The following is a 57671-nucleotide window of genomic DNA, read 5'->3' as shown; positions in this document are numbered from 1 at the left end:
CGCTCGAGCGGGTCGAGATCCTGCGCGATCTGCGCGCCGGCGTCTTCGACTGCCTCGTCGGGATCAACCTGCTTCGCGAGGGACTCGACCTCCCAGAGGTGAGCCTCGTCGCCATCCTAGACGCCGACAAGTCGGGGTTCCTGCGCAACGCGAGGAGCCTCATCCAGACGATGGGCAGGGCGGCGCGCAACGTGTCCGGGCAGGTCATCATGTACGCCGACGAGGTCACGGAGTCGATGCGGGCGGCGATCGACGAGACGCAGCGCCGGCGCGCACTCCAGGCGGCGTTCAACGAGGAGCACGGCATCGAGCCGCAGACGATCCGCAAGGCGATCCACGACATCGCACAGTACGTGCGCGAGACGGAGGCCGGCGTCGAGGTGAGCGAGGAGGTCGCATCCGAACTCGCGCGGTTGCCTCGTGACGAGTTCGCGCGCATCCTCTCGACGATGGAGGAGGAGATGCACGGCGCGGCCGAGGCGCTCGACTTCGAGTCCGCGGCGCGCCTGAGGGACCAGATCGTGAAGCTCAAGGTCGAGGTCGAGTCGACACCCGAGGGGGAGGTCCTCGCGCGGCTTAAGAAGGGCGAGCGCCGCGGTTCGGCGCATGGAGTGCGCAGGAGGAAGCGGTGAAGGGGGCCAGCATGGACACGGCGATCGACGTGGGCGGTCTCACGAAGTATTACGGCAAGACCCGGGGCATCGAGGACCTGACGTTCTCGGTCGCGGCCGGGCAGGCCTTCGGATTCCTCGGACCGAACGGGGCGGGGAAGACCACGACCATCCGCTGCCTGCTGGGGATGCTGAAGCCTACTGCGGGAGCCGCCTCGCTGCTGGGGCAGACGGTGACGCTCGACGGCGCCCGGCTCCGGCGGAGGATCGGCTACGTTCCAGGCGAAGTGAGGCTCTACGAGAACGAGACGGGGCGGTGGCTCCTCGACTACGTCAGCGGCCTTCGCGGGTCCGCGCCGTCCTCTCAGACCGAGCTGCTCGAGCAGCTCGAGTTCGACCCGACGAAGCGCGTCAAGCATCTCTCCAAGGGCAACAAGCAGAAGCTGGCCCTCGTCATCGCGCTCATGCACGATCCGGAGCTGCTCATCCTCGACGAGCCGACGTCGGGTCTCGACCCGCTGAACCAGCAGACGGTCTTCGAGATACTCGGGCGGCGCCGCGCGGCGGGGGCTACGGTCTTCTTCAGCAGCCACATCCTGCCGGAGGTGGAGAAGGTCTGCGACAGGGTCGGGATCGTCCGCGAAGGACGTCTCGTCGCAGAGGAGGACATCACGTCCCTCCTACACAAGCGCATCCGCCGGCTCGAGGTGACGTTCGCGGAGCCGGTCGACGCCGGATTCCTCGAAGGATTGCCCGGCCTCTCCGACATCGAGGCGTTCTCGACGCACACTCTGCGCGCCGTGGTGAAGGGCGAAGAGATGGACGGGGTGCTGCGCAGAGTATGCGAACGGCGTGTGCGTGACATCGAGATCATGCACGCCGATCTGGAGGAGGTCTTCCTCGAGTACTATCGGGGCACAGCGCCCGAGGGGGGTGAGGCGCGATGAGCTGGACCCTGTTGCGCGGGACACTGCATCAGCGCCGGTGGGGGTTGTTCTGGTACTGCGTCGGTCTCGCGACGTACGGCGGCTACATGGCGTACTTCTACCCCAGCATCGCCAAGGTCGATCTCGACCAGTTCCTCAAGGCGATACCCTCGGAACTCTACAGGTTCATGGCGGGGTCGTCCGTCTCGTTCAACACCTTCGGCGGCTTCCTGGCGACGGAGTACACCGGTTTCATGTGGGTGCTCATCGCGGGAGCGGCGATCATCGCGTACGCCGCGAGGACGTTCGGCGGCGAGGTGGAGGCCGGGACGATGGAGCTGCTGCTCTCGATGCCCGTGTCGCGCGTCTCGCTCGCCTTCACCCGCATCGTGGGCCTCGTCGTCGTCGACGCGGCGGTCGTCGCATCGTCGTTCGTGCCGATATGGCTCGTCGCCCGCGACCAGAGGGTGGAGTTCACCCCGGCTCACCTATGGGTACTCGGAGGCGTCGGCTTCCTCCTGATGCTCCTCCTCGGGGCGTTCGCGCTAGCCGTGTCGTCAGTGACGCGAGGGTCCGGTGTCTCGGCCGGCGTCACCGGGGGTGTCGTCGCGGCGATGTGGCTGATGCACTTCCTTCGCGACGTCGCCGACTGGGCGGACGTCTTCGAGCCGGTCAACATCTTCAAGTACTGGGACCCGGCGCGACTGGTCGAGAAGGGGACGGCCGCGCCCGAGACATGGTGGGTGCTCGCGGTGTCGAGCGTAGTCCTGATGGCGGTGAGCGTCGTCGCGTTCTCGCGACGGGATGTCACGTGAGCGTTGCCGGTTCGCGTCCGGACGCGTAACGTCGCCAGCAGGGCGAAACGAGGTCTCTCGAAGGGAGGCGCGTGGTATGACGGCGGATCCGCTCGGCGGACTCGACATCCAAGCACTCATCGACAGTTTCCCGTACTACGTGCTGATCATCGACGAGGATCATCACATCCTCATGGCCAACCACGCCGTCCGGCGCGATCTACAGATCCTTCCCGAGGACATCATCGGCGGCTACTGTCCGAGCATCGTGCACGGTCTCGATGACCCGTACCCTGGCTGCCCTCTCGAGCGGGCCGTGGCCGAGGACGAGGACATCGAGGCGACGTTCTACGACGAGGAGCGTGGCGCGCGCGTGCGCTCGGCTGTCTACTTCACGGGTTTCAAGACACCACAGGGCAGGCGGATCTACCTGCACACGAGCATCGCACTCGGTGGCGACGACTGATCGAGGTCCTCAGGGGAGGCGGACGGATGGACAGCGGGTTCCTGGACGCTTGGCACAAGCTGCGGATGGAGCACACCCACGATCGCGACGGCCTGAACAACTACGGCTGCTACAACGTCGAGGCCTGCCGAGGGTGCAACTTCGTCTACAACTCGCGGGCGTGCCTCCACTGCCACAACTGTGACTCGTGCATCGAGTGCATCCAGTGCGTCGACTGCAAGGACTGCACGCACTGCGCGGGCCTGAACGGTGCGCGCTACAACATCCTCAACCGTGAGTACACGAAAGAGGAGTACTACAAGCACCTCGAGAACCTGGGCATCGACCCGAACGTGCAGGTCGACTGATCCGCACCCGCCTTCCCGCTTGACGTTCGCGCGTTCCGGGTGTATGCATGAACGTATGAGCAGACGTTCACACAAAGGCGACACGGACATCGGCGAGTGCGAGGCCGTCGTCGTCGACGAGGCGGCGGTGTTGCGGGCCGAAGAGGCCCTTCCCGACGCGCGGGACATGACGACTCTCGTTCGCATCTTCGGGGCGCTCGGCGATCCCACAAGGCTGCGCATCCTCTCGGCGCTGACCGTCGGGGAGCTGTGCGTCTGCGATCTGGCTCGGCTGACGGGCGTCTCGGCTTCCGCCGTGTCGCACCAGCTGCGGTTGTTGCGAGATATCGATCTTGTCGCATTCCGTCGCGACGGGAGGCGCGCCGTCTACGCTCTCGCGGACGAGCATGTCGCCGCCCTTCTGACGCAGGGGCGCGCTCACGCGAGCGAGCGTCCGTGATGAGTACGGGAGAGCCCTCGCGCGCGGCCTATCGCGTGACCGGTCTCGATTGACCGGACTGCGCGCGGACCGTGGCCAAGTCCGTCGAGAGGGTCGAGGGCGTGCGCTCGGCTGAGTTGAACTTCGCGAGCGGTTCGCTCGTGCTCGAATACGAGGCGAGCACCGATCCCCGGGCAGAGGTCTTGAAGGTCGTACGGGACGCCGGTCACGGCATCGAGCCCCTCGAGGGCGGCCGGGTCCCGCAGGGTCACGGTTCCGTGTGGGCACAGGGCCACGAGGCTACGACCGCGGTGTCGGGCGTCCTGCTGGTCGCCGGATGGCTGTTCTCGCACGGCGGCTCGCCATTCGCGCCGGTCGCGTACGCTGCGGCGATAGTCGTAGGCGGCTGGTTGACCGCGCGCCGCGGCGCGCTCGCACTGCGCGCACGTACCCTGGACATGAACGTCCTCATGTCCCTTGCGGTCGCCGGCGCCGCGGCGATCGGCGAGTGGCAAGAGGGCGCGATGGTGGTCTTCCTCTTCTCGCTGGGTCAGATCCTCGAAGCACGCGCGCTCGCTCGCACGCGGGCGTCGATCCGCTCGCTGGTGGATCTCACGCCGCCCCGCGCGCGCGTCCTGCGCGACGGGCGGGAGATGTTCGTCGCTCCGGACCAGGTGGGAGTGGGGGAGACGCTCGTGGTCAAGCCGGGCGAGCGGATCGGGCTCGACGGCACCGTGTCGGGAGGTGGGTCCGCGGTCGACGAGTCGCCTATCACCGGCGAGTCCGTGCCCGCGGAGAGAACGATCGGCGATCGGGTCTTCGCGGGAAGTCTGAGCATGTCAGGGATACTGCACTTGGAGGTGACGTCTCCGGCCGCGGATTCGACGCTCGCCCGGATGGTCCACCTCGTCGAGGAGGCGCAGGCCGCGCGTGCGCCGATGCAGCGGCTCGTCGACCGCTTCACGCGCTGGTACACGCCGGCAGTCGTCGTCGCGGCCGCGGCGGTCGCCGTCGTGCCACCGCTGCTGGGTCTCGCGATCGGCGCCGACTGGGGCGGCTTCGCGCCCTGGTTCTACCGAGCGCTCGTCATGCTCGTCGTCTCGTGCCCCTGCGCGCTCGTGATCTCCACGCCGGTCGCCATAGTGTCCGCGATCACCCGTGCGACACGGGACGGGATCCTCGTGAAGGGGGGCGTCTTCCTCGAGGCCGCTGCCGCGGTCCGCGCGGTGGCGTTCGACAAGACCGGCACCCTCACGCGAGGCATGCCCGAGATCACCGACATCGTGCCGTGCGACGGATCCGACGCGCGGCAGGTGCTCGCCGTGGCGGCGGCCCTGGAGGTCGGGTCGACGCATCCCGTCGCGGCGGCGGTCTTGCGAGCGGCGGCGGGCGCGGCGGTCGACGTCCGGCATGCGGATTCCTTCAGACAGGAGGCGGGCGTCGGCGTCCGGGGGAGTGTCTCCGGCGTGCGGTACACGCTCGGAAGCCCGTCCTCGGCCCACGATGCAGCGCCGATCCCCGCCGATGTCGGCGAGGTCATCGAGCGCCTCGAGGGCGAAGGCAAGACCGTGCTCGCACTCGCGGCGGAGGCGGGCGTCATCGCTCTGCTCGCGGTCGCGGACGAGCCGCGTGAGGGTGCTCGCGAAGCCGTGGCGGCCCTGCGGCTGGCGGGGATCGCGCATGTGGTGATGCTCACGGGCGACAACGAGCGAACGGCCGCGGCGGTGGCGTCGACGGCGGGCGTGACGGAGGTGCGAGCGAGGCTGCTGCCCGAGGAGAAGGTCGACGCCGTGCGCGATCTGCGCGAAAGGTTCGGATCGGTGCTCATGGTGGGCGACGGCGTCAACGACGCACCTGCGCTCGCCGCCGCCGACGTGGGCGTCGCGATGGGCGCTGCAGCCTCGGACGTCGCGCTCGAGACCGCCGATGTCGCGCTGATGTCGGAGGACCTCGGGGCGGTCGCGGAACTCGTCCTGCTCGGGCGACGCACGGTCACGACCGTCAAGGCGAACGTCGGCTTCTCGATCGTCGTGAAGGCGTTCGTGCTCGCTCTGGCGCTTGTCGGCACCGCGAGTCTCTGGATGGCCGTCTTCGCCGACATGGGCGTATCCTTGCTCGTGACGCTGAACGGCTTGCGGTTGCTCCGGTCGCGCCGCGTCTGACGCGCCGACCTGGGTCGGAGGAGGGGGAGCATGGCCGAGGACATCGTTCGGTTCCTTGCGGCATGGGCGCTCGTCCACGAGACCGCCGACGAGGGCTGGAAGGCGGCGGTCGCCCGCGGCGGCGTGGCGGGTCCTGAGGGCATGTCGGGGGGGCCTGACGCATTCGTCGATGGGCTTTCCGCTGTCATCGCCAAGGAGAAGGAACGTCTCAAGGCCGCACTCGCCGATGGTGGATCGGGTGGGGTCGACGACGAAGCCGATGTCGGCCGGACGCTGGACGACCTGCGATTCGAGGTAGGCGAGGTACGGGCGCGACTCGAGTCGCTGGAGGCGTCCGTCGACGCCGTCCGCCGGTTGCTCCAGGAGCCGCCGACGGCGGGACGGTGAGCGGAGCCGGGCGCATCGCGGCGGTCGCGGTGCGCAGGACCTGCGAGCGCCTCGGGCCCGCCTACGTCAAGCTCGGCCAGCTCGCCTCGGTCCGGCCCGACGTCTTCCCGGCAACGCTCGTCTTCGAACTCGAGAAGCTACAGGACGCCGTCGAACCCGTCCGTGTCGACGCGATACGCGAGGTCTTTCGGGAGCAGTTCGGTGCGCTTCCCGAGGAACTGTTCGCGACGTTCGACCCCGAGCCGCTCGCATCGGCCTCGATAGCGCAGGTGCACCGCGCGACGCTTCGCGAGGAGGCACGCCCCGCGTGGGGTCCGACGATGCCCGCCGGATCGGAGGTCGTCGTCAAGGTCGTTCGCCCGGGAGCGGAAGCCTCGGTCGCCAGCGATGTCGCGCGGGCCCGTTCGGTGCTCAGGGTCTTGGCGCGCCTCGGCGTTCCCCGCCGGTTCGATGCGCACTCGCTCCTCGACGAGTTCGAGGCGTCTCTCGCGCGCGAGCTCGACCTGCGCGTCGAGGGCAGGGTCGCGGACCGGTTCCGTTTCGACTTCCGCGACGACCCGCTGGTGATGGTCCCGCGGGTCGCATGGTCGCTCACGGGCCGCAGAGTGCTGACGATGGAGCGTGTCGACGGATGGAGACTGACGGAGATCGACGCGGCGACGCTCGCGGGGATCGACGCGCGTGCGCTGGCGGAGCATGGCGCGACCGCGTTCATGCGTCAGGTCCTGGTGCACGGCCGGTACCATGCGGACCTGCACCCGGCGAACGTGTTCGTGACTCGCGACGGCAGGATCGCCTACCTCGACTTCGGGATAGTCGGGACGCTCGGCGCATCTGAGCGCGAGAGCGTCGCGCTGCTGCTCGCGGCACTGGTGTACCGCGATGCGGACCGTGCCCTCCGGGCGTCCGAGGCGCTGGGAGTCCGCGTGCCGGATGGCGCGTCCGTAGCCCTTCGCCGCGACTTGGGCGAGCTGCTCGACGCGAAGTTCGGGGCGGGCGGGAGCCGTGACGTGCGCGGCTTCGGGATGGGGTTCTTGAAGATGCTCGGCCGGCACGGTGTGAGGATACCGGCGGGATACGGGCTGCTGGTGAAGTCGCTCGTCACGGTCGAGGGGGTCGCAAGAGCGCTCTACCCAGACATAGACATAGTCGAGACGAGCGGACCTTTCGTCACACGGCTGCTGCTGCGTTCAGCGCTCAGACCCGACCGGCTCGCTAGGCGTCTGCCGTACGCTCTGCGAGCGGCCGCGCGCGAGATCGTCGCCTGACAAATCAGGCCTCGTTCGCGCCGTCCATCGACTCGATGCGTTCCGCGGACGAGAGCGTCGCGTTGAGGCTCCCGGTACGGTATCCCTCCAGGTCCTGGGCGGCGAACGCGTATCCGGCGGCGCGGAGCTCCTTGGCGATGTGCTCGCGCAATCCCCACGCCAGTTCCATCTCGGACGGGTCGACCTCGAGTCGTGCCACATCGCCGTGGGACCGGACCCGGAAACCCCGCAGCCCGAGCGCTCGCAGCGCGTCTTCGGCGCGCGCCACCCGGTGCAGGCCCTCCTCCGTGATCTGCTCGCCGTACGGGAAGCGGGACGCGAGGCAGGCCATGGACGGTTTGTCCCAGTTGGGCAGGTCGAGTTCCCGGGCGAGGGCGCGCACGTCGTTCTTCGACATGCCGACGTCGAGGAGCGGGCTGACGACGCCGTACTCGCGTGCGGCCCGCATGCCGGGCCGGTGGTCGCCCAGGTCGTCGACGTTGCTGCCGTCGGCGACCCAGTGCAGGCCGCGGGTGTCGGCGACGGCGCGCAGCAGACCGAAGAGCTCGCGCTTGCAGTGGTAGCAGCGCTCGGCGGTGTTCGCCCGGAACGTCGGATCGGTGAGTTCGTACGTCTCGACCTCGAGGACGCCGAGCCCGAGCGCGACGCCGACACCGCGGGCCGCCTCGACCTCCGACTCCGGGCACGTGTCCGAGACCGCGAGGACGGGGAGCGCTCGCTCTCCGAGGACGGCGCGGGCGGTGACCGCGAGAAGCGTGGAGTCGACACCTCCGGAGTAGGCGACGAGCAGCGCGCCTAGCGACGCTATGCGCTGGCGCAGTGCGTCGTGCTTCTCGATGGCTCCCAAGTCACTCCGTCCGTCGGTCGTCACAGCGTGTCCGCGCTCGGAGGATTCAGTATATCCGAACGCCGTAGGGTATCTTTCACATCGGAGGCCGGTGCGAACGACCTATCCCGAGGAGGGCGCATGGACGAGCTTGCCGACGCCGTAGGGGCAGCGCGCGACACGATCGAGCACCTCGGCGGAGAGGCGCGCGTCTATCCTCCGCCGGCAGATCTCGCCGACCGGGCCCTCGTTCCCGACATCGCGTCGTATCGCGAGCTCTACCGGAGATCGGTGGACGATCCGGACGGCTTCTGGGGCGACGCGGCGCGCGAACGGCTCGTGTGGGACCAGCCGTTCTCCAAGGTCCGCTCGGGCGGTTTCGCCGATCTCGATTGGCGCTGGTTCGAGGACGGGAAGCTCAACGTCTCCGAGAACTGCCTCGATCGCCATCTGAACACGTGGCGGCGGAACAAGGCGGCCATCATCTGGGAGAGCGACGACGGAGTCACGCGGACGTACACCTACCAGCAGCTCCACTACGAGGTGACGCGCTTCGCGAACGTGCTGAAGAAGAAGGGTGTGGAGAAGGGCGATCGCGTCGCGATCTACCTGCCGATGATCCCCGAGCTGCCGATCGCCATGCTCGCGTGCGCGCGCATCGGCGCGATCCACTCCGTGGTCTTCGGCGGCTTCTCCGCCGCGGCGCTGCGGGAGCGCATCCAGGACTGCGGCGCGCGGCTGCTCGTCACGGCCGACGAAGGCGTGCGCGGCGGGCGCAAGTTCGCGCTCAAGGCCGCCGCCGACGACGCGCTCTTCGAGTGTCCGAGCGTCGAGGCCTGCGTGGTCGTGAAGCGCGGCACCGGCGACGTGGACATGGAGCCGGGTCGCGACACGTGGTGGCACCTCGAGATCGCGGTGCCGGAGGTGCGCAAGAAGTGCTTGCCCGAGCCCATGGGGGCCGAGGACCCGCTCTTCATCCTCTACACGTCGGGTTCCACGGGGAAGCCGAAGGGGGTCATGCACACCACAGCAGGCTACCTGCTCTTCGCGCAGATGTCGTTCGAGACCGTCTTCGACCATCGCGACGAGGACGTCTTCTTCTGCACCGCCGACATCGGGTGGGTGACCGGGCACAGCTACATCGTGTACGGACCGCTTGCCGCCGGGGCGACCGCCCTCATGTTCGAGGGCGTGCCCACGTACCCGGACCCCGGGCGCTTCTGGGCGATCATCGAGAAGCACCGCGTGAGCACGCTCTACACAGCTCCGACCGCGCTGCGCGCCCTCATGCGCCACGGCGACGGATGGCCCGCCCGCTACGACCTCTCCTCCCTGCGGCTGCTGGGCACCGTCGGCGAGCCCATCAACCCCGAGGTCTGGACGTGGTACCACGAGGTCATCGGGAAAGGCGAGCGTCCGATCGTGGACACGTATTGGCAGACGGAGACGGGCGGCTTCCTGATCACGCCGTTCCCCGCCGCGGTGCCGCTGAAGCCCGGTTCGGCGACGGTGCCGTTCTTCGGCGTCGTCCCCGAGGTGCTCCGCGAGGATGGCAGCCGCGCGGACGCGGGCGAGGGCGGATACCTCGTCGTGAACGAGCCGTGGCCGGGGATGTTGCGCGGCACGTGGGGGGACACCGACGGGCGACGGCTGCGCGAGACGTACTTCGAGCGCTTCCCGGGGCGCTACTTCACGGGTGACGGCGCGCGGGTGGACGACGACGGCTACTACTGGCTGCTCGGTCGCGTGGACGACGTCATCAACGTCTCGGGCCACCGTCTCGGCACCGCGGAGATCGAGAGCGCGCTCGTCAGCCACGAGTCGGTGAGCGAAGCGGCGGTGGTCGGGTTCCCGCACCCCGTGAAGGGCGAGGGCATCCATGCGTTCGTCTCGCTCCGCGACGGCCAGACGCCCTCCGAGGACCTGGCGAAGATACTCTCCGGCCATGTGCGGAAGGTGATCGGCCCGATCGCGAAGCCCGACCGGATCCAGTTCTCAGCCGAGCTTCCGAAGACCCGTTCGGGAAAGATCATGCGCCGTATCCTGCGCAAGATCGCCGCGGGCGAGACGGACCTGGAGTCGTTCGGCGACCTGTCGACGCTGTCCGATCCGAAGGTCGTCAAGGAACTCGCCGCCGGCGCCGACCGGTACTGATCCCGAGAGCGGAAGGAGTCGATCGCCATGATGCGCGGCTACGGATATGGGTACGGGACCGGCGGCTACGGCGCCGGCGGACCCGACTGGCTGTACATGGGCGCGATGATGTTGTTCATCCTGCTCGCGGTCGCCGGAGTCGTCCTGCTCCTCTTGTGGGCGCTGCGCCGCTCCGCGCACGGCGCCCAGGCCGGATCGGCGCCGGGGCCGGGCACCTCGGCGGACGGCGCGTTCGCCATCGCCCGCGAGCGGTTCGCGCGCGGCGAGATCACGGCCGAGGAGTTCGAGGCGCTCAAGCGAGGTCTCGGCTACTGAGGTCCGGATCGGGCCGTCAGTCTCTCTCGCAATCTCATCGCGAGATGGCCGACGACGCCGTGTCCGAGAGGCTCTCCATCCGCGTCCACGACATGCAGGACGTCGCGCACCCATCCGGATCGCGTAGTCGCCTTCAGCCAGCGTATCTGCATCCCGCTGTCGGCGACCGCGCGCGCTATGTCGTGGAGGAGACCCACGCGGTCCGGCGCTGTGATGCGCACGGCGGTAGCGTATGCCCCGGTGACCCCGGTCTCGACGCGGGGGGAGCCCGGTCGCCTCGGTGGGTAGTGGACACGCCTTTGCATAAGGCTCGAGGTGAGGTCGAGCCTCGACGAGAGGGTCGCGCGCAGCGTCCTCTCGAAGGTCGCCCAGACGGCGCCACCGGCTTCCGCGAGCGTGTCGGGACGGACGACGAAGAGGTCGAGGGCCGCGCCGCCGTGCGCCTCGTGACCTTCGGCGGCGAGGATATCGAGTCCGCTCAAGGCGAACGAGCCGGCGATCGAGGCGAACAGCCCCGGCCGGTCCGCGGCGGCCACACTCACCTTCCACGTGCCCTCGGCGGGGCCGACCCCTATCGCTACGACGACGTCGGCCGGGTCGCGAAGGTCCGCCAGTTCGGCGACGAGGCGGGCGTGCGCGGCGATCTCATCGGGCCGCCGGCCGGCGAGGTAACGCAGTGGGGCGCCGCGCACGAAGACCGCGAGGCGCGCGTCCGCATCGCGGTCTAGCATCGAGAGCGCCTCGCGGCGGGCGAGCTCGGCGGACTCGACGATGCCCGCACCGTCGCCGTCCTCGGCCAGCGCGCCGCGCAGCCGGTCGGCGAGTTCGCCGACGAGAGCCGCGTGCCAGGGCCCCCAAGCTCCCGGGCCGGTCGCGCGGGCGTCCGCCTCGGTCAGAAGGTAGAGAGCAGCGACGAGGTCGTCCCGACCGATCCGCGCCGCGGCCCGGAGTACGACATCCTCGTCGTGGACGTCCTCCGTGGCGGCGGTCATCGCGAGTAGGAGGTGTTCGCGCACGAGCGTCGCGCAGTCGGTCGCGGCGTCCGGGTCGAGCCTGAAGCGTCCAGCGAGCGTCCTGGCGATCGCGGCGCCGCGCTCGGGGTGGTCCGGGCCCGACTGCGACTTGCCGACGTCGTGGAGGAGCGCGGCGGTGACGAGTGCGCGACGGTCCCGAACTCGCGCATCCTCGTGACGTGCCCGAGCATCGTCTCTCGGCAGTTCGGCGAGCCCGGCGACGGTGCGCAGGCTGTGCGCGCCCACGGTCCAGAGGTGGGAGAGTCCCGGCCGGCGAAGCGTCATCGTCTCCGAGAACGAAGGCACGAGGTCGTCGAGAAGGCCCGCCCACGCGGCCGCCTCCAGCTCCGGCAGCGCCGACGTGCCGCACGCCGCGAGCGCGAAGAGGGCTTCGGCGTCGATCGGCTCGACGGGCGCGGGCGCGCGTCCAGCGACGCGCTCGCGCAGCGCGAGCAGCAGGTGGTGCGCGTCCGCGAGTGATGACTGGACAGCTTCCGCCTCGGGACCGAGGTCGCTCGCGATGTCGAGCGTGATCAGCGACGAAGGCCGCGCCGCAGCGAGATGGACCGACCAACGCGCGGTCGCGATACGCGCTTGTGCCGTCCGCAGCTTCTCGAGCTCGCCGGGGGAGAGCAGCCCGAGTCCGACGAGCGCCTCCGGGTCGCGTGCCGGCGCGCCCGCGAGGACGGCAGCCGTCCACGTCGCCTCGTCGAGGTCGCGCTGACCCCCGGCTCCCTCCTTCAAGTCGGGCTCGAGCAGGTATGGGGAGCCCATCCGCTCGCGTGCGGCGAGGTCGCGGAGTACCGAGCGCGACCTCTTGTGCGCCCCACATGCGCAATCAGCCAGCGTCCGCTCGCCGAGATCGCGATCGCCGGCGACGACGCGACCTGTGAGTGTGGCGGTCAGCGTCGCGAGATCGTCGCGGACGGCACGACCGTGCTCGACGCGAGAGCGGACCTGATGACCGACCTCGAGCTTCGCGTCCCAGAGCGGGTAGAGCACGCTCTTGAGCGCCTCTCGCAGTCCCGCCGCCGGAGCGTCGGTGACGACGAGCAGGTCGATATCGGAACCGGGAAGCAGGCGCGAAGCTCCCCATCCGCCTAGCGCGCAGACCGACCAAGGGCGTCCGAGCGGCGACAATGCGGCCTCGGCGAGCGCCGAGACGACCCCGTCGGTGAAGGCTGACAGCGCACGGGCGGCTGCGAGGCCGGGCTCGGCCCCGGTGATGAGGTCGCGCCGGGCGTCGAGGTATGCGGAGAGTGCTGCCTGCGTGGAGGCGTCCATGCGAACAGCGTATCGCCTCCGTGTTGCGGGGGCGTTACAGCAGGGTCGCGCATGCGAAGGCTACACGGCCAGCATGCCCGGGACGTACTACGTGGACGTTTTCGCCGCGGCCGGCGTGGGTGACTACGTCCTTTCGTACACGCTGAGGCAAGGCACATCTCTGACGTGCAGCATCTCCCCGGCGGTGCCCGCCTGGGGCGGCACTCTCCGCATCACCGGCACCCTGATGTCAGGGTCGGTGGTCTCGACGGGCGCGACCATCCTGATCGAGCGGTCCTCCGACGGCGCCAGGTGGTTCTCGGTTGCCACGCGACGACCACGGACAGCGGCTTCTCCGCGAGCGTCGCGGCGCCTACCGCCCGCGCGTACTTCCGCGCCCGGTTCGCCGGCGCCGGCTCGATGGCGCCAGCCGTGAGTCCGCAGCGCCTCGTGATCCCTCAGGCATACCTCACGGTGCCGTCCGCACCTTCCGCGGCGCGCAGCGCTGTGGGATTCCCGGCGAGCGGGCTGATCAGGCCGCGGCACGCGGCGGGATCGTCTCCGGTGACCATCATGTGCGAACGGTACGAAGCGGGCCGCTGGGTGTTGAGGCAGCGCTTCGCCGCAAGGGCGTCGGACTCCTCCTCGGGGTCGAGTCGTTATGCGGCCGCATCGGTGAGGCTCTCCGTCGCCGGGCGTTGGCGTATCCGCGCGTACCATGCGGCCGACGCACAGACGGCGGCGACCTACAGCGCGTACAGGCCAGTCACCGTCCGTTAGAGCCCTAGAGCGCCTCCGGGCCGCGTTCGCCCGTGCGGATGCGCACAGCGTTCGCGCAGTCGTATGTGAAGACCTTGCCGTCGCCGATCTTGCCCGTGCGCGCGGCCTCGATTATCGCGTCTTCGACGGTGGTCGCGAGGTCGTCATCGACGACGACCTCGATCTTCGTCTTGGGCACGAAATCGACGGTGTACTCGGCTCCGCGGTAGATCTCGGTGTGGCCCTTCTGGCGACCGAATCCCTTGACCTCGTAAGCGGTGAGCCCGGTCACCCCGACCTTGTTCAGCGCCTCTTTGACCTCGTCGAGCTTGTGCGGCTTGATTACGGCCTCGATCTTCTTCACGGCCGGCTCCTTTCGTCGAGTCTCTTAGAAGACGTACCCGGTCTCGGTGTGCTCCGCCAGGTCGAGCCCCATCTCTTCGGCGTCGGTGTCGACGCGCAGGCCGACGGTAGCGTCGATGGCCTTGAGGATGACCCAGCTCACAGTGAACGAGAAGACGATGGTGGCGACGACGCCCACGAGCTGCTTGAGGATCAGCGTCGGGTCCCCGAACCACAGCCCGTCCGCGCCGGCGGCGTTGATCGCCCTGCTCGCGAAGACACCGGTGAGAAGTGCTCCGGTCGTGCCGCCGACGCCGTGGACGCCGACGACGTCGAGCGCGTCGTCGAAGCCGAAGCGGTCCTTGAGCATCAGGCCGAAGAAGCACAGCGTGCCGGCGGCGAGCCCGATGACGATCGCGGACATCGGGCCGACGAAGCCCGCGGCCGGCGTGATGCCGACGAGTCCGGCCACCGCGCCGGACGCGGCGCCGAGCGTGGTCGGCCTGTGACCGCGCAGTTTCTCGACCGCGCACCACGCGACGAGGCCGGACGCCGCGGCGAGGTGCGTCGCCATGAACGCCGAGCCGGCGAGCGTGCCGGAGGCGAGCGCCGACCCCGCGTTGAAGCCGAACCAGCCGAACCACAGGATGCCCGCGCCGAGGACGGTCATCGGGACGTTGTGGGGACGCAGCTCCTCGGTGCCGTGACCCTTGCGCTTCCCCAGCGCGAGGGCGCACGCGAGCGCGGCCGCCGCGGAGGCGATGTGTACGACCGTGCCTCCCGCGAAGTCGAGCGCGCCGAAGCGGGCGAGCCAGCCGCCGCCCCAGACCCAGTGCGCGAGCGGGCTGTAGACGAGGAGCGCCCAGAGCGTCGCGAAGAGGACGTAGGCGCTGAAGCGCATGCGCTCCGCGACCGCGCCGGTGATGAGGCCGACGGTGATGATCGCGAACATGCCCTGGTACATCGCGAAGACCGAGGTGGGTATCGTGCCGGTCACGCCCGTGACGACGCCCTTGAGCCCGAGCGCATCGAACCCGCCGACGAACGCCCCGAGCTTGCCCGACGCCGACCCGAAGGCGATCGTGTACCCCGCGACCGCCCAGAGCAGCGAGACGAGCCCCATCGCGAAGAAGCTGTGCATCGTCGTCGAGAGCACGTTCTTGCGTCGCACCATCCCAGCGTAGAAGAGCGCGAGCCCCGGCGTCATGAACAGCACCAGGGCGGCGCTGACGAGCATGAACGCGGTGTCGCCGGTGTCGATACTCGGCATGACCCCTCCTTCTCCCAGTTCGGACGGTCCCAGCGTAGGAGGGGAGTGTTTCGGCACCGTTTCACGTGCGTGTCGGGTTTCGGGGAGGGCGGCAACGAGGGCGAAGCGGGGAGGGAACGAAGGCTACTCAGTAGATGCACGCATCGAGTATCGAGAGCACTTCCTGGAGGACGGCTTCCGGTGCGTCCCCGATGTGTCTCACGTCGCGGGAGCGGAAGTCGATCGACCTCACCTGTTCGACCATGACGACGCCGGTGACTCCCTGGTCTTCCGGGATCGGCACATGAAAGGGGTAGTCTCGGCGGGTGTTGGTGATGGGGCAGGCGATGCACAAGCCTGTGTGCCTGTTGAACAAGTCGTTGCTGACGACGAGGGCGGGCCGACGGCCGCGCTGCTCGTGCCCGGACTGCGGGTCGGGCGTGACAGCGATGAAGTCTCCCTTGCGGGGGATGTACGCCGCCACCTACCAGACCTCTTTGCCGGTAGGGGGTCCCCAATCGAGTTCAGCGGGTTCGTAGTCCGCGGGGATCTCCCGAACGAGCTGCGTGAGATCGACCCCACCCCTGACCCGGCGGACGGGCGTCACGACGAGGACTCCGTCGCGCGCGGCGACCTCCACGGCGTCTCCGACGTCTATCTCGACATCGGACAGGATCTCCTTGCTGAGCCGGAGACCCTGGCTGTTGCCCCATTTCTGGACCTTGGTGATCATCTCGACCTCTCGAATGGCTAGCCGAAGTATAGCCGAGAGAGACGATCACAACAAAGATTCCGTCCCAGATCGCCGATGAGTTAAGGCTCTTCCGAGACCAGCTTCGTGATGTCCGGCGTTCGCTCTTCAGGCGACGCTCAGCGGCTTGATGCGCCGGACGTCATCCCGCATCGTCGCCTCCGCGTCCCACAGGTCGACCGCTCGCTGAAGGTTCAGCCAGAACTCCGGCGAGTTGCCGAACAGAAGCGAGAGACGCAGCGCCATCTCCGGGCTCACGGCGCGACGCTCTCGCAGCAGTTCGTTGACGGTCTGGCGCGAGACGCCGAGTGCCGTCGCGAGGCTGGTCACCGTGAGTCCGTAGTCGGGCAGGAAGTCCTCACGCAGGACCTCGCCGGGATGGGTGGGGCGGCGATCCAGCCGTCCGGTGTTCGGAATGCTCATGACGCACCTCGTCTCAGTGGTAGTCGGTGATCTCGACGTCGTAGGCGTCGCCGTCTTCGAACCTGAAGCAGATGCGCCACTGGTCGTTGACGGAGATCGAATGCTGACCCTCGCGGTCGCGTTCGAGCGCGTGGAGCCGGTTGCCCGGCGGGACCCGAAGATCGTCCAAGCAGATCGCGGCGTTCACGTACTCGAGCTTGCGGGTCGCGCGTCTCGCGATGTCGGGCGGGAATCGACGCGACTTGCCGGTCGCGTACAGCTCCTGGGTCCGATTGTCCGCGAACGTCTTGATCATGCGTCAAACGTAATGCGTCACGTGACACGTGTCAAGATGGTGGAAGTGCCAGCCTCAACGAGTAGTCGCTCTGCCGCATCTGAATCGGATTGCGCCAGAACCAAGAAGCTGTCGAAACGTGCGGTGGCATCTCGAAGGTCGCCGATCGTGCTGGCTACTCGCTCTCGGCATCCGGAGCGTCCGGCTGCTCTCTGCTCTCGCCATCCAATCGCGCGACGTACGTACCAGATGCGTTGGCCAAGGGCACGTAGTCCGAAGTCGCACACAATGTGAAGCTGTGCTTAGCCGCAGTCATCGCGTGTGGCGAGGCCGACGATCTCGCTTCACCTCGGGAAATCAGTAGCTCCACGATTGTCTCGACCTTGTCCATGATCGAGCGCGCATCGGTCAGGATCCGGTCGAAGTCCCTCTCTGGCTCGACGGTGCCGTTGCGGCGCTGGAATGCGCCGAACTCAAGGCGGTGCCCGTCCGTTGTCGCGAACACCGTGTGCCCCACGCCTTGACGGTGCTTGGTCGCATTCGCGAACTCCCGGAAGTAGGCGAACTCGGACGAGTGCGCCAAGTCTTGCAGCGCGACGCGAACGGAGTCGACCAAGGAGTCATCGTCGACGACAGCGTCGAGCCCAACGCGCGTGTGCTTGATTCGGCCACGAAGCTCGATGATGTTCACTACTTGGGCGACGAGGTCGCCAACCGTATAAACCGAACGAACCAGATTCGCCGAGAGCATGCCAGCCTCATCGGCGTTGCATTCGACGGTGGCCGCATCGCCGTTGAGCAGTGATGCGACGAGCGGTGGCCAGTACTTCAGCTCCTTGAGAGCTTTGTACATGCCGGCGAGAGCCCGGTCGAGCCGTAAGTTGTGCACGCTCAACGCGAGCAGTCTCTCACAGCGGCTTCTGAGCCGCCCGAACTCGTCCGCCGGACCTTCCACAGCTGCTCGCTCCAGGTTTCGTCGAACGTTACGCGCGTAATCTGCGCGCCTCCAGCTATCAGTCTAGCTCAGACCCTGAACGCGTCAGGACGCGCTTGTTCGGTAGTTCCGAGAGAGGGCAGATTTCCGCGGCGTCGAAGCCGTGATGCTCCACCATGGAGCGCACGTACGCCAGTTGCGATCCGGTGTGCTTCTCCTCCGCCTCCAGCGCCGCGTCGAGGCCGCCAACAGCCTCCTCCATGGCGCGGACAAAACCCGCAATGCCGCGGATGCAAGGCACCGGCGAACGCCACCTCATCTCTCCGTCCAGCCCAACGTAGATGGAGTCCTCGATCGTGGCACGGACCTGGGAAGCAGAGCGTCCTGCAAAGACATCAATCGACGCGAGCACGATCTTGGACTCAGTGGCCTCGATGACTTGCGGATGAGCATCCTGATAGTACTCGCGCAGCGCCTGTAGCTTCTTGGCGTGAGCGAACAGCGGACCCCGCCTGTCGGCGAAGCGCTCCCACGACGGGATGTCATGAAGACGCTTGGCGCCATCGGCCCAGCCTGGGTCGTCCGCGAACATGCGCGTGTGCAAGCGAATCTGCGCGTTGTACAGGAGCCAATGACCACGCCGCTTGAGGAGGACGGCCTTGCCGATCTCCTCGGCGCCCATACTCGCCAAGAAGCTTGCGGTGGACTCCGCGGAGGACTCGACTTGTGCCGCAGCCTGCAGCAGCACTAGCGCGTTCTGAAGTGACAGGCGCGCACCGTCGAGGAGGTGCGCGATGTCCTGGCCTAGGGATTCGAGCGGGTCTTGGCAGCCGTCCATCAACGCCTCCGGTCCGATGGATATTACCGAACATATTGCGCTTCACCTGCGCGCCTCAGCGTGTCCAGTATGCGACAACTGGGGGCGCGTCAGGTGGAAGCGCCGGTTAGACGCGCCGGAGAAGGAGCTCGAACTCCAACTCGTCCTCAACAGCGATCCCATCCAGCCCCGTCAGTGGGATCTCCGGCTTGAGGAGCCGCGAGTGCTGGATTGCGCCTGGGTAGACCGCCGAGAGAGTCCATCCGCGCGAAAGGTAGAACCGCTGTGCGGGGACGTTGTCGTTGGTTGTGATCAGCCAGAGGCGCCTGCATCGCGCCTCCGCGGCCAGCCTGCCGACTGCCTCGATGAGTGCCGTGCCCACACCCTGACCGGGCCGCGCCGCGATGAGCACGACGACCTCACAACCGTCGCTGCCGAGCCGATACCGCAGCAACCCGACCGGCGCCCCGTCGCTCAGCGCCACCAACCCGGGAAGTGAATCCGTGTCATGGAGAACCCCTCGCGACACCACCATGGCGGAATCGAAGTGCTCGCGGACGACCCGCGACGCCCATCCGCGGTGCGACTCATCGAGGTCGACAACCCGCACTTCGTCCCCCCTCCGAGAAGTGCTGCGTCTAACGGTGTATAGACAGAACTGGTAATCCCTCGACGCAGCTCCCGCCTTCTGCGTAACACGATACGCCATGGGAGTTCCAGCAGTTAGACGCCGAGCGGGCGGGCAATACGCAGTCTGTGCAACGTCCCCCACCCCCTCCTCCCCGGGCGTATACTGAAGAATCGTCCGCGAACGCCTCGCGAAGGAGAACCGGTCTTGCCCCTCGAACGCATATCGATACGCGGCGCCCGCGAGCACAACCTCAAGGGCTTCGACCTCGACATCCCGCGCGACCGCCTCGTAGTCATCACCGGGCTCTCGGGCTCCGGCAAGTCCTCGCTCGCCTTCGACACCATCTACGCGGAGGGCCAGCGCCGCTACGTCGAGTCGCTCTCCGCCTACGCGCGCCAGTTCCTCGGGCAGATGGACAAGCCCGACGTCGACCACATCGAGGGCCTCTCTCCGGCGGTCTCCATCGACCAGAAGACCACCTCGAAGAACCCTCGCTCCACAGTGGGCACGGTCACCGAGATCTACGACTACCTGCGCCTGCTCTTCGCGCGGGTCGGCGTACCGCACTGCCCGGTGTGCGGGCGGCGTATCGAGCGCCAGACGCCCGAGCAGATCGTCGACCTCATCGCCGAGCTCGGCTCCGGTGCGCGCCTGACCGTGCTCGCGCCGGTCGTGCGCGGGCGCAAGGGGGAGTACGGCAAGCTCCTCGACGACCTGCGCCGCGAGGGCTTCACCCGCGTGCGCGTCGACGGCGAGGTCCGCGGCCTCGACGAGGAGATCGCGCTCGACAAGAAGTACAAGCACGACATCGACGTGGTGGTCGACCGCATCGTCCTCAAGGAAGGCGTGCGCTCGCGCCTCGCCGACAGCGTCGAGGTGGCGCTGCGTCTCGCCGACGGCACGGTCCGCGTGCAGCCCGCCGACGGCGACGAGCTCTCCTTCTCGCAGGCGCTCGCCTGTCCAGAGCACGGCGTCTCCCTCGACGACCTCGCGCCACGCGACTTCTCCTTCAACAACCCGTACGGCGCGTGCCCGACCTGCCTCGGCCTCGGCGCGCACCTCGAGCCCGACCCCGACCTCATCGTCCCCGACGTCAGGCTCTCCATCGCCGACGGCGCGCTCAAGCCCTTCCGCGGGCAGACGTACTACCCGCAGCTGCTCGCGGCGTTCGCGAAGAACGAGTCGATCAGCCTCGACACCCCCTGGGAGAAGCTGCCCGAGAAGACGCGCAAGGCCGCTCTCTACGGCCTCGGCGACAAGCGCATCCGCATGGACTACACCACGCGCGACGGCCGCGAGACGTACTGGCACACTCGGTTCGAGGGCGCTGTGAACATGGTCAAGCGCCGCTACGAGGAGACCGAGTCCGAGGGGAGCAAGGAGAAGCTCGAGGAGTACCTCTCGCTCATCCCGTGCAAGGCGTGCGGCGGCGCGCGCCTCAAGCCTGCGATACTCGCGGTCACCTTCGGCGGCAAGAACATCAACGAGGTGACGCGCCTCTCCGCGAAGGACTCCGTCGCGTTCTTCCAGGGCGTCGAGCTCACCGAGCGCGAGAACGTCATCGCCGCGCGCGTCATCAAGGAGATCCTCGAGCGCCTCCGCTTCCTCGTCGACGTCGGGCTCGACTACCTCACGCTCGAGCGCGCGACCGCCACGCTCTCGGGCGGCGAGGCGCAGCGCATCCGGCTCGCCACGCAGATCGGCTCCGGTCTGATGGGCGTCCTCTACATCCTCGACGAGCCGTCGATCGGCCTGCACCAGCGCGACAACGCGCGCCTCATCGGGACGATGGAGCGCCTGCGCGACCTCGGGAACACGGTCATCGTCGTCGAGCACGACGAGGAGACGATCCGCGCGGCGGACTTCGTCGTCGACATGGGGCCGGGCGCCGGCGAGCACGGCGGCGAGGTGGTTTGCCTGGGCACGCCCGACGACATCCTCGCGTGCGAAGGGTCGCTCACCGGCGACTACCTCTCGGGGCGGCGGCGCATCCCCATGCCGGGGAAGCGCAGGGAGCCGACGCACGGGGCGATCGAGCTGATCGGCGCGACCGAGAACAACCTCAAGGGGATCGACGTGCGCGTGCCGCTCGGCAGCTTCGTCGTCGTCACCGGCGTCTCGGGCTCCGGGAAGTCCTCGCTCGTCGCCGACACGCTCGCGCCGGCGCTCTCGAACGCCGTCTACCGCACGCGCCATCGCACGGGCCGCCACGAGCGCATCGAAGGCCTCGGCGCGGTCGACAAGGTCGTCGTCATCGATCAGGGTCCCATCGGCCGCACGCCGCGCTCGAACCCCGCGACCTACACCGGCCTCTGGGACGACGTGCGCTCGCTGTTCGCCTCCACCCCGGAGGCGAAGATCCGCGGCTACTCGCCGGGGCGCTTCTCCTTCAACGTCGCCGGCGGGCGATGCGAGGCGTGCAAGGGCGACGGCCAGATCAAGATAGAGATGCACTTCCTGCCCGACGTCTACGTGCCGTGCGAGGTCTGCGGCGGCGCGCGCTACAACCGCGAGACGCTCCAGGTCGCCTACAAGGGCAAGACCGTCTCCGACGTGCTCGCGATGTCGGTCGAGGAGGCGCTCGCGTTCTTCGAGAACATCCCGCCGATCCGCCGTAAGCTCCAGACGCTCTTCGACGTCGGGCTCGGCTACGTCAAGCTCGGCCAGCCGGCGACGACGCTCTCGGGCGGAGAGGCGCAGCGCGTCAAGCTCGCCAGCGAGTTCCAGCGCCGGAGCACGGGGCGGACCTTCTACATCCTCGACGAGCCGACGACCGGCCTGCACTTCGACGACGTGCGCCAGCTGCTGATCGTGCTCCAGCGCCTCGTCGACGGCGGGAACACCGTGCTCGTCATCGAGCACAACCTCGACGTCGTGAAGTCCGCCGACCACATCATCGACCTCGGCCCGGAAGGCGGCGATCTCGGCGGCGAGATCGTCGTGACGGGCACGCCGGAGGATATCGCCGCGCATCCGACCTCGCACACGGGGCGGTTCCTCAAGCCGGTGCTCGAGGGGCGCGGCGCCACCATCGCGCCGGAGCTCGGGAGGTAGCGTGGCCGACCGCACCGTCAGCGAACGCCTCGCGGACGTACCGGACGCCACCGGTGTCTACCTGTGGAAGGACGCCGAGGGCGCCGTCCTCTACGTCGGCAAGGCGCGCTCGCTGCGCAAGCGCATGCGCCAGTACGTGGGCGGCCACGACGACCGCGAGAAGATCCCGATGCTGATGGAGCGGGTCGCCTCGTTCGATTACGTCGTCACGGACAGCGAGGCCGAAAGCCTCATCCTCGAGTCGAACCTGATAAAGCAGTTCGACCCGCCTTTCAACGTCGACTTCCGCGACGATAAGAGCTACCCGTTCATCGCCATCACCTGCGCCGATCCGTTCCCCTCCATCAAGTTCACCCGCGAGAAGCACAGGGAGGGGACGCGCTACTTCGGCCCCTACACCGACTCCCGCGCGGCGCGCGCGACGATCGAGGCCGTGCGGCGCGTCTACCCGATATGCGTCGCCACCTGCGAGCAGTGGAAGCGCCTGAGTGCGCATGGCGGCGAGCCGACCGGCAAGGCCTGTTTCGACTTCCACGTGGGGAAAGGTCCCGGCCCTTGCGTCGGTGCCGTCACGCGCGAGGAGTATGCGGACGCCGTCGGGCGCGTCGTAGCGTTCCTCGAGGGACGCCATCGCGGCGTCGCCGACGAGCTTGCCTCAAGGATGCGCGAGGCCGCCGCCGATCTCGACTTCGAGCGCGCCGCGCGCTACCGCAACGCGCTGGACGCCGTCGGCCGCGTCCTCGAGCGGCAGCGGATCGTCTCCGAGAAACCGCTCGACATGGACGTGGTCGGCTTCGAGCGCGAGGAGACCGTCACCGGCGTCCACCTGCTCGCCGTGCGCGAGGGGCGCGTGCTGTACGGCAACGAGTTCGTCCTCGACAAGGGGCTCGACGTCCCCGAGGCGGACCTGGTCGAAGGCTTCCTCCTGCGCTACTACGGCCAGGCGTCGCACGTCCCCAGAGAGGTCGTGGTCTCGGCTTCGCCCGAGGGCGACGAGGGCGTCGAGGGATGGCTCTCGGGGCTGCGCGGCTCGAAGGTCCGCCTCGTGGTGCCCGAGCGCGGCCTCAAGCGCGACCTCGCGGACCTCGCCGCCACCAACGCGCGCCACACGCTCATGCGCTACAAGTCGCGGACGCGCTACGACGAGGAGCGCGTCAACGCGGCGCTGCTCCAGCTCGAGAGCGCGCTCGCGCTGCCGGTGCCGCCGTTGCGCATCGAGTGCTTCGACATCTCGACGCTGCACGGGCGCCACTCGGTCGGCTCGATGGTCGTCTTCTCGGGCGGCAGGCCGGACACCGCGGGCTACCGCCGTTTCCGCGTGCGTCTGGACACCGGTGAGTCGAACGACGTGGCGATGATGGGCGAGGTCCTGCGCCGCCGGTTCGCGCGCGAGGGCCGCGAGGGGAAGCGTTTCGCGACCCGGCCGGACCTGCTCATCGTCGACGGCGGGAAGCCGCAGCTGTCGGCGGCGCTGGCCGCGCTCGCGGACGCCGGCGTCACCGGCATCCCCGTCGTCGCGCTCGCCAAGCGCGAGGAGGAACTCTTCGTCCCCGGGTGGGAGGAGCCGGTCGTCCTTCCCGCCGGGTCGGCGTCGCTCTTCCTCGTGAAGCGGGTCCGGGACGAAGCGCACCGCTTCGCGGTCACCTACCATCGCGACCTCAGGGGCAAGGCGATGACCGCCTCTGTCCTCGACGACGTGCCCGGTCTCGGCCCGACCCGCAAGAAGGCGCTGCTCAAGGCGTTCGGCTCCGTGCGCCGCCTGCGTGAGGCGACGGTGGAGGAGATCGCCGCGGTGCCGGGCGTGCCGCGCAAGGTCGCACAGGACGTGTCGGCCACGCTGCTATACTGGGACGCGACCAGGTGAGAGGGGAGGCCGCCGTGCGTTTCGCGCTCCGCATGCTCGTCTCCGCGATGACGATCTTCGGCGTCGCGTACATCTCGCGCGGGTCGCTGATCGTGGTGGACACGTTCGTCGCCGCGCTCATCGCCGCGGTCGCGCTCGCCTTCGTCAACGCGTTCGTCAAACCGGTGGTCAGCGTCATCTCCTTCCCGGTCACGGTGATCACGCTCGGCCTCTTCGCCCTCGTCATAAACGCCCTGATGTTCTACCTCGTGGCCGCCGTCGTCCCGGGCGTCCACACGGTGGGCTTCTTCCGCACCGTGCTCGCGTCGCTGATCATCGCGGCCGTGACCTCGGTGCTCACGCGGCTCGTCGAGTCGGACTGAGGCGAGGGGCATGGCGGACAACATCGAGGATCGCGAAGCGGCTCCGACCGGGCAGGGCCCCGAGCTCGTCGTCATCACCGGCATGTCCGGAGCCGGGCGCAGCGAGGCGATCCACACGTTCGAGGACCTCGGCTACTTCTGCATCGATAACCTCCCGCCTTCCTTCATCAGCCAGGTGGTCGAGCTCACGACGCTGCCCGGCAGCCGCATCGACAAGGTCGCGGTCGTGTGTGACGTGCGCGCCATGGAGTTCTTCAGCCAGCTCTACGACGCTCTCGTCGCCCTCGAGGACGCGGGCATCCCGTTCAAGCTCCTCTTCCTCGAGGCCGACGACAAGACGCTGGTGAGCCGCTTCAAGCAGACGCGCCGCCGTCATCCGCTGCGCGAGGCGGCCTCGACCATCGACGGCATCCGCGCGGAACGGACGGTGCTCCACTCGATCCGCGGCCGGGCCGACCTCATCCTCGACACAAGCGACCTCACCACCCAGCAGCTGCGCACGGCCATCCGGGAGCAGTTCCTGGCGGAACGCGCGAGCGACGCGCTCGCCGTGAGCGTGGAGTCGTTCGGCTTCAAGTACGGGCTGCCCATCGACGCCGACATCGTCATGGACGTGCGCTTCCTGCCGAACCCGTTCTACGTGCGGCGCCTGCGCTCTCACACAGGGCTGTCGAAGCCGGTGCGCCGGTTCGTCCTCGAGCGGTCCGAGACGGAGGTCTTCCTCCAGCACTGGTTCGGCCTTCTCGACTCCCTGCTCCCGAGTTACCTGGCGGAAGGCAAGACGCACCTGCTCGTCGCGCTCGGCTGTACCGGAGGCATGCACCGCAGCGTCGTGCTTGCCGAGGAGACCGCCGCGCACCTGCGCGCGCTCGGGTACATGGCGGGCGTCGCGCACCGCGACATCGCCAAGGACCAAGGGGCGAAGTGAGCGGGGACTCCGCGCGCCGCGCCGTCGCTGTCGGCGGCGGCACCGGGTTGCCGACGGTGCTGCGCTGCCTGCTGGCGTCGGGCTTCGAGACGACCGCGGTGGTGGCCGTCGCCGACGACGGCGGGTCTTCGGGGCGCTTGCGCGAGGCGCTCGGCATGCTGCCGCCCGGCGACATCCGCAACTGCCTCGTCGCGCTCGCGGCTCCCGGCAACGAGCTCGCGCGCGTCTTCCAGTACCGTTTCCCCTCGGGCGAGGGCCTCGAGGGTCACGCGCTCGGGAACCTCGTGATCGCCGCTCTCGCGGATCTCGAGGGCGGCTTCCCGGCGGGGGTCGAGGCGGCGGGGCGCCTGCTCGGCGCCCGCGGAGCCGTGTTGCCCTCGACGCTGTCCGACGTCCTGCTCTACGCCGAGGACGCCGACGGCCGCTACACGGTCGGGCAGGCCCGCGTGGCCCATGGCCCCCGCCCGCCGATGCGCGTCCATCTCGAGCCTGCCTCGCCCGCGGCCGATCCGCGCGCGATCGAGGCGGTCCTCGAAGCGGACGCGGTCGTCATCGGGCCGGGCAGCCTGTACACGAGTCTCGTCCCGAACCTTCTCGTCGCGGGGATAGCCGACGCCCTGCGCGACACTCGTGCCGCCGTCGTCTACGTGTGCAACGTCGCGAACCAGCGCGGCGAGACGAAGGGCATGGACGCGGCCGATCACGTCGACGCGCTGTTCGCCCACGGTCTCGCTCGCCTCGACGTGGCGATCGTCCACGACGGTCCGGCCGGAGAAGACCTCGAGGCGGTGGCGGCCGACGTCTCCGCGCGCGAGCGGATCGCAGCGCGCGGTGCGCGCGTCGTGGCGGCCGATCTCGCCGACCCCGCCGACCCCCGTCGCCACGCCGCCGACAGACTCGGCGCCGTCCTGTCGGAGGTGTTGTAGGTGTCGTTCACCGCCGAGGTCAAGGACGAGCTGTCGCGCGTCGAGGGACGCAAGGTCTGCTGCAGGAAGTCCGAGCTCGCCGCGCTCGTGCGTGTCGAGGGGACGCTGCATCTCACGGGGAACGACAACTACCGGCTCGAGATCGCAACCGAGACCGCTCCCGTCGCGCGCAAGACGATCAAGCTCCTTCACGGCCTCTACGGTCTGAAGACCGAGCTGACGGTCCGCCGCTCGGTGCTCCATCGGACGAACAACTACCTCATCACGGTGCCGGCGCAACCGAAGCTCAAGGACGCGCTGGCCGAGCTCGGTGTCCTCGACGAGAGCCACGGTCTCGAGTACGGGATCGACCCGCGGCTCGTGAAGCGGGACTGCTGCGCCATCGCGTACCTGCGCGGGACGTTCCTCGGCGGCGGGTTCGTCGCCGACCCGCACGGCGACTTCCATTTCGAGCTGACCGCCGAGACCCCCGAGATGGCGGACGATCTCGTCGCCCTCATGGCCCGGTTCGAGGTGGTCGCGAAGGTCACGCGGCGGCGAGGCGCGTACGCCGTGTACCTGAAGGGCGCCGAGCCGATCGTCACGTTCCTCGCGCTCGCAGGCGCGCATCGTGCGCTGCTGCGGACGGAGGACGTCAGGATCGTGAAGGGCATGCGCAACGACGTGAACCGTCTGGTGAACGCCGAGACGGCGAACCTCCAGAAGACCGCCGACGCCGCGATCGACCAGGTGCGCACGATCCAGCGTCTCGAGGACACGCGCGGCCTGGGCAGCCTGCCGCCCGCGCTGCGGGAGCTCGCGCAGTTGCGCCTCGACAACCCGGAGGTGAGTCTGAGGGAGCTGGGCGAGCTCGCCGTCCCGCCGCTCACGAAATCCGCCGTCTACCATCGCGTCCGCCGTCTCGAGCAGCTCGCGGTGCGTCTCGGCGCCGACGCCGGCGCGCGCCGGTCGAGCGGGAAGTGATGAGCGGGGGTTGTTTCGGATACCATCAATGGCGGCATGAACGGTCCGGCGCCGCTTCAAGGCGTCAGGGGCCGAAGGGGAGTCCGGCATCGAGGAGGGAACACGGATGGCCATCAAGGTAGGCATCAACGGGTTCGGTCGGATCGGGCGCCTCGTCTTCCGTGCTTGCGCGGCCGACAAGGACATCGAGATCGTCGCGGTCAACGACCTGACCGACGCGGCCACGCTGGCGCATCTGCTCAAGTACGACTCGGTCCACGGACGCTTCGGGACCCGCGTCGTGGCGGAGGGGGACGGATTCTCCGTCGACGGCCGCGCGGTGCGTGTCGTCTCCGAGCGCGATCCGGGGGCGCTACCGTGGAAGGCGCTCGGGGTCGATGTCGTCGTCGAGTCGACCGGCCTGTTCACCGACGCGGAGAAGGCGAAGGCCCACATCGCGGCGGGCGCGCGTAAGGTCATCATCTCGGCTCCGGCGAAGAACGAGGACGTCACCATCGTCATGGGCGTCAACGACGGCGATTACGATCCGGACAAGCACCACATCATCAGCAACGCGTCGTGCACCACGAACTGCCTCGCGCCGTTCGCGATGGTCTTGCGCGACTCCTTCGGTCTCAAGGCCGGGTTCATGAACACGATCCACTCGTACACGAACGATCAGGTCATCCTCGACCAGCCCCACAAGGACCTGCGCCGCGCCCGCGCCGCCGCGATGTCGATCATCCCGACGAGCACCGGCGCTGCCAAGGCCATCGGCCTCGTGCTGCCGGACATCAAGGGCAAGCTCGACGGTATGTCGATGCGCGTCCCGACGCCCGACGGCTCCGTCGTCGACCTCGTCGCCGAGCTCGGCCGCGACGTCACGCGCGACGAGATCAACGCCGCGATGAAGAAGGCCGCGGACGGCCCGATGAAGGGCATCCTCGAGTACTGCGAGGACCCGATCGTCTCCATCGACGTGGTGGGGAATCCCGCGTCGTCCATCTTCGACTCGCTCCAGACGATGGTCATGGGCGGCACCGGGTCGTTCGTGAAGTGCGTCGCCTGGTACGACAACGAGTGGGGCTACAGCAACCGCGTGCGCGACATCATCAAGCTCGTCGGGTAGCCGGAGATGTTCTCGAAGAAGACCGTCCGCGACATCGATGTCGCGGGGAAGCGCGTGTTCGTGCGCGTCGACTTCAACGTGCCGCTCACCGAGTCCGGCGCGGTCGCCGACGACACCCGCATCCGCGCGGCCCTGCCCACGATCCGCTACCTCATGGACCACGGCGCGAAGGTCATCCTCGCGAGCCATCTCGGCCGTCCGGAGGGGAAGCCCGACGACCGGTTCCGGCTCGAGCCGGTCCGCCGTTCGCTCGAGAAGCTCCTCGGCCGCAACGTCCACAAGATGGACGTCGTCGTCGGCCCGGAAGTGACCGAGCGCGTCGAGCGCATGGTCCCCGGCGAGGTGCTCCTTCTCGAGAACGTCCGCTTCGAGCCGGGCGAGAAGACGAACGACCCCGCCTTCGCGAAGGAGCTCGCCGCGCTCGCCGACATCTACGTCGACGACGCATTCGGTGCCGCGCACCGCGCGCACGCGTCCACGGAGGGCGTGGCGCACCTGCTGCCGGCGGTGGCGGGGCTCCTGCTCGCTCGCGAGGTCGAGACGCTCTCGTCGATGATCTCCGACGCCCAGCACCCGTTCGTCGCCATCCTCGGCGGCTCGAAGGTCTCGGACAAGTTCGGGGTCATCGACCGCATGATCGACGTCGTCGACCGGCTCGTCGTCGGCGGCGGCATGTGCTTCACGTTCCTCGTCGCCATGGGCCTCGATGTAGGCAAGTCGCTCATGGAGGCCGACCAGGTCGACCACGCCCGGGAGATGCTCGCGAAGGCGAAGGCGCGCGGGGTGGACCTGCTGCTCCCGGTCGACTTCATCGTGGCCGACGCCATCGCCGAGGACGTCGAGACGAAGGTCGTCGGCCGGGAGGAGATCCCTCCCACGCAGATGGGCCTCGACATCGGTCCGACGACGATCGAGCTGTTCAAGGGGGCCATCGCCGACGCGCGCACCATCTTCTGGAACGGTCCGATGGGCGTCTTCGAGCTCGCCCCGTTCGAGTCCGGCACCCGCGAGGTGGCGGTCGCGATCGCGCGCAACACACGCGCGGTCAGCGTCGTCGGCGGGGGAGACTCCGACGCGGCGCTGAAGAAGTTCGATCTCGAGGAGCGCATGACGTTCGTCTCCACCGGAGGCGGCGCTTCGATGAAGCTGCTCGAGGGCGGGGCGCTGCCCGGCGTCGACGCCCTCATGGACAAGGAGGGCTGAAGGCCATGGAGCGCAGGATGCTCATCGCCGGCAACTGGAAGATGTACACCACATCGGGCGAAGGAGCCCTGCTCGTCCAGGACGTCGCCGAGCGCGTGGAGAAGCTGTGGGACGCGGTGGACGTCGCCGTCTGCCCGCCTTTCACCGGCCTCAAGGCGGCGTCGACGGTCATCGAACTCGACAAGTGCCGCATCGGTCTCGGTGCCCAGGACGTCCATTGGGAGAGCGAGGGCGCTTTCACCGGCGCCGTGGCTCCGCGGATGCTCAAGGAACTGAGGTGCGATTGGTGCATCGTCGGACATTCGGAGCGCCGCCAGTACTTCGGCGAGACGGACGAGACCGTGAACCGCAAGGTCAAGGCGCTTTTCGCCGAGGGCATCACCCCGATCGTCTGCGTGGGGGAGAGCCTTGCCACACACGAGGCGGGGGAGACCGAGACGTTCGTGCGAGCGCAGGTGCGAGCCGGTCTCGAGGGCATCTCGCCGGAAGAGGCCGCCCGCGTGGTCGTCGCGTACGAGCCGCTGTGGGCGATCGGCACCGGCCACACGCCGATACCCGAGGTCGCCAACGACGTGGCTCGCTGCCTGCGAGCCACCGTCGGCGCGATGTTCGGTCCGCCTGCGGCGATCGCCGCCCGGGTGCTCTATGGCGGGTCCGTGAAGGCTGAGAACGCGAAGATGTTCTTCGTCGAGCCGGATATCGACGGCGCGCTCGTCGGAGGGGCGGCGCTCGACGCCGACTCGTTCGCGGCGATCGTCGAGGCGGCGCGCTGAGGGACATGCCGCACCTCCCGGTAGCGATGCTCGTCCTCGACGGCTGGGGGGTCGCGCCCGCGGGGCCCGGGAACGCGGTGACGCTCGCGCGCACCCCCGTGCTCGACGGCCTGATCGCGACTTGCCCGCACACGACGCTGTACGCATCCGGTCTCGCCGTGGGCCTGCCGCCGGGACAGATGGGCAACTCGGAGGTCGGGCACCTCAACATCGGCGCGGGACGTGTCGTCTACCAGGAGCTCACGCGCATCGACCTGGCGGTCTCGGACGGCACGCTGGCGACCAACGCCGTCCTCGTCGAGTCCTTCGACGAGGCCGTGCGCGGGGGCCGCGCCATCCACTTCATGGGGCTTCTCTCCGATGGAGGCGTGCACAGCCACATCGACCACCTGCTCGCGCTCGTGCGCATGGCCGCGGACAGGGGCGCCCGGAGCATCTTCGTCCACGCGTTCCTCGACGGGCGCGACACGCCCCCCGAGAGCGGAGTGGGGTACGTGGAGCGGCTCGAGGGGTTCCTCGCCGAGGTCGGCGTCGGGGCGATAGCGACCTTGACCGGCCGCTACTGGGCGATGGACCGCGACAAGCGCTGGGACCGTGTCGAGCGGGCGTGGAGAGCGCTCGTCTCAGGCGAGGGTAGGGTGGCCGAGTCCGCCGCCGGCGCGCTGAAAGCGTCGTACGCGGCGGGAGTGACGGACGAGTTCGTGGAGCCGACGATCGTCCGGCCGGGAGGCGCTCCCGCGACGACGGTCGGAGACGGGGACGCGCTGGTCTTCTTCAACTTCCGCCCCGACCGGGCTCGAGAGCTGACGCGCGCCTTCGTCGACCCGGGGTTCGACGGGTTCCCTCGGCCGGTGCTGCCGAGCACGCGGTTCGTCTGCCTCACCGAGTACGACCCGACCATCCCTGCGCCGGTGGCGTTCCCGAAGGACTTCCCGCGCAACGTGCTGGCGGACGTCCTCGCTTCCGCCGGTCTTCGCCAGTTGCACATCGCGGAGACCGAGAAGTACGCACACGTGACCTTCTTCCTGAACGGCGGCGTCGAGACGCCTAAGCCGGGTGAGGAGAGGGTACTCGTTCCGAGTCCCAAGGTCGCCACGTACGACCTGAAGCCGGAGATGAGCGCCGTCGAGGTGACGGACGCGCTCGTCTCGGCGATCCGCGAGGGCCGCGCGGACGTCTACCTGGCGAACTACGCCAACTGCGACATGGTCGGGCACACGGGGATCGTCGGCGCGGCCGTCGCCGCCGTCGAGGCGGTGGACGCCTGTGTCGGCAGAGTCGCCGAGGCCGTGCGCGCCGCGGGGGGCGCGCTCGTCGTGACGGCCGATCACGGGAACGCCGAGCGCATGCTCGACGCGGACGGGAAGTCGCCGTTCACCGCGCACACGACGGACCGCGTGCCCTTGATCGTCGACGCCGCCGGTGTGACCGGCGTGCGCGAGGGCGGCATACTCGCGGACGTCGCTCCCAGCCTGCTGGACATCATCGGTCTCGCGGCTCCGGCACAGTGGACCGGGTCGTCGCTGTTGCTGCGAGACTGACCCTGCGGCTATACTGACGCGGGTCCGCACAGATACCCGCTAGGAGACAGCAGTGACCCCAATCGTCGCCATCATAATGATCGCCCACCTGGTCTGCGCGGTGGGTCTCATCGTCTTCGTGCTCCTCCACTCGGGCAAGGGCACCGGCCTGTCGCAGATGCTCGGCGGTATGATGCCGAGCACGGGGAGCGGCACCGGTATCATCGAGCGCAACCTCGACCGGATCACCATCGCCTTCGCGGTGGGATTCGCGGCGACATCCGTGCTGCTCATGATCGTCTACCGCCCCGCCTGACCGGGAAGCTCCAGCTAACTGCGCGAGGGATCGGCGCGAAACAGCTCTTCCTACCCTGCCAGGGGATATTCACGTCCGCTTGTCTTTCGATGCAATGAAAGGGAGACTGGTTGGGGATAACATGTTGCGTTGGAGTGTTCCCGTGAGGGGAGAGGAGGAGGAGGAGATTGTCCGGTAGACTTCGTTCGACCCTGGTCCTCGTCGTGTGCCTGGCGCTCGCATTCGCCATGGTGGGCGGTGCGGCGGGGTGTGCGGCCAAGAAGACGGACACCACCGAGAAGCCCGCGACGGATGAGCCCGTCAAGGGGGGCACGCTGCGCTATTACGTCGGCGAGCCGGCCTACATCGACCCGTACAACACCCAGGAGTCCGAGGGTACCCAGGTCGAGCAGGCTCTCTTCGACAGCCTGACCGCGTTCGACGCGCTCGACGCGTCGAAGATCATCCCGGCGGCCGCCGAGTCGTGGCAGCCGAACGCCGACGCCACGGTGTGGACGTTCAAGCTCCGCGCTGACGGCAAGTTCGCGGACGGCACCCCGGTCACCGCGCAGGACTTCGTCTACGCGTGGAACCGCATCGCCAACCCGAAGACGCTCAACACAGGCACCGGAAAGGCCGATCCGTCGGTCATCAGCTACCACCTCGGCGCCGTGAAGGGTTACGGCGACGTGCAGGCCGGTAAGGCGACCGAGATGAGCGGCGTCAAGGCCATCGACGACACGACGCTCGAGGTCACGCTCACGTACGCGTTCGCCGACTTCGAATACGTCGTTGCGCACCCGGCGCTGGCTCCGGTACCGAAGGCGCTCGTCGAGGGTGGCGTCGACTACAACGGCGCGAAGGTTCCCTTCGGCGACATGCCGATCGGCAACGGCCCGTTCAAGATGGCCGAGCCGTGGAAGCACGGCCAGTACATCAAGACGGTCGCCAACGAGAACTACGCCGGCGACGCGCCTCTCCTGGACGGGATCGAGTTCCGCAGCTTCAAGGACCCCGATACCGCGTACCTCGAGTTCGAGGGCGGGAACCTGGACTTCGCACAGATCGGCGAGGGTAAGATCGACGATGCGAAGACCAAGTACGGCGTCTCCTCCAACGGTTACACGGTCCAGCCGGGCAAGCAGGCCCTGCTCGGCGCGGAGAACTCCGTGTACTACCTCTTGATCAACACCCCCGATCCGTTCTTCAAGAACCCGGACGTGCGCAAAGCGGTCTCTCTCGCGATCAACCGCCAGGCGATCTGCGACACCATCTTCTCCAGCACGCGTGAGCCCGCGGACAACATCATCCCGCCGGGCATCGCGGGCTACGAGAAGGGCGTGTGGGCAGATTCTGTCTACGACGTCGCGGCCGCCAAGAAGGCGCTCGCCGACGCCGGCTATCCGGACGGTACCGGCGCCCCGCAGTTCGGCCTCTCGTTCAACGCGGACGGCGGGCACCAGAAGATCATGGAGCTCGTCCAGTCCGACCTGGCCGTCATCGGCCTGAAGGCGAAGATCGACAGCACGCCGGACTTCGCGACGTACCTGAAGCAGCTCGACGCGGGCAAGGTCCAGATCGGCCGCCTCGGCTGGTCCGCCGACTACCCGATCGCCGACAACTTCCTGTACCCGCTGTTCCTGAGCACCTCGACCGACAACTACTCCAAGTACGCCAACACCGAGATCGACAAGCAGATGGTCGATGCCCGTAAGATCACCGACGGGGCCGAGCGCATCAAGGCTTGGCAAGCGATCGACAAGACGATCGGCGAAGCACTGCCGGTCATCCCGGTCATGTTCTACAAGCATCACCACGTCGGCTCCGAGCGCGTCCACGACCTGACGTACTCCGCGATGAACCTCGCGGACTTCCCGAAGGCGTGGCTCACGGGCGGCGGCAAGTAGGGACCTGCGAAGCAGGGCGCACCATCACTGTTCGTGAAGGGGTGGCAGGGCACTCGCACGGGTGTCCTGCCACCCGTTTCGAACGGCCCGGCCGAGAAGGGTTGAGATGTTCAGGTACCTCATCCGAAGGGTCGTCCAGTTCATCCCGGTCTTCTTCGGAGTGACGCTCCTTCTCTTCTTCATCACGACCATCCTTCCCGGGGATCCCGTGGCGCTTCGCGCCGGCGAGAAGTCGATCTCGCCCGCGGTCTACCGGGAGATACGCAAAGAGTTCGGGCTGGACAAGCCGTGGTACGTGCAGTACGGCGTCTACCTCAAGCAGCTTGCCCACGGCGATCTCGGCACTTCGATCTACACCGGCCGCAAGGTCGCGGTGATCTTCAAGGAGACGTATCCGTACACCATGCGGCTCGCGTTCGCCGCGATACTCATCGAGATCCTCGTCGGTGTCGGCGCGGGCATCGTCTCGGCGGTGAGGCAATACTCCATCTGGGACATGCTCGTCACGTTGTCCACGTCGGTCCTGGTGGCGCTGCCCGTCTTCTGGCTGGGGCTGATGCTCCAGTACTTCTTCGGCATACTGCTCCGCAACTGGACCGGCGCGACCTTCTTCCTGCCCATATCCGGAGCGAGCGGGTCGGTCTTCCCGAGTTGGGTGCATCTCATCCTGCCCTCGATCACCCTCGCATCCGTCTCGACGGCCTACGCCGCGCGGATAATGCGCAGCCAGCTGCTCGAGGTGGCCGGGCAGGACTACGTCCGCACGGCGTACGCGAAGGGTCTCACGGGCGGGGGCGTGCTGTGGGGCCACGAGATGAAGAACGCGCTGATCCCCGTGGTCACGTTCATCGGTCTCGACCTCGGCGGGATGCTCTCGGGCGCCATCCTCACAGAGACCGTCTTCAACTGGCCCGGGGTCGGATTCACCATCTACCGCGCGATCGGCGCACGGGACTACCCCGTCGTCTTCGGTGGTGTCGCACTCGTCCTCTTCGCGGTGCTCACCGTGAACCTGCTCGTCGATCTATCGTACGCGTTCCTCGATCCCCGCATACGCTACGGCGAGGGGACGGGGGAGTGATGGCGATGGGCGACGATCACATCTCGAAGGACCGGGCTGAGGAGCATGCGGTGAAGGAGTACCGCTCCGGGATGCCGGCCACGCCTCCTTCGGGACCGTACGAGGAGAGCGCCGAGCGCGCGAGCCGCACGCTCTGGGGCGACGCTTGGGGCCGATTGCGCAGGAATCGGCTCGCTCTGGTGGCGCTCGGATGGCTCGTCATCGTCGCGATCGCCGCGGTCAGCGCCGACGCTTGGGTGCCGCGCGTCTTCGGCTCTCCGATCCGGATCGACACGGTGCGGGCGATGCGCGACCGGTTGCAGAACCCGTCCTTCGCTCACCCGCTCGGGACCGACGACCTCGGCAGGGACATATTCGCGCGTGTCGTCTACGGTTCGCGGATCTCGCTCTCCGTCGGCATCCTCGCCGTCATGGTGTCGGTGGTGATCGGCCTCATCCTGGGTTCGCTGTCGGGATACTACTCGGGGTTCGTCGACACCTTGATCATGCGGGTCGCCGACGTCTTCCTGGCCTTCCCGTACATCCTCTTCGCGATCCTGCTGCTTTCGGTGCTCCCGAAATCGCAGCGCGGCATCGTGCCGGTGTTCCTGACCATCGGCGTGCTCGGCTGGCCGTCCATCGCTAGAGTCTTCCGCTCATCGATCCTGTCCGTGAAGGAGAACGACTACATCGACGCTGGTCGCGCCCTCGGGGCCAGCGACCTGCGCCTGATGATGCGCCACATCATGCCGAACGCGATCGCGCCCATCGTCGTCTACGCCACGATGTCCGTGGGCGGCGCCATCCTCACCGAGGCGGCGCTGTCGTTCCTCGGGCTCGGGATCGCTCCGCCTACCCCTTCGTGGGGCCGGATGATCGAGGACGGGCGCGTCTACCTGACGTCGAATCCGGGTCTCGTCTTCTGGCCCGGTCTCGCGATCCTGAGCACGGTCCTCGCGTTCACGCTGCTCGGCGACGGCATCCGCGACGCGCTCGACGTCAAGCTGAAGGACTGACCGATGACCGAAGGACTTCTCAAGGTCGATGGTCTGAAGATGTACTTCCACACGCGCGACGGTGTCGTGAAGGCCGTCGACGGGGTGTCGTATTCGCTCGACCGCGGCGAGACGTTAGGGGTCGTCGGCGAGTCGGGCTCCGGGAAGTCGGTCACCGCGCTGACGATGATGCGGCTCATCCCGATGCCTCCCGGGAAGGTCGAGGGAGGCGACGTCCTCTTCAAGGGTGAGTCCCTTCTCGCCATGAAGGAGGACGATGTCCGGCACATCCGCGGGAACCGGATAGCGATGATCTTCCAGGACCCGATGACGTCTCTGAACCCCGTCTACCGCATCGGCCACCAGATCGCCGAGCCGCTGATGATCCACAAGGGTATGTCGCGACGGGAAGCGTGGTCGCGAGGTCTCGAGCTGCTCGATCTCGTCGGTATACCGAACCCATCCCAGAGGGCGCGCGACTATCCCCACCAGTTCTCCGGCGGCATGCGTCAGCGAGCCATGATCGCGATGGCGCTCGCCTGCGACCCCGACATCCTGATCGCTGACGAGCCGACGACCGCTCTCGACGTGACGATCCAGGCCCAGATACTCGAGCTGATGGTCGAGCTGCAGGCGAAGACCGGATCGGCGATCATCCTCATCACGCACGATCTCGGGGTCGTCGCCGACATGGCCGACCGGATCCTCGTGATGTACGCGGGCCGGCCGGTCGAGTACGGCGCCGCCGAGACGGTCTTCTACACGCCGCTGCATCCGTACACGTGGGGGCTGCTCGACAGCCTTCCGCGGTACGACATCGAGGACAAGGGCGAGCTGTGCCCGATCGACGGCCAGCCGCCGAGCCTGATAGACGTCCCGAGCGGCTGCGCGTTCCATCCGCGATGCCCGCACGCTCGCGATCGCTGCCGTGTGGAGACGCCCGTGCTGCGCGAGGTGGCGTCGGGTCACCACTCCGCATGTCACTTCTCCGACGATCCGTCGTTCAGACGCGAGAACGTCGCGTGCCGAGTCGGGGGAGCATGACATGGCGCCCCTGCTGAGAGTCGAGCACCTGACGAAACGGTTCCCGGTGAACCGGGGCGTTCTCCTGTCGCGCATCGGGGCGCACGTGAGCGCTGTCGAGGACGTGTCCTTCTCGGTCGACGCGGGCAAGACGCTCGGGCTCGTCGGAGAGTCGGGATGCGGGAAGTCGACCACTGGCCGGTGCGTGATGCGTCTGACCGAGCCGACGTCGGGGGCGCTGACGTTCGAGGACCGTGACGTCCGGAAGCTGAAGGGCGCATCGCTCAAGGCCTTCCGCAGAGAGGTCCAGTTCATCTTCCAGGACCCGTACGCGTCCCTGAACCCGCGCATGACGGTCGGGGAGATCGTGGCGGAGCCGCTGGTCATCCACCGCATCGGCACGCATGCGGACCACAAGCGCCGCGCGCGCGAGCTTCTCGACCTCGTGGGGCTCAACCCCGAGCACATCAACCGCTACCCCCACGAGTTCTCGGGCGGCCAGCGGCAGCGCATCGGAGTCGCTCGCGCGCTCGCGCTCAACCCGAAGCTCATCATCTGCGACGAGCCGGTCTCCGCCCTCGACGTCTCCATCCAGGCGCAGATCATCAACCTGCTGACGGACCTGCAGCGCGACCTCGGGCTCGCTTACGTGTTCATCGCCCACGACCTCTCGGTCGTGCGGCACATCTCGGAGCGTGTCGCGGTGATGTACCTCGGCAAGATCGTGGAGACGAGCGATTGGCGCACCCTCTACGACGAGCCGTTCCACCCGTACACACAGTCGCTGCTCTCGGCAGTCCCGGTGCCGGATCCCCACAAGCAGCGGGTGCGCGAGCGCATCATCCTCGCCGGCGACGTGCCGAGCCCCATCGATCCGCCCACCGGGTGTCGATTCCACACCAGGTGCCCTATCGCCGAGCTGCCGCTGTGCGTCGAGCAGGAGCCGGAGCTTCGGGAGGTCTCGGCCGGGCACTTCGCGGCATGCCATTTCGCCAAGGCGTGTCCCATCCCGCTGTCGAAGGCATGCGCGCCCGTCTCGAAGGCGTCGTGACGGGTCCTGGTCTGGTCACCCCGCGGGGGTCTTGCTATACTTTCGCTCGCCGCGCTCGCGGCTGACACGTCGGAGTGGCGGAACGGCAGACGCGCTAGGTTGAGGGCCTAGTGAGGGCAACCTCGTGAGGGTTCAAATCCCTCCTCCGACACCACAGAAGACTTCAGGCGGTCCCCACCCCACGCGGGAGGGGGCCGTCTTGCGTCTTCAGACCTATGGCACCGTTCGGCGAATCCGATGGACAAAGCGAGGCCGGTTTTGGGGAAGAACCCTCTAGGCGCGAATACGCACGCGAGCGCCGTCCCGCGTGCTGCTCGGGAGTCATCGTGTCGCGAAGGGAGTGATGCGACGGCCGTACGTGCAAGCCGGAATCGTCCGCATCTCGGATAGGGGGAACTATGCGAAGCTCTAGCAGGATCGTACTGATCGCCGTCGTCGCGGCCGCCATGATCGCGGCGGCGCCGGCCGCTGCACTCGCAGCCAACGCCTTCGGGCTGACATACAAGGGCGAGGCGACGTGCCTGGTCGTCGGTTGCCACTCGACCGTGAACCACGCGACCGCGCATGACGATTTCGCCAAGGACGTGCAGGCGAACCCTGCCTCCCTCGTTCCGAGCAGCGGTGTCGCGAACGCCTGGCCCTCTCCCGGCTTCGGGATGACCGGTCTCCGCGCGAATCCCGCGAACATCTGGTTGCAGCTCGGGAGCAGCACCGGCATCCTCGAGTACATCGGACTGAAGACCTCGACGCTGCCGGCCCTCTCGGGAACCACCGTCTGGCCGACTCTCAATCCGGCTGATGACGCGCCGCTCTTCGACGGTCTCGGCTACGATCAGGCGTCAGGCGCCTGGGAGGCCGAGGGTCCCGTCTCCGCGGTCTCGTACTTCCAGCGGTGCGCGGGCTGCCACCATCTCGGCGTGACTCGTCCCGGTTCGACGCTGACCACGCTCGGCAGCGGCCTGGCCCAGATCGGTCCGTCGACCCCGACGTCGATGTCGGGTCTGTCCATCCAGTGCGAGGTCTGTCACGGCACCGGCAAGACCGGCACCCACATGGGCACCGGCGAGGGCGTCGTGGCGTGGCCAGCCTCGGGCGAGGCGCGCATCCTCTCCTCGGAGGTCTGCGGACAGTGCCACGTGAGCGGTACGGCGAAGGAAGTCAACATCACGGGAGGCACGTTCAGCAACCCGAACGGCTACACGCCCGACAAGACGCTGGCCGACTATCTCAACGTACGGGCGACCGTGCCGACCCCGGGACAGTTCGTCCGCGGGAACAGCACCTATTACTTCTTCCCGAACGGCTCGACCTATCGGGCTCGCCACGTCTACTACAACGAGTGGAAGCTCTCCGGTCACTCGCGCAAGCTGACCGACTCCTCGAGCCACGTTCTCGCGGCTGCCGGCGGCAATGCGCTCTGTCTGAAGTGCCACAGCGGTGAAGGCTTCCTGGCGCGTCTCGGCGCTTCGGTCGTCCCCGCCGGGTTCCAGGCGACGATCTCCGGCTCGCCGGGTGCGTGGACGAGCAACGCCAAGTACTCCCAGGAGTGCGCGATCTGCCACACCTCGCACGACACGGCCAACGGTCTGTCGGTGCGCGCCGGCGCCACGTGCGATGTCTGCCACAACTGGCAGTACGAGGTCCTCGGCACGACCGTGCGGCCGGGCGACACCATCCGTCACCCGCAGCGCGAGATGTTCACCGGCCGCGGTCTCTTCGACGTAGCGAACGGTTCCGCGTTCATGCCGGGTGCTTCGTGCGTCGACTGCCACATGCCGGCCACGTACTCCGAAGTTGCGAACCCCGGTCCGACGCAGGTCCGCAAGAGCCACCGCATGCTGCCGATGCTCCCTGGCGATGCCAAGGACTGGGGCGTGCGTGAGGGCGGGGACTCCTGCACGCCGTGCCACGGCGGCAGCACCCGCGACGAGCTTCAGGCGTCGATCGAAGGTTGGCAGGACGACATCCACGAGTTGGACGCCGCCGCCAACGCAGCCTTGCGGGCTGCTCGCAGCCGTCCGGCCACCCGTGTCGCCGCGTGGAACGACCTGGTGAAGCGGGCGTACTCCAACATCACCTTCGTGGAGAACGACGCCAGCTTCGGCGTCCACAACTATCCCTATGCGAAGGCCGGCCTGCAGAAGGCCATCTTCTTCGCGAAGTCCGTCGGCGCCCGCCTGACCCTGACGCCGCGCCGTATGAGCTTGAAGGTCATCGGCCTCACCGGCCGCCTCACCTACGGTGACGGTACCTCCGCGAGCGGCCAGACCATCAGCATCTACCGTGCGCTGCCGGGTCGCGGCTTCGTTCGCATCGCGACCGTGGTCACCAGCAGCTCGGGGACCTACAGCGTTGCCATCGCACCGTACACGGGTGCACGGTACTACGCGAAGTGGGCACCGCGCTCGACCGCGATCTCGAGCGTGATCGTGCGCTAGAGGCGCTCATCCGCATCCGAACCGTGGGCCGCGTCCGGGATCTCCCGGGCGCGGCCCACGCGCGTCGGGCGTCAGGGTGCGGGATCCCAGCGCAGCGCGACGACCGCGATGTCGTCGGTGTGTCTACCACGCGAGAAGGCGACCGCCGCGCCGATGAGCGCGTCGACCACCGCCTGTGGTTCGGCGAGCGCATGTTCCTGCAGCACGTCGTGAGTGCGTTCCTCGCCGAAGAATACGAGTCCGTCGCGCGTGTCGAGAAGGCCGTCGGTGAAGAGGACGAGCGTGTCGCTCGGCTCGAGGACGATCACACACTCGGTGTATTCCGTCTCCGGGAAGAGGCCGAGCGGGGTGTTCTTCGGCATCCGCTCGCGCGTGAGGCGTCCCGGCCCGATACGGAACGGCTCGGGGTGTCCCGCGCTCGACAGCCGCAGTTCGCCCGTCTCGAGGTCGAGAACGCCGAAGATGGCCGTGACGAACCTCGAGTCCGAGAGCAGTCGCACGAGTACCCGGTTCGCCGCGGACAGTACCGCGGCCGGTCCGGTCTCCTGGTATGCGAACGCCCGGATGGTGGTACGAGTCATCGACGTCAGCGTCGCAGCCTCCACGCCCTTCCCCGAGACGTCGCCGAGTAGGATCCCGAGCAGGCCTTCGGATATCTCGAAGACGTCGTAGAAATCGCCGCCGATACGCGCCAGCTCGGTGGCCGAGCGGCTCGCGTGCCCGAGCGTGATCCGGGCGAGCCGCTCCGGTGTGTGGAGGATCCCGGACTGGAGGGTCTCGGCGATGGAGTGCTCCCTCTCGTAGAGGCGGGCGTTCTCCACAGTGAGCGAGAGGGTGGCCCCCAGTCGCGAGGCGAAGTCCCGTTCCGCCTCACTGAAGGGCCGCGGGTCGGCGAAACGGTGAACACCGAGGAGCCCCACGTTCGTCGAACTCGTTCGCAACGGGACGAACATAGCGGATCCTCCGCCGAGACGGCCGACCATCCGCTGCCCGAGTTCGCGGCATTCCGATATGTCATCCACGGCTAGGGGCACCATGGGTTTATCCGGCCCGAGAAGCGTGTCGAAGGACACGAGCGGGACTCGGGTGCCGAGGATCCCGCTCGGCATGCCGTGCTCGTACGATAAGACGATCTCATCGCCGGCGACGAGTCCGACGGCCGCGGCCTCGGCGTCCAGCGCGTTGGCGGCCGCCGCCACGACGCGCGACAGGATGACGTCGACGTCGCGGGCCCCGGTGATGGCCGTGTCGATCGCGGCGAGGCCGTCCGACAGCTCCTTGTCCCGGCGCAGCAGCTCCTCGGCGAGATGCCGCTCCGTGATGTCCTCTACCACCGCGATGAGGTACTCGGGTCGCCCGGACGCGTCGAGCGCGACGGAGCGGCTCACCACGGTCCAGACTATCGAACCGTCCGGGCGGACGAAGCGCTTCTCGAGCATGTGCTCGTCGGCCTCGCCCGCGAGGAGCCTCCGGAAGTTCTCACGGTCCGCCGCGACGTCTTCGGGGTGCGTGAGCGCTCCAAGTGAGGCGCCCTGGAGCGAGCCGATCTCCACGCCCAGGATCTCCGCGAGGCGAGCGTTGGCGCGCAGCACGACGTTCTCCGGCGAGAGATGTGCCATACCGACCGCGGCGTTGTCGAACGTGCCGCGGAAGGCCTCCTCGCTGCGGCGTAGCGCCTCCGCGCCGTCGCGAAGGCGCCGGAACAGCACGTCGCTCGGGCGGACGAGCGCGGTGAGGATCACCGCCCGGAAGAGCAGGTAGACGGCGACGATGCGAAGCGTGTGGCCGACGAGGTTCATGAGGCCGTACGGGTCGGCGTAGAGGGTGAACGCCGCCTCCGAGACCATGCTCACCAAGACGAAGGCGCTGATGAGGCGGTAGACCGCTGGGTCGAACGAGGTCTTCTTGCGTGCGAGGGCCCACAACGAGGCGGCAAGGATGGCGATTATGATCCACTCACTCGCGATCTTGAAGGGCGTGAGCCCGACGCCCTCGACGAACGCGGCCGGGAGGACACCGGCGAACACCGCTGCGAGGGCGACGACGGTGATCACTCCGAAGGCGATTATGGTGTCGCGCCGGCGGAAGACCTGTTCGAGGACGAACGGGGCGATGAGCATCGCGAGCGATTGCTCGTAACGTGCCACGATCCACAACTGCGTCGCCAGGTTCGATCCCGTCGTGTGGAAGACACCCATGCCGCGATAGGCGAGCATGTGCAGAAGGTCGACGGAGCCGATGAACAGGTACGCTACGCCGATGAACTTCAGGTAGCCTTGATCCACCATGCTCCGGGCATGGTACGCGATCATGAAGACGCCGAAAGACACGACGATGGCGAGTGTCTCCGCCATGGTGTGGAACAGCAGGTAGTCGTAGCGGCTCGCCACGGCGAGAGCGCCGAGTGTCGTCATTCCGATGGCGACGCGCGCTGCGAGGGCTCTGCGTTCGACGATCTCCATGGTCGCATTCTCGCGCAGGTCACCCAGAGACGCCAGCCGAGCATCCTTAGCCGGTGTACTCTTGGACCGATGGAAGTCGGGTTCCCGGCATTGGAGGAACTCCCGTGATCCGGTTCGCGCACGTGTCGAATAACCTGGCGGTATGCGAGGCGCGGTCGTGAATGTGCGTCGAGACGGGGAGGTGTCGTCGCGCGCGGAGTCCGTGCGCCCGTTCGCGGTGATGGACCTCGTGGCCCGCGCGAAGGAGCTCGAGGCGGGCGGGCGAGACATCGTGCGTCTTGAGATCGGAGACCCGGACTTCCCGACGCCCGACGCGGTCCGCATCGCGGCGGAGGCGGCTCTCGAGGACGGAGAGACGGGGTACACGCAGTCCGCCGGGTTGCCGCTGCTGCGTGAGGCCGTCTCGGCGCACCAGCGGCGTATGTACGGGGTCGACGTCGACCCCGAGGACATCGTCGTCACGCAGGGCACGTCCCCGGCGATGTTGCTCGTCTTCGGGGCGCTCCTCGACCCTGGGGACGAGGTCATCATCCCGGACCCCGGGTATCCGGCGTATCCCGCGTACGCCTCGTTCCTGGGAGCCGTTCCCGTGCCGGTGAGGCTTCGCGCCTGCGACGGATTCCGGATGCGAGCGGACGACGTCGAGGCCCTCATCACGTCGCGCACGCGAGCGATCGTGGTCAACTCGCCCGCGAACCCGACCGGCGCTGTCCTTGAGACCGGGGACCTGGCGGCCCTCGGGGCCCTCGCGCAGAAGACGGGTGTTTGGCTCGTCAGCGACGAGATCTACCACGGGCTCGCGTTCGGAGAGCCCGCGGGGTCCGTGCTCGAGCACACCAAGCGGGCGTTCGTGCTGAACGGTTTCTCGAAGGCGTTCGCCATGACCGGATGGCGGCTCGGATACGTCATCGCGCCGCGCGCGTTCGTGCGGGCCATCGAGCGCCTGCAGCAGAACTTCTTCCTGTGCGCGAACCACTTCGTGCAGGTGGCCGGTGCCGCGGCGCTGACGCTCGCGCACGGCGACGTGGCGCGCATGCGCGACGTCTACGACGAGAGACGCCGCTTCCTCGTCCCGGCACTGCGCGGTCTCGGACTCGGCATCGCATGCGAACCCCGCGGGGCGTTCTACGTGTTCGCGGACGCGACCGCGTGGGACGGCGATTCGCTGCGCCTCAGCGGCAGGCTGCTCGAAGAGGCGGGCGTGGCCGTGGCTCCAGGTATCGATTTCGGGTCCGGCGGCGAGGGCTTCCTGCGCTTCAGCTACGCGACGGGCCTCGACCGGTTGCGCGAGGGTGTCGATCGCCTGCGGATCTGGGCGAAAGAGGGGCGCGCAGGCGCTTGGACGAGCGTCGGCCCTGTGCGAGACTGAAAAGAAGACGCACGGCTTGCGGAAAGGGGAGTTCGATGAGCATGGACCACTCGCCCAGTGACCTGATCCGGGCGTTCGAGGACGGTGAGATGGTTTTCCACGAGGGAGACGACGACGCCTTCCTCTACGTCGTGGTGTCGGGCAAGGTCGACATCCGCAAGGAAGGCGGTCTCGTCACCACGACGATAGCCTCCTTCACGGCGGGCGACATGTTCGGCGAGCTGGCCCTCATCGAGCAACGCCCCCGGTCGGCGACCGCCGTCGCTGTCGGCGCGACCGAGGTCGAGGTGTACGACAGGGTCACGTTCCTCGATTCCCTGCGTGAGGACCCGGAGCTTGCGCTGCGGGTGATAGAATCGCTCGCCGGAAGGCTGCGGGAGACGACCGACCGCCTCCAGGAGGTCTGCACTCAGTACGTCCTCGACCGCGCCGACATGGCGCTCATCGAGCGAGCAGTGCTCGCGAGCGAGATAGGCTGACCATCCGTCGTTCGGGAGTCCAGATGCCGTTGCCTTGAGCCGATGTATCCGGTGAGGGCGCGGCACGGAAGTTGCTCTCATTGGCACGCGCGGGCAGGGCATGTCGAGGGCGCCGGGGGTCCACACAAGTGACGGAGATCTGGAGCAAGGCCGACCTGCACATCCATACCAACCATAGCGATGGGTTGGCGAAGGTGCCCCAGGTGATGGATTTCGTGCAGGAGCGCACGGATCTGAAGGTCATAGCCATCACCGACCACAACACGATCGAGGGCGCGCTGTTCGCCAAGTCGCTCGAGGACCTGTACGACTTCGAGGTCGTCGTGGGCGAGGAGATCTCCTCGCGATCCGGGCACATCATCGGACTCTACCTCGAGGACGCGGTGCCCGCCGGTCTGTCGGCGGTCGATACGGTGGCGCGGATAGCGGGACAGGGTGGGATCGCCGTGATACCGCATCCTTTCGCCAACCGGGCATTCGGTCCGTTCGGACTCAACAGCGTCGGCAAGGCGGTCAACGATCTCGCGTTCCACGCGCTGGAGGTCTACAACTCGTCGCCGTACCTCATCTACGCGAACCGGTTGGCCGCCAAGGCGTTCTCCGGCGGACAGGGCATAGCCGCGACGGGCGGGTCCGACGCACACGTGCTGCGGGCGATAGGCACGGGTTTCACGTTGTTCCGGGGGACCACGGCGGCCGATCTGCGGCACAGCATCGACGAGTTGGAGACCCACGCCGAATCCACGCGAGGCGGCCTCTCCGTCGCCCTGCGGTACGCGCTGCGCTACCCGCAGATCAGACGGCAACAGTCCTGGAACTGGGAGCGCTGCAAGGTCGTCCGCTGAGTCATCCGGCGAGTTCCTCGATGAGGATGCGTGCTCTCTCGGCGACCACCTCGACGATGATCGGGTCGTCGCCCAACGCGGGAAGCACCTCCACCACCGCAGCCTCGTCGACGCGGGCCATGACGACCGACCGCGTGACGTCGAGCATGAGGGCGATGCTGGGCATAAGGAGTGTCGCCGGGACCACGCAGATACGCCGGCAGCCGAGAGCTGCCAGGTGACGCACGGATTCCGTGACATCGGGAAGCTGCCACTCGAGCCACGCCTCGCGCACGTTCTGCTCCGCATACCCTCGGTCGGTGAGGAGCATCCGCACGCGCTGGATGAAGTACGTCTCCTGTTCCGAGGCGGCGGGGTGCGATTCGTCCCACTCGGGCGGCACTCCGTGTCCGACGAGGACGAACCCGGTCTCCGCCACATCGGAACCCTTCGCGGCGGCCATGGCGCGGCGAGCGACGAGGTCCGCGACGGCTGTCTCCTCCCAGAGCGCCCGCGACCACGTCGTCCGGACATCGCGTTCGGCGGGTTTGAGTTCGTCGAGCAGACGGCGCTCGTGATCGCAGGCATGCGTGTCGGCGATCTCGACCGGGAGGATGGCCACCCTCCGACGTCCGGCAGCGGTGGCGGAGCGCACTGCGGTGGCGAGCCCCTCGCGCCCGTCACGACACCACGCGATCCGTATCTCGCCGACGCCGGGTTCGCTGGCGAGCTTCGTGCGGACCGCTTCGGCGAAAGCGCGGAATGCGGGTCGCGACGGGCTCGTCCCGCCTACCGCCGTGTAGCGTGCCCGCTCCGACACGTACAGGATCGGCAACGCGCCATCCGGCGTCACGAGCGCTCCGGAGTCGGTGAGAGCCTGCAGGAGCGTGACCACGTACGACAACCGGTAGCGTTCGGGCTCGGCGTCCGCGAGGAGTATCACGTCGACGAGCGCGTCGCCTTCGGGGAGTGCGCCGAGCGGGGCGATACCTCGCGCACCGAGAAGTACCGGCATGGCGGATGACGCCAAGAGCCAGCCGCCGAAGTAGGCCCCGATGGCTAGAAGACCCACCGCGACCGTGACATCCGTGCGGTGGAACGACTGCGTGGCCTGGATGAACGCGAGGATCGCGGCCGACAGCCCGGCGAGCCCCGCAGAGAGCGCGAGCGTTCGACCGCGCCAACCGGAAGCGAGGAAGACGACGGCTGCGCAGCCGGCGGCGATCGGGCCGAACAGTAGTCCCGCCCAGTACGCGGTCGGCATCGTCCCCCCTTCGCGTTCGCGGTCTTCGCGACACCACCATATACGTTCCGGTCTCACCACTCCATGCCGCGGGCCTGGAGCACCGGAGCGGAAGTCAAGTCCGTGAAGACGAACGTCGATGATACCCGTGAGGTAGCCGTGCGCTATGGTGTGATGAGTGTGCCGACGCTCGCCAAGTCCGAGAGTGGCGAGATGCTGCCTGGTGATCGCGAAGTAGTTCGGGCTGGGATAGAAGGATGTGGGGCTGTGTCCGCCGTCGCACGGTCGAACCGTCTGGCGAGGTGAAGATGGGACTTCTGTACACGCGTGCGGGTCGCGGGGACTTCGAGGAGGTCGCCGCCGCATTGGAGGAAGCTGCGCGTGAGGCCGGGTTGCGCGTGGTGCGCAAGCGAGACCTGCACGTGACGCTGGCCTCGAAGGGGTTCCCGATCCGACCTCTACGCGTCTACGAGGTCGTTCTTCCGCAGCAGGGTTCCGGTTCTCAGGTCAGACTGCTGCCGGTGACGTTGAGTGTCTTCGTCAAGGACGACAAGGTCCATGTCGGTGTGGTCAGGCCGACCTTGTCGAGCCGTTTCTTCCCGGAGGCCGACGTCGAGGACGCTGCGCGTCTCGCTGAGGCGCTGGTGGTGGACGTCGTAGATCGCGCGACACGGTGAGACGGATCTAGCGGACGCAATCGGAGTACTTGATGAAGATCCCGATCGCTTCGTCAATGAGTTCTTCTCGCGTCCTGTCGCCGTCGGACGCCAGACACGTCTTCATCGAGTAGCCGATGATGTGCATCCCCACTTGGTTGAGCGCGGACTTCGCCGCCATGACCTGTGTGAGTACGGCTTCGCACTCCTTGCCCGACTCCACCATCTGCTGCACTCCCCGGATCTGACCCTCGAGGCGGCGGAGCCGATTGACGATCCGCTTGCGCTCGGCTTCGGTCGAGATAGAGTCACCGGAGACTCCGGCGGTCTTTCGATCCTGCACCATGCTGGTGCCTCCATCCACGTCTTGCGTGCTTGTCGGCGTATGTCCATGCCGTACAATGGGACTTGCCTTGTGAGCATACCCCCTGGGGGTATAGGAGACAACGGAGCGAGTGGATGGGTTACAGCAGACGTGGCCAAGGGGACGACGTCGTGCGAGTGCGTTCGATCCGCCGCGTGCTATGGGTGATCCTGTTCATGAACCTGGGCGTCGCTGCGGCGAAGCTCGCGTGGGGCCTGTTCAGCCGGTCGGTGTCGATGACGGCGGACGGTTTCCATTCGATGTTCGACGGCACCTCGAACGTGATCGGGCTCGTCGGGATGCGGCTGGCCGGCAGGCCGGCCGACCGCGACCACCCGTACGGTCACGGCAAGTACGAGACTTACGCCTCCGCGGTGATCGGGGCGATGCTGCTGCTGGCGGCATGGCGGGTCGGCAGTTCCGCGTGGGAGCGGCTGACGCACCAGGGCGATCCGGCGCGGGTGACGTTCACCTCGTTCGCGATCATGTTCACGACACTCGTGGTCAACATCGGCATCACGACGTACGAGCGTCGGGTGGGCAGGAGGCTGGGCAGCGAGATACTGGTCGCCGACGCGAATCACACCTCCAGCGACGTCTTCGTCAGCTGCGGGGTCATCGTCGGGCTCGCCATAACGCGCTTCACGCCCTACACCTGGGCCGATCCGGTGATCGCGCTCTTCGTCGCCGGCGCCATCGTCTGGGCGGCCTGGGGCGTCTTCAAACAGGCGGGCGAGACGCTTTCCGACACGGCGCGCATACACGTGGCGGAGGTCTGCGAGGTCGCGAACACCGTAGAGGGTGTCCTCGGGTGTCACTCCGTGCGTACCCGAGGTTCGGCGGGGGAGGTCTATGTCGACCTGCACGTCCAGGTCGATCCGGGCTCGACCGTAGGAGCTGGCCACGCCGTCGCGGAGGCCGTCGAGAAGGCCGTCTGCGACCACTTCGCACAGGTGGTGGACGTCATCGCGCACCTCGAGCCGTTCGACGAGTACCAGCGACAGAAGACGGCGCATGAGATCGATGCCGGCCTCTTCTGATGGCCGGTTCAGGGGCTACCTTCTCGCCGGCTTCGCCGCTGCGTGCTGGGCTACCGGCGGTCTCACCGCGAAATGGCTCTTCTCGCCGCTAGACGCCACGACGCGGCGCTGGCCGGTCCCTCCGCTCGGGCTCACGGTGGACCCCATCGCCCTGTCGGGCGCGAGGGCGCTCGTCGCATTCGCGATCCTCGCCGTCTCCCTGGCCTTCGTCCGTCGCGACGCGCTGCGTGTCGCCTGGCGTGACCTTCCGTTCTTCGTGGTGTTCGGCGTCTTGGGTCTTGCCATGGTGCATTTCACCTATTTCAAGACCCTTTCTCTCACCGGAGTGGCGACGGCGATCCTGCTCGAGTACCTTGCTCCCGTGCTCGTCATGGGAGTCTCGGTGGCGTTCCTCGGCGAGAGGTTCTCGTGGTCCTTGCCCGTGGCCGTCGCCTTCTCGGTGGCGGGGTGCGCGCTCGTCGCAGGCGCGATCGGGGGCGGGGTGCGCCCGGTACCGCCTGCCGGAGTCGCCTGGGGTCTCGCGTCCGCGGTCTTCTTCGCGCTCTACACACTGATGGGCAAGTACGCCGCGCGCCGCTTCTCTCCATGGACCCTGCTCACCTACGGTCTGGGCGCCGCGGCTATCTTCTGGCTTCTCTTCATCGGACCCGTGAAGGTCGTGTCGCTCCTTATGCGACCGAGCACGTTCTTGGCAGTGGTGTTCATCGCTGTGGTGAGCACGATCCTGCCTTTCGTCGCCTACCTGACAGCGCTGCATCACATAGACGCGACGAAGGTGACCATCACGGCGACGCTCGAACCGGCGCTGGCGGGGATCGGCGCCTACGTGGTGTTGCACGAGTCGCTCACGGGGCTGCAGGTACTGGGCGGAGCGCTGGTCGTCGTGGCCATCACGCTCGCACAGGCCTCTGGCAGGGGGTCGGGCGTTCCCCCCGCGGGGTGAGTCGGGAGCGCCTTGCGAGGCCGGGACGGGTGTTTCAGTTCTTCGCGACATGAGAACATACTCTGTGGTACGAGTTTTGCTAGCGCGCTCGCCCGCGCGAGTGCGGCGCACAAAGGGGGTCCGGGCACGCGATGGAACTCAGCCAGCGTCCCGAGCTGCGACAGCGGGTGACTCTCTCGCCCCAGGTCTACCAGGGGCTGAGCATACTTGCGATGCCGGTGACCGAACTGAAGGTCCTCGTCGAGCAGGAGCTTCTCGAGAACCCGACCCTGGAGGTCGAGGAGTTCGAGGATGAGCCTGGGGAGATCGAGGAGCCTGAGGAGCGGGCCGACGGCGAGGTCGAAGACCGGGCGTGGGACGAGTGGCTCGACCAGTATGAGGATCTCGACAGCATGGATCCGGTCGTGCCGCGAGATCCCAACGCCGAGGAGATCAACGCCGAGGAGTTCGTGGGTGGCGTCCTGACCTTCAGCGACCACTTGCTGGACCAGATCGGGATGCTCGACGTCAGCGACCCGGTCGCACGTGCCGCACGGGCCGTGGTCGGCTCGCTCGACGACGACGGGTTCTTCGTGGGCGACTTCGACGAGGTAGCGGCGCTCGCCGATGTCACGCTCGATGAGGCCGAGGCCGGCCTGAGCGTAGTGCAGCAGCTCGACCCGCCGGGCGTCGGTGCACGTGATCTGCGCGAGGCGCTGCGAATACAGATGGAGTACCTCGGGATCGACGATCCGCTCTTGGATGCGATCATCGCTGGCCACCTCGACGACGTGGCCGCGAACCACTTCCGCAAGATCGCCCGCGCACTCCATAGCGATGAAGCGGAGGTCCGTCGCGCCGTGGGGACCCTGCGCTTGCTCAATCCCCGGCCGGCGGGCGCGTTCTCGCCCGGGCCGGCGCCGAGCTACATCGTGCCGGACGTCACGCTGCGCCGCTTCGGTGACGACTGGGTGGTCATGTCGAACTCCGATGCGGTGCCGGTCCTGCGCGTGAGTTCGCGGTACCGTTCGATGCTTCGGTCCGATTCGAAGGTGGACGGCGCGACCCGCAAGTACCTCAAGGATCGCATCCGGTCGGCGGAGATGTTCATCCGCAATGTGGACCGGCGAAAGGACACCGTGAGCCGCATCGCGCAGCTGATCCTCGAGGCGCAGTCGGAGTTCTTCGAGGACGGCCACGGCCCGCTGCGGCCCCTGCGCCTCGAAGACGTCGCGGTCGACCTCGGCGTGCACCTCTCGACGGTGAGTCGGGGCGTCACCGGGAAGTACCTGGCGACGCCGTACGGTCTGTTCGAGTTGAAGCACTTCTTCTCTGGAGGCTACCGCACTTCCTCGGGGATGGACCTCGCCGCGACGAGCGTCAAGACCCGGTTGCGCGAGATCCTGCGTGACGAGGACCCCGACCGGCCCGTTAGCGATCAGAAGCTCGCAGACATCCTCATCTGTGAGGGGGTCACGGTCGCTCGTCGGACGGTCGCCAAGTACCGGGAGGAACTCGGCATCGAGCCGTCCTGGGCCCGGAGGCGTCGATGACGCCCGCGGGGAGGCGGCGGCCGTGACCGCGCGCCGTGGGTTCGCCCAGATACCCGGGACCGGGACCTCGCGTGCCGTAAGGATCCGCGACGTCGTCGCGGTCGTGGCGATGCTGGCGATCATCACCGTGCTGCACCTGTACACGGGGGCGGGGAGCACCACTATGGTGCTTCACGAGCTCTACCGGAGGCTCTACTACCTACCGATACTCTATGCCGCATTCGTGTTCGGGCGGCGCGGCGGGCTAGCGACGTCCGCCGCCGCCGCGTTGCTGTTCGCGCCTCATGCGGAACTGAGCCTCGGGGGTCTCTTCGGGGCACACATCGACAACCTCTACGAGATCGTGATGTACGTCGTCGTGGGAGTCCTCTTCGGGTGGCTTCGCGACATGGAGGAGTATCGGACCAACGACCTGCGACAGGTCTCCATCAAGCTCGAGGACGCGTATCGGAAGCTGGAAGAGCGCGCGATCCAGGTCATCAACGTCCAGGACTACACCCAGTCGATCCTGCGCTCCATCACCTCGGGGGTCATCACCATGGGACCCGACGGGTCCGTCGCCACAGCGAATCCCGCCGCCGAGCGCATGCTCGGGATGCACGAGGTCGACATGGTCCCGAAGCCCGTCAGGAGTCTCTTCCGCGACGACGGCGGCCTCGGCGCGGATGTCACGAAGGTGCTCGATGGCCGGCTTCCGAAGACCATGCGAGACCTCCAACTCGTGACGAAGGAGGGCAGGACCGTCCACGTCCAGGCCTCGGCCTCGCGCATGCGCGACGTGTCGGGACACATCCTGGGCGCCGTGGTCACCCTCGAGGACGTCTCGGAGGTGAAGGCTCTCACCGAGCAGCTCATACGCGCGGACCGTCTCGCGGCGATGGGTGAGCTCACGGCCGGTGTCGCGCACGAGGTACGCAACCCGCTCGGGATCATCCGCGCCTCGGTCCAGCTCCTCGAGGAGAGGGGGACCGACAACGATCGCGCCGCGGAGGCTCTCGGGGTCATCAAGCAGGAGATCGACCGGCTCGACCGGGTCATCAAGGCCTTGCTCGACTTCGGGCGTCCGAGCACGCCGACGATGCTTCCGACCGACGTGAACGATGTGGTGCGCGATGTCGTACTCTTCACGAGGCAGTTCGCGACGCGCAGCCGTGTCGAGATATCCGAGCGTCTCGCTGACGGGTTGCCCAAGGTGAGTGCCGACCCCGACCAACTGAAGCAGGTCTTCGTGAATCTGGTCTCGAATGCGGTCCAGGCGATGGAAGAGACCGGGGGCACGCTCACTCTGGAGACGATGGAGGGTGAGGGCTACGTCGTGATCCGCGTCGCCGACGACGGGCCCGGCATTCCCGAAGAGGGCGTAGGGAAGGTCTTCGACCCGTTCTACTCGACGCGAGACGCGGGGACCGGACTCGGGCTCACTATCGTCCATCGTATCGTGGACGATCACGATGGGCATATCGAGGTGGAGAGTGCTGGTGGCGCGGGGACCGTCTTCACGGTCTCGCTGCCGATGATGGACGACGGAAGATCTGGAGGCAGACGGTGATCCGCAAGCGCATCCTCATCGCCGACGACGAGAAGAACATGCGCTGGGTGCTCGCCCAGTCGCTGACCTCGGAGGGGTACGAGGTGGTCGAGGCGGCTGATGGGAAGGAGGCGCTCTCCTCCATCGCCGATCAGGTCCCAGACGTCCTCATCCTCGACCACAAGATGCCGGCGCCCGACGGCATGGAGGTCCTCCGTCGTGTACGGGCCAAAGGACTCGCGTTCCCCGTGATCATGCTCACCGCGCACGGCAACGTCGCCACGGCGGTCGAGGCCGTGAAGGCCGGGGCGACCGAGTACCTCACCAAGCCGTTCGATCTCGAGGAACTCAAGATCGCCCTCGAGCGGGCCGTGAAGGTGAGCGAGCTCGCCGAGGAGGTCACTCGCCTTCGTGAGGAGTTGAGTCGCGAGTACGACATCGAGGGCATCGTCGCCGCCGACCCCTGCATGCTGGAGGTGCTCGACACCGTGCGCAAGGTCGCTCCGACGAACGCCACCGTCATGGTGTACGGGGAGTCCGGGACGGGGAAGGAGCTCGTTGCGCGCGCGATCCACCAGCTGTCGCCGCGTGGCGGCAGGGCGTTCGTGTCGATCAGTGCGGGGGCGTTGCCCGAGACGTTGCTCGAGAGCGAGCTGTTCGGTTACGAGAAGGGCGCGTTCACGGGCGCGACCAACGCCAAGCCGGGACGCTTCGAGATGGCCAACGGCGGGACCATCTTCCTCGACGAGATCGGCGACATCACCATGGCCGTTCAGGTGAAGCTCCTTCGAGTGCTGCAGGAGCGGGTCTTCGAACGCCTCGGAGGGACTCGAAGCATCGAGGTGGACGTTCGCGTCATCGCGGCGACCAACCAGGACCTTCAACAGCTCATCGCGGACGGTGTGTTCCGCGAGGACCTCTTCTATCGGCTCAACGTCGTGCCGGTGACCTTGCCGCCGCTGCGGCAGCGAGCGGGGGACATCCCGAGACTCGTCGCGCACTTCCTCGACAAGTTGAACGCCGGTGTGAAGACGATCTCCGCGGACGCGATGGGCCTTCTCGCCGCATATCAATGGCCGGGCAACATCCGCGAGCTCGAGAACACGATCGAGCGGGTCGTCATCCTGTCGCATGGGGATGAGATCGGGGTCGACGACCTGCCCGCCGAGGTCCGCGCGGGGATCTCGGGTTCGACCGCGGTCAGCACATCCTTCCGCCTTCCGGAGGAAGGATGTGACATCGAGGAGGTCGAACTCGGACTCGTCAGGCAGGCGCTCGATCGCGCTGGCGGGAGCGTGCCCAAGGCCGCGAAGCTGCTCGGATTGACGACGAAGACGCTGGAAGCGCGCATGGCGCGTTTCGGGTTGTGAGGCTATGCCGAAGCCTTTTTCTTGGCATATGCCTTGCATCCGAACACGGCTAGCGTGTGTCGTCCCGTACCTGGAGCATAGTCATGACCCGCACGAGAACCGGGCGTATATTCCTCGCGATAACGGGTGGGTTCCTAGTCGTAGCCGCGCTGATGGTCGTTCTCACCTTCGCGAACTCGGATCAAGGATCCTCGGGCTCGACCGCGGCCGTTCCGTTCGGTTGGACGATCCCGCTGCTCGCAGCCGTCGTCCTGGGTGCCGTGGCGTGGACCCTCTCCGTTCAGCCGAGGCAGCAGGAGAGCGGCGAGGAGCCCCACTTGCGAGCACGGCCGTGTTCCGCGTGCGGCAAGACGGTCATGGGGGAGTGGCGACTCTGCCCGTATTGCGGTCGCATGCTCGATGCGATGCCCGGCGTCTCCGTGGACGTGACACCGGATCTGTCGTGATCCCCCGGGGGATGCACCGCCGCCGGCCGGGGTGAGGACGTGGACTTCGTCCCCATGTTCCTGACCGGCCTCCTCACCAGTGTGCACTGCGTGGCGATGTGCGGCACCCTGGTGGTCACGTACTCCGTCGGGAGTGGCGGTCCCGAGCACGGGCTTCGCGAGAGGCTGGCTCCGCACGCGGCCTACCAGGCGGCGAAGATCCTCAGCTACGTTCTCGTGGGACTCACGCTCGGAGCGATCGGAGCCGCCTTCGACCTGCGCGGTGTCCGAGGGTGGGTGACGATCGGGGCCGGCGCGTTCATGGTGCTCCTCGGCCTGCAGATGACCGGCCGATTCCCAGCGCTGCGCGCGTTCGCACTGCGTCCGCCGAGGTTTCTCACTTCCGCGGTGGCGAACGTGCGGCGGCGTGCGCGGTCCGAAGCCGCCACGGGTGGCGTCCGGCTTCTCACTCCCGCACTCTTCGGGCTTCTCACAGGGCTCATGCCCTGCGGACCGCTCCAGGCGGCGCAGCTCTACGCGGCCGGGACGGGTTCCCCCGCTCGGGGAGCTGTGGCGATGCTCGGTTTCGGCCTCGGCACCGCGCCGCTCATGTTCGCCTTCGGAGCCGCTTCGAGCGCTTTCGGCGAGGTGCTGAAGCGGCGCATGCTGATCGCGGCCGCAGTCGTCGTCATGATCCTCGGAGTGGTGATGCTCGACCGGGGAGCCATGCTCGCCGGTTCGCCGATGACGCTCCGGAGCGTTTGGAACTCCGTCGCGGGCGGTGCGGACTCCTCTGGGAGCTCGGCCGTACGCGACGCCGCGGACGGTATGGCCGAAGTGGACCTGGTCATTCAAAACACGCGTTTCGAGCCCGACACGGTGCGGATCCCTGTCGGGCGCGAGGTGCGGCTGGTCGTCGACCGGCAGGAGGACGACAGCTGTTCGTCTCAACTCGCGGTTCCGCGGCTCGGTGTCCTGGTCGATCTCGCTCCGTTCTCGAAGACCTCGGTGATCCTTCCTCCCGCGAAGGCGGGCTCGTACACTCTCACGTGTGGCATGGGGATGATGTCCGGGCGCCTCGTGGCGGGCTCCGGAGGCGCGGCGCGGGTCCCGCCGGTCTATGTGGCCGTCGCGCTCGCGCTACTGGTGGCGGGCTTCGCGGCTTGGCGTCTGTCACGCTGGAGTTCCGTCGGGGTGGTCCTCGGCTTCACTCCCGTGGAGGCCCTCCTGATCGTCGCGGCGCTGGTCCTGGCGATCGCGCTCGGGTTGTTCTTCGGGGGCGGATCCTCGAGGTGAGTCGCGAGACGAACCTTCGCGATGCGATTCGGATCCTCGAGATGGGTAATACCGGCATAGCCTTCGCTAAAATGCGGATGGCACGTCTGCCGCTCCCGAACGGGACGGCCTGGCCTCAAGGTTCTTCGGAAGGAGTCGAACATGGCCGCGTCTGAGAGCGTGAAGCTTGTGACGACCGGGATGCACTGTCCCTCCTGCTCGATGCTCATCCAGATGTCGCTCGAGGATCTCGACGGCGTGTCCGAGGCTCGCGCCGACTTCCGGACCGGCGTCACCGAGGTCGTATACGATCCCGATGTCGTGACGGTCGACCGCATCGTGACCGAGATCCGCTCCGCGGGCTACGACACGACGGGTGCAGAGTGACGCGGACCGCGGGCCCTACACCTCACGCGACGCGATACGTCCTCGTGGGGGCGTTGGTGGTTCTCGCGTTCTTCACCTCTTACGCGTACGCATCCTCGGGTTCGATCGCTTCCTCGAATGCCGCGGCGCCACTCGCCGCCGCGACGTCCGTAGCCGCCGGGACCGCGTGCGCCTGCTGCGCGGGATCTTCCGGGCCGACGGTCGAGCGAGCGACGGTGCGAAGCGGGGACGTGCAGCGCGTCGAGGTGGACTTGTCGGGCGGTGCGTTCGTCCCGGACCGCATCATCGCGGTCGCGGGCGTTCCGATCGAGATCATCTTCGGCCAAGGTAGCGGCTGTCTCGCGGAGGTCGTCTTCCCCGATCTCGATGTTCGGCGCGACCTGACGGCCGGCGGAGCCGTGGTGCGCCTCCCGGCCCTACCTGCGGGGGAGCACCGGTTCTCGTGCGGTATGGAGATGGTCTTCGGAACGCTCGTCCTTCGCTGACGTTGTGCGGCGTGAGGTTTCGCGGTCCGACGAGAGGGGGAGGCGGATGGGCGCATGATGTCCGAACCGGAGGAGGACGTGGATGCCGTCTTCGCAATCACAGGGATGACGTGCGCGTCTTGCGCGGCCGTGATCGAGAAGACCCTCGCTAAGCAGCCCGGAGTGCACGATGCGAGCGTCAATCTCGCCTCCGAGAGACTGTCCGTGAGGTTCGATGCGCGTGAGATCGATGCCGCCGCGATCGTGAAGGCCGTGGAGAGTGCCGGCTACGGCGCCGTCGAGATGGCGGTGGCCGGGACGTCGGCTCCCGGCGGGCACGTCACCTTCGCCATCACCGGCATGACGTGCGCGTCGTGCTCCGCGGTCGTCGAGAAGACGCTCTCGCGGATGCCGGGCATCGCCAAGGCCTCCGTCAACCTCGCCACCGAGACCGCCTCGGTCGACTTCGACCCGGCCGTCGTATCCGTCGACGACATCATCACGGCCGTCAAGAAGGCCGGATACGGCGCCATCCCCAAGTTCGAGCACATCGAGAAGAAGGCGGCTCCCGGCGAGGATGCCCAGCGTCTCGCGCAGCAGGCGCACACCGCCCGCCAGCGCACGCTGTTCATCTTCTCGCTTCTGCTGGCTGTCCCCGCCTTCCTCGTCTCTATGGTCCCGCCGTTCATGACTGTCATCCCGATGAAGGT

Annotated in this window: 56 protein-coding genes and 1 tRNA gene (1 of these 57 running past the window's edge); 43 read left to right on the top strand and 14 right to left on the bottom strand. The window is 67.8% G+C overall.

Annotated elements, in window-relative coordinates; translation table 11 throughout:
- The 9 genes from uvrB to WC971_05760 form a co-directional block, all read left to right on the top strand.
- Positions 1-632, top strand: partial view of an excinuclease ABC subunit UvrB gene (gene uvrB, locus WC971_05800; protein ID MFA5844330.1) — the 3' portion only. The gene continues 1438 nt to the left of window position 1, outside the view; only the last 632 of its 2070 coding nucleotides appear in the window; the start codon falls outside the window, past its left edge; it ends in the stop codon at positions 630-632.
- Complete coding sequence (locus WC971_05795) at positions 629-1558, top strand: ABC transporter ATP-binding protein (protein ID MFA5844329.1); 930 nt, start codon at positions 629-631, stop codon at positions 1556-1558. The genes uvrB and WC971_05795 overlap by 4 nt, the downstream gene beginning before the upstream one ends.
- Positions 1555-2352, top strand: coding sequence for an ABC transporter permease subunit (locus tag WC971_05790; GenBank protein MFA5844328.1), 798 nt, complete (start codon positions 1555-1557; stop codon positions 2350-2352). Before WC971_05795 ends, WC971_05790 begins: the two co-directional genes overlap by 4 nt.
- 76 nt (positions 2353-2428) lie before the next feature.
- Complete coding sequence (locus WC971_05785; protein MFA5844327.1) at positions 2429-2797, top strand: PAS domain-containing protein; 369 nt, start codon at positions 2429-2431, stop codon at positions 2795-2797.
- A 26-nt stretch (positions 2798-2823) separates the two neighbouring features.
- On the top strand, positions 2824-3144 hold the full coding sequence (locus tag WC971_05780; GenBank protein ID MFA5844326.1) for a hypothetical protein: 321 nt from the start codon (positions 2824-2826) through the stop codon (positions 3142-3144).
- A 55-nt stretch (positions 3145-3199) separates the two neighbouring features.
- Entirely contained in the window at positions 3200-3583 is a 384-nt protein-coding gene (locus WC971_05775; GenBank protein ID MFA5844325.1) for a metalloregulator ArsR/SmtB family transcription factor, read from the top strand.
- A gap of 71 nt (positions 3584-3654) precedes the next feature.
- Positions 3655-5724, top strand: coding sequence for a cation-translocating P-type ATPase (locus WC971_05770; protein ID MFA5844324.1), 2070 nt, complete (start codon positions 3655-3657; stop codon positions 5722-5724).
- A gap of 30 nt (positions 5725-5754) precedes the next feature.
- Entirely contained in the window at positions 5755-6111 is a 357-nt protein-coding gene (locus WC971_05765) for a hypothetical protein (protein ID MFA5844323.1), read from the top strand.
- Positions 6108-7379, top strand: a complete 1272-nt coding sequence (locus WC971_05760) for an AarF/UbiB family protein (protein ID MFA5844322.1) — start codon at positions 6108-6110, stop codon at positions 7377-7379. Before WC971_05765 ends, WC971_05760 begins: the two co-directional genes overlap by 4 nt.
- A gap of 4 nt (positions 7380-7383) precedes the next feature.
- On the opposite strand, the gene larE is transcribed toward WC971_05760, so the two are convergent.
- Positions 7384-8226, bottom strand: a complete 843-nt coding sequence (larE, locus tag WC971_05755; protein MFA5844321.1) for an ATP-dependent sacrificial sulfur transferase LarE — start codon at positions 8224-8226, stop codon at positions 7384-7386.
- 120 nt (positions 8227-8346) lie between these two features.
- Here larE and acs point away from each other — a divergent pair, with 120 nt between their 5' ends.
- Together acs and WC971_05745 are read left to right on the top strand one after the other, a co-directional pair.
- A complete protein-coding gene (gene acs / locus WC971_05750; protein MFA5844320.1) occupies positions 8347-10359 on the top strand; it encodes an acetate--CoA ligase in 2013 nt (670 codons plus the stop codon).
- A 27-nt stretch (positions 10360-10386) separates the two neighbouring features.
- On the top strand, positions 10387-10674 hold the full coding sequence (locus tag WC971_05745; GenBank protein MFA5844319.1) for an SHOCT domain-containing protein: 288 nt from the start codon (positions 10387-10389) through the stop codon (positions 10672-10674).
- Here WC971_05745 and WC971_05740 read toward each other — a convergent pair.
- The 10 genes from WC971_05740 to WC971_05695 form a co-directional block, all read right to left on the bottom strand.
- A complete protein-coding gene (locus tag WC971_05740) occupies positions 10668-12971 on the bottom strand; it encodes an HD domain-containing protein (GenBank protein MFA5844318.1) in 2304 nt (767 codons plus the stop codon). The genes WC971_05745 and WC971_05740 overlap by 7 nt on opposite strands.
- Positions 12972-13734: 763 nt before the next feature.
- Complete coding sequence (locus tag WC971_05735) at positions 13735-14073, bottom strand: P-II family nitrogen regulator (protein MFA5844317.1); 339 nt, start codon at positions 14071-14073, stop codon at positions 13735-13737.
- Positions 14074-14097: 24 nt separating this feature from the next.
- Positions 14098-15321: an ammonium transporter gene (locus WC971_05730; GenBank protein ID MFA5844316.1), complete on the bottom strand. Its 1224-nt coding sequence runs from the start codon at positions 15319-15321 to the stop codon at positions 14098-14100.
- 127 nt (positions 15322-15448) lie between these two features.
- Complete coding sequence (locus WC971_05725; GenBank protein ID MFA5844315.1) at positions 15449-15784, bottom strand: type II toxin-antitoxin system PemK/MazF family toxin; 336 nt, start codon at positions 15782-15784, stop codon at positions 15449-15451.
- Complete coding sequence (locus WC971_05720) at positions 15785-16033, bottom strand: AbrB/MazE/SpoVT family DNA-binding domain-containing protein (GenBank protein MFA5844314.1); 249 nt, start codon at positions 16031-16033, stop codon at positions 15785-15787.
- A gap of 126 nt (positions 16034-16159) precedes the next feature.
- On the bottom strand, positions 16160-16474 hold the full coding sequence (locus WC971_05715; GenBank protein MFA5844313.1) for a HigA family addiction module antitoxin: 315 nt from the start codon (positions 16472-16474) through the stop codon (positions 16160-16162).
- Positions 16475-16487: 13 nt separating this feature from the next.
- Entirely contained in the window at positions 16488-16769 is a 282-nt protein-coding gene (locus tag WC971_05710) for a type II toxin-antitoxin system RelE/ParE family toxin (protein ID MFA5844312.1), read from the bottom strand.
- Between the two features lie 154 nt (positions 16770-16923).
- Complete coding sequence (locus WC971_05705) at positions 16924-17643, bottom strand: hypothetical protein (GenBank protein ID MFA5844311.1); 720 nt, start codon at positions 17641-17643, stop codon at positions 16924-16926.
- A 118-nt stretch (positions 17644-17761) separates the two neighbouring features.
- Positions 17762-18520, bottom strand: a complete 759-nt coding sequence (locus tag WC971_05700; protein MFA5844310.1) for a hypothetical protein — start codon at positions 18518-18520, stop codon at positions 17762-17764.
- A gap of 106 nt (positions 18521-18626) precedes the next feature.
- Positions 18627-19109 carry a GNAT family N-acetyltransferase gene (locus tag WC971_05695; GenBank protein MFA5844309.1) on the bottom strand — a complete coding sequence of 161 codons (483 nt, stop codon included), beginning with the start codon at positions 19107-19109 and terminating at the stop codon, positions 18627-18629.
- 225 nt (positions 19110-19334) lie between these two features.
- On the opposite strand from WC971_05695, the gene uvrA reads away from it, so the two are divergent.
- The 18 genes from uvrA to WC971_05605 all read left to right on the top strand — a co-directional run bounded on the left by uvrA (position 19335) and on the right by WC971_05605 (position 40600).
- The gene (uvrA, locus tag WC971_05690) at positions 19335-22184 is read left to right on the top strand and encodes an excinuclease ABC subunit UvrA (protein MFA5844308.1); all 2850 of its coding nucleotides are present in this window, start codon (positions 19335-19337) and stop codon (positions 22182-22184) included.
- 1 nt (position 22185) lies between these two features.
- The gene (gene uvrC, locus WC971_05685; GenBank protein ID MFA5844307.1) at positions 22186-24048 is read left to right on the top strand and encodes an excinuclease ABC subunit UvrC; all 1863 of its coding nucleotides are present in this window, start codon (positions 22186-22188) and stop codon (positions 24046-24048) included.
- A gap of 14 nt (positions 24049-24062) precedes the next feature.
- Complete coding sequence (locus WC971_05680) at positions 24063-24410, top strand: phage holin family protein (protein ID MFA5844306.1); 348 nt, start codon at positions 24063-24065, stop codon at positions 24408-24410.
- A gap of 10 nt (positions 24411-24420) precedes the next feature.
- Positions 24421-25338 carry an RNase adapter RapZ gene (rapZ, locus tag WC971_05675; GenBank protein MFA5844305.1) on the top strand — a complete coding sequence of 306 codons (918 nt, stop codon included), beginning with the start codon at positions 24421-24423 and terminating at the stop codon, positions 25336-25338.
- Positions 25335-26264 carry a gluconeogenesis factor YvcK family protein gene (locus tag WC971_05670; protein MFA5844304.1) on the top strand — a complete coding sequence of 310 codons (930 nt, stop codon included), beginning with the start codon at positions 25335-25337 and terminating at the stop codon, positions 26262-26264. Before rapZ ends, WC971_05670 begins: the two co-directional genes overlap by 4 nt.
- On the top strand, positions 26265-27227 hold the full coding sequence (whiA, locus tag WC971_05665; protein ID MFA5844303.1) for a DNA-binding protein WhiA: 963 nt from the start codon (positions 26265-26267) through the stop codon (positions 27225-27227). It begins immediately after the preceding gene.
- Positions 27228-27333: 106 nt separating this feature from the next.
- The gene (gap, locus tag WC971_05660) at positions 27334-28335 is read left to right on the top strand and encodes a type I glyceraldehyde-3-phosphate dehydrogenase (GenBank protein ID MFA5844302.1); all 1002 of its coding nucleotides are present in this window, start codon (positions 27334-27336) and stop codon (positions 28333-28335) included.
- 6 nt (positions 28336-28341) lie between these two features.
- Positions 28342-29538, top strand: coding sequence for a phosphoglycerate kinase (locus WC971_05655; GenBank protein MFA5844301.1), 1197 nt, complete (start codon positions 28342-28344; stop codon positions 29536-29538).
- 5 nt (positions 29539-29543) lie between these two features.
- Positions 29544-30311 (top strand): triose-phosphate isomerase, encoded by a 768-nt coding sequence (tpiA, locus tag WC971_05650; protein ID MFA5844300.1) that lies wholly within the window; start codon positions 29544-29546, stop codon positions 30309-30311.
- Between the two features lie 5 nt (positions 30312-30316).
- Positions 30317-31852, top strand: coding sequence for a 2,3-bisphosphoglycerate-independent phosphoglycerate mutase (gene gpmI / locus WC971_05645; GenBank protein ID MFA5844299.1), 1536 nt, complete (start codon positions 30317-30319; stop codon positions 31850-31852).
- Between the two features lie 52 nt (positions 31853-31904).
- Positions 31905-32147: a preprotein translocase subunit SecG gene (gene secG / locus WC971_05640; protein MFA5844298.1), complete on the top strand. Its 243-nt coding sequence runs from the start codon at positions 31905-31907 to the stop codon at positions 32145-32147.
- Between the two features lie 167 nt (positions 32148-32314).
- The gene (locus tag WC971_05635; protein MFA5844297.1) at positions 32315-34033 is read left to right on the top strand and encodes a peptide ABC transporter substrate-binding protein; all 1719 of its coding nucleotides are present in this window, start codon (positions 32315-32317) and stop codon (positions 34031-34033) included.
- 106 nt (positions 34034-34139) lie between these two features.
- Complete coding sequence (locus WC971_05630) at positions 34140-35114, top strand: ABC transporter permease (protein ID MFA5844296.1); 975 nt, start codon at positions 34140-34142, stop codon at positions 35112-35114.
- Between the two features lie 71 nt (positions 35115-35185).
- Positions 35186-36109: an ABC transporter permease gene (locus WC971_05625; GenBank protein ID MFA5844295.1), complete on the top strand. Its 924-nt coding sequence runs from the start codon at positions 35186-35188 to the stop codon at positions 36107-36109.
- Between the two features lie 3 nt (positions 36110-36112).
- Positions 36113-37132: an ABC transporter ATP-binding protein gene (locus WC971_05620; GenBank protein MFA5844294.1), complete on the top strand. Its 1020-nt coding sequence runs from the start codon at positions 36113-36115 to the stop codon at positions 37130-37132.
- 1 nt (position 37133) lies between these two features.
- Positions 37134-38162: a dipeptide ABC transporter ATP-binding protein gene (locus WC971_05615; protein ID MFA5844293.1), complete on the top strand. Its 1029-nt coding sequence runs from the start codon at positions 37134-37136 to the stop codon at positions 38160-38162.
- Between the two features lie 68 nt (positions 38163-38230).
- Positions 38231-38316 (top strand) — tRNA-Leu (locus WC971_05610).
- Between the two features lie 244 nt (positions 38317-38560).
- The gene (locus tag WC971_05605) at positions 38561-40600 is read left to right on the top strand and encodes an ammonia-forming cytochrome c nitrite reductase subunit c552 (GenBank protein MFA5844292.1); all 2040 of its coding nucleotides are present in this window, start codon (positions 38561-38563) and stop codon (positions 40598-40600) included.
- A gap of 71 nt (positions 40601-40671) precedes the next feature.
- Here the strand turns inward: WC971_05605 and WC971_05600 are convergent, their stop codons facing one another.
- Entirely contained in the window at positions 40672-43062 is a 2391-nt protein-coding gene (locus WC971_05600) for an MASE3 domain-containing protein (protein ID MFA5844291.1), read from the bottom strand.
- A 157-nt stretch (positions 43063-43219) separates the two neighbouring features.
- Between WC971_05600 and WC971_05595 the strand changes: the two genes are divergently transcribed.
- From WC971_05595 to WC971_05585, 3 genes are all read left to right on the top strand, one after another.
- Complete coding sequence (locus WC971_05595) at positions 43220-44431, top strand: pyridoxal phosphate-dependent aminotransferase (GenBank protein MFA5844290.1); 1212 nt, start codon at positions 43220-43222, stop codon at positions 44429-44431.
- Between the two features lie 41 nt (positions 44432-44472).
- The gene (locus WC971_05590) at positions 44473-44910 is read left to right on the top strand and encodes a Crp/Fnr family transcriptional regulator (GenBank protein ID MFA5844289.1); all 438 of its coding nucleotides are present in this window, start codon (positions 44473-44475) and stop codon (positions 44908-44910) included.
- A gap of 128 nt (positions 44911-45038) precedes the next feature.
- On the top strand, positions 45039-45755 hold the full coding sequence (locus WC971_05585; GenBank protein MFA5844288.1) for a CehA/McbA family metallohydrolase: 717 nt from the start codon (positions 45039-45041) through the stop codon (positions 45753-45755).
- Between the two features lies 1 nt (position 45756).
- Here the strand turns inward: WC971_05585 and WC971_05580 are convergent, their stop codons facing one another.
- The gene (locus tag WC971_05580) at positions 45757-46998 is read right to left on the bottom strand and encodes a ferrochelatase (protein ID MFA5844287.1); all 1242 of its coding nucleotides are present in this window, start codon (positions 46996-46998) and stop codon (positions 45757-45759) included.
- A gap of 287 nt (positions 46999-47285) precedes the next feature.
- Between WC971_05580 and WC971_05575 the strand changes: the two genes are divergently transcribed.
- The gene (locus tag WC971_05575) at positions 47286-47654 is read left to right on the top strand and encodes a hypothetical protein (GenBank protein ID MFA5844286.1); all 369 of its coding nucleotides are present in this window, start codon (positions 47286-47288) and stop codon (positions 47652-47654) included.
- Between the two features lie 7 nt (positions 47655-47661).
- Here WC971_05575 and WC971_05570 read toward each other — a convergent pair whose 3' ends face one another.
- A complete protein-coding gene (locus WC971_05570; GenBank protein ID MFA5844285.1) occupies positions 47662-47979 on the bottom strand; it encodes a metal-sensitive transcriptional regulator in 318 nt (105 codons plus the stop codon).
- Between the two features lie 113 nt (positions 47980-48092).
- On the opposite strand from WC971_05570, the gene WC971_05565 reads away from it, so the two are divergent.
- The 10 genes from WC971_05565 to WC971_05520 form a co-directional block, all read left to right on the top strand.
- Complete coding sequence (locus tag WC971_05565) at positions 48093-49037, top strand: cation diffusion facilitator family transporter (GenBank protein MFA5844284.1); 945 nt, start codon at positions 48093-48095, stop codon at positions 49035-49037.
- Positions 49012-49980: a DMT family transporter gene (locus tag WC971_05560; protein ID MFA5844283.1), complete on the top strand. Its 969-nt coding sequence runs from the start codon at positions 49012-49014 to the stop codon at positions 49978-49980. The genes WC971_05565 and WC971_05560 overlap by 26 nt, the downstream gene beginning before the upstream one ends.
- Before the next feature lie 131 nt (positions 49981-50111).
- Positions 50112-51512, top strand: a complete 1401-nt coding sequence (gene rpoN / locus WC971_05555; GenBank protein ID MFA5844282.1) for an RNA polymerase factor sigma-54 — start codon at positions 50112-50114, stop codon at positions 51510-51512.
- Positions 51513-51534: 22 nt separating this feature from the next.
- On the top strand, positions 51535-53061 hold the full coding sequence (locus WC971_05550) for an ATP-binding protein (protein ID MFA5844281.1): 1527 nt from the start codon (positions 51535-51537) through the stop codon (positions 53059-53061).
- Complete coding sequence (locus WC971_05545) at positions 53058-54410, top strand: sigma-54 dependent transcriptional regulator (GenBank protein MFA5844280.1); 1353 nt, start codon at positions 53058-53060, stop codon at positions 54408-54410. The genes WC971_05550 and WC971_05545 overlap by 4 nt, the downstream gene beginning before the upstream one ends.
- Positions 54411-54493: 83 nt before the next feature.
- Positions 54494-54856 (top strand): zinc ribbon domain-containing protein, encoded by a 363-nt coding sequence (locus WC971_05540; GenBank protein MFA5844279.1) that lies wholly within the window; start codon positions 54494-54496, stop codon positions 54854-54856.
- 39 nt (positions 54857-54895) lie between these two features.
- A complete protein-coding gene (locus WC971_05535) occupies positions 54896-56131 on the top strand; it encodes a sulfite exporter TauE/SafE family protein (GenBank protein MFA5844278.1) in 1236 nt (411 codons plus the stop codon).
- 141 nt (positions 56132-56272) lie between these two features.
- Positions 56273-56497, top strand: a complete 225-nt coding sequence (locus tag WC971_05530) for a heavy-metal-associated domain-containing protein (GenBank protein MFA5844277.1) — start codon at positions 56273-56275, stop codon at positions 56495-56497.
- Positions 56494-56982 (top strand): cupredoxin domain-containing protein, encoded by a 489-nt coding sequence (locus WC971_05525; GenBank protein ID MFA5844276.1) that lies wholly within the window; start codon positions 56494-56496, stop codon positions 56980-56982. Before WC971_05530 ends, WC971_05525 begins: the two co-directional genes overlap by 4 nt.
- A gap of 54 nt (positions 56983-57036) precedes the next feature.
- Positions 57037-57671: copper ion binding protein (locus WC971_05520; GenBank protein MFA5844275.1), on the top strand; the 635-nt coding region annotated here is incomplete at its 3' end.

The sequence above is a fragment of the Coriobacteriia bacterium genome (assembly GCA_041658765.1).
Taxonomy (GTDB): domain Bacteria; phylum Actinomycetota; class Coriobacteriia; order Anaerosomatales; family JBAZZO01; genus JBAZZO01.
The sequence above is the reverse complement of the archived record's forward strand: the minus strand, read 5'-3'. Positions and strand labels throughout refer to the sequence as shown.

What these genes read in the sequence shown, in the direction of transcription:
- WC971_05790 (MFA5844328.1), top strand. Translation starts at nt 1,555, where the DNA reads ATGAGCTGGACCCTGTTGCGCGGGACACTGCATCAGCGCCGGTGGGGG.
- WC971_05785 (MFA5844327.1), top strand. Translation starts at nt 2,429, where the DNA reads ATGACGGCGGATCCGCTCGGCGGACTCGACATCCAAGCACTCATCGAC.
- WC971_05780 (MFA5844326.1), top strand. Translation starts at nt 2,824, where the DNA reads ATGGACAGCGGGTTCCTGGACGCTTGGCACAAGCTGCGGATGGAGCAC.
- WC971_05775 (MFA5844325.1), top strand. Translation starts at nt 3,200, where the DNA reads ATGAGCAGACGTTCACACAAAGGCGACACGGACATCGGCGAGTGCGAG.
- WC971_05765 (MFA5844323.1), top strand. Translation starts at nt 5,755, where the DNA reads ATGGCCGAGGACATCGTTCGGTTCCTTGCGGCATGGGCGCTCGTCCAC.
- acs (MFA5844320.1), top strand. Translation starts at nt 8,347, where the DNA reads ATGGACGAGCTTGCCGACGCCGTAGGGGCAGCGCGCGACACGATCGAG.
- WC971_05745 (MFA5844319.1), top strand. Translation starts at nt 10,387, where the DNA reads ATGATGCGCGGCTACGGATATGGGTACGGGACCGGCGGCTACGGCGCC.
- WC971_05740 (MFA5844318.1), bottom strand. Translation starts at nt 12,971, where the DNA reads ATGGACGCCTCCACGCAGGCAGCACTCTCCGCATACCTCGACGCCCGG.
- WC971_05730 (MFA5844316.1), bottom strand. Translation starts at nt 15,321, where the DNA reads ATGCCGAGTATCGACACCGGCGACACCGCGTTCATGCTCGTCAGCGCC.
- WC971_05720 (MFA5844314.1), bottom strand. Translation starts at nt 16,033, where the DNA reads ATGATCACCAAGGTCCAGAAATGGGGCAACAGCCAGGGTCTCCGGCTC.
- WC971_05715 (MFA5844313.1), bottom strand. Translation starts at nt 16,474, where the DNA reads ATGAGCATTCCGAACACCGGACGGCTGGATCGCCGCCCCACCCATCCC.
- WC971_05710 (MFA5844312.1), bottom strand. Translation starts at nt 16,769, where the DNA reads ATGATCAAGACGTTCGCGGACAATCGGACCCAGGAGCTGTACGCGACC.
- WC971_05700 (MFA5844310.1), bottom strand. Translation starts at nt 18,520, where the DNA reads ATGGACGGCTGCCAAGACCCGCTCGAATCCCTAGGCCAGGACATCGCG.
- rapZ (MFA5844305.1), top strand. Translation starts at nt 24,421, where the DNA reads ATGGCGGACAACATCGAGGATCGCGAAGCGGCTCCGACCGGGCAGGGC.
- gap (MFA5844302.1), top strand. Translation starts at nt 27,334, where the DNA reads ATGGCCATCAAGGTAGGCATCAACGGGTTCGGTCGGATCGGGCGCCTC.
- WC971_05655 (MFA5844301.1), top strand. Translation starts at nt 28,342, where the DNA reads ATGTTCTCGAAGAAGACCGTCCGCGACATCGATGTCGCGGGGAAGCGC.
- tpiA (MFA5844300.1), top strand. Translation starts at nt 29,544, where the DNA reads ATGGAGCGCAGGATGCTCATCGCCGGCAACTGGAAGATGTACACCACA.
- gpmI (MFA5844299.1), top strand. Translation starts at nt 30,317, where the DNA reads ATGCCGCACCTCCCGGTAGCGATGCTCGTCCTCGACGGCTGGGGGGTC.
- WC971_05630 (MFA5844296.1), top strand. Translation starts at nt 34,140, where the DNA reads ATGTTCAGGTACCTCATCCGAAGGGTCGTCCAGTTCATCCCGGTCTTC.
- WC971_05625 (MFA5844295.1), top strand. Translation starts at nt 35,186, where the DNA reads ATGCCGGCCACGCCTCCTTCGGGACCGTACGAGGAGAGCGCCGAGCGC.
- WC971_05620 (MFA5844294.1), top strand. Translation starts at nt 36,113, where the DNA reads ATGACCGAAGGACTTCTCAAGGTCGATGGTCTGAAGATGTACTTCCAC.
- WC971_05615 (MFA5844293.1), top strand. Translation starts at nt 37,134, where the DNA reads ATGGCGCCCCTGCTGAGAGTCGAGCACCTGACGAAACGGTTCCCGGTG.
- WC971_05605 (MFA5844292.1), top strand. Translation starts at nt 38,561, where the DNA reads ATGCGAAGCTCTAGCAGGATCGTACTGATCGCCGTCGTCGCGGCCGCC.
- WC971_05600 (MFA5844291.1), bottom strand. Translation starts at nt 43,062, where the DNA reads ATGGAGATCGTCGAACGCAGAGCCCTCGCAGCGCGCGTCGCCATCGGA.
- WC971_05590 (MFA5844289.1), top strand. Translation starts at nt 44,473, where the DNA reads ATGGACCACTCGCCCAGTGACCTGATCCGGGCGTTCGAGGACGGTGAG.
- WC971_05580 (MFA5844287.1), bottom strand. Translation starts at nt 46,998, where the DNA reads ATGCCGACCGCGTACTGGGCGGGACTACTGTTCGGCCCGATCGCCGCC.
- WC971_05575 (MFA5844286.1), top strand. Translation starts at nt 47,286, where the DNA reads ATGGGACTTCTGTACACGCGTGCGGGTCGCGGGGACTTCGAGGAGGTC.
- WC971_05570 (MFA5844285.1), bottom strand. Translation starts at nt 47,979, where the DNA reads ATGGTGCAGGATCGAAAGACCGCCGGAGTCTCCGGTGACTCTATCTCG.
- WC971_05565 (MFA5844284.1), top strand. Translation starts at nt 48,093, where the DNA reads ATGGGTTACAGCAGACGTGGCCAAGGGGACGACGTCGTGCGAGTGCGT.
- WC971_05560 (MFA5844283.1), top strand. Translation starts at nt 49,012, where the DNA reads ATGAGATCGATGCCGGCCTCTTCTGATGGCCGGTTCAGGGGCTACCTT.
- rpoN (MFA5844282.1), top strand. Translation starts at nt 50,112, where the DNA reads ATGGAACTCAGCCAGCGTCCCGAGCTGCGACAGCGGGTGACTCTCTCG.
- WC971_05540 (MFA5844279.1), top strand. Translation starts at nt 54,494, where the DNA reads ATGACCCGCACGAGAACCGGGCGTATATTCCTCGCGATAACGGGTGGG.
- WC971_05530 (MFA5844277.1), top strand. Translation starts at nt 56,273, where the DNA reads ATGGCCGCGTCTGAGAGCGTGAAGCTTGTGACGACCGGGATGCACTGT.